49 protein-coding genes, 4 pseudogenes and 2 riboswitches (1 of these 55 running past the window's edge) are annotated in these 57,671 nt (G+C 59.4%); of the genes and pseudogenes, 35 read left to right on the top strand and 18 right to left on the bottom strand.

The features are described from left to right. The 5 genes from NKJ37_RS25680 to torT form a co-directional block, all read right to left on the bottom strand. A protein-coding gene (locus tag NKJ37_RS25680) for a hydantoinase/oxoprolinase family protein (RefSeq protein WP_352775533.1) crosses the window boundary here: on the bottom strand, nt 1-1,494 show its 5' portion. The gene continues 567 nt to the left of window position 1, outside the view; the window shows 1,494 of its 2,061 coding nt (coding positions 1-1,494); its start codon is at nt 1,492-1,494; the stop codon falls past the left edge of the window. A gap of 16 nt (nt 1,495-1,510) precedes the next feature. After that, the gene (locus tag NKJ37_RS25675; RefSeq protein WP_031204409.1) at nt 1,511-2,500 is read right to left on the bottom strand and encodes an ABC transporter permease; all 990 of its coding nucleotides are present in this window, start codon (nt 2,498-2,500) and stop codon (nt 1,511-1,513) included. Continuing rightward, nucleotides 2,493-3,467 (bottom strand): ABC transporter permease, encoded by a 975-nt coding sequence (locus tag NKJ37_RS25670; protein ID WP_023685593.1) that lies wholly within the window; start codon nt 3,465-3,467, stop codon nt 2,493-2,495. The genes NKJ37_RS25675 and NKJ37_RS25670 overlap by 8 nt, the downstream gene beginning before the upstream one ends. Beyond that, the gene (locus NKJ37_RS25665) at nt 3,464-4,948 is read right to left on the bottom strand and encodes a sugar ABC transporter ATP-binding protein (RefSeq protein ID WP_023707090.1); all 1,485 of its coding nucleotides are present in this window, start codon (nt 4,946-4,948) and stop codon (nt 3,464-3,466) included. The genes NKJ37_RS25670 and NKJ37_RS25665 overlap by 4 nt, the downstream gene beginning before the upstream one ends. Nucleotides 4,949-5,040: 92 nt before the next feature. After that, on the bottom strand, nt 5,041-6,111 hold the full coding sequence (gene torT, locus NKJ37_RS25660; RefSeq protein ID WP_245271850.1) for a TMAO reductase system periplasmic protein TorT: 1,071 nt from the start codon (nt 6,109-6,111) through the stop codon (nt 5,041-5,043). 1,346 nt (nt 6,112-7,457) lie between these two features. On the opposite strand from torT, the gene NKJ37_RS25655 reads away from it, so the two are divergent. After that, nucleotides 7,458-8,210: an SDR family NAD(P)-dependent oxidoreductase gene (locus NKJ37_RS25655; RefSeq protein WP_023747627.1), complete on the top strand. Its 753-nt coding sequence runs from the start codon at nt 7,458-7,460 to the stop codon at nt 8,208-8,210. A gap of 11 nt (nt 8,211-8,221) precedes the next feature. On the opposite strand, the gene NKJ37_RS25650 is transcribed toward NKJ37_RS25655, so the two are convergent. Continuing rightward, on the bottom strand, nt 8,222-8,890 hold the full coding sequence (locus NKJ37_RS25650) for a GntR family transcriptional regulator (RefSeq protein ID WP_032904552.1): 669 nt from the start codon (nt 8,888-8,890) through the stop codon (nt 8,222-8,224). A gap of 849 nt (nt 8,891-9,739) precedes the next feature. Between NKJ37_RS25650 and hemA the strand changes: the two genes are divergently transcribed. The 9 genes from hemA to NKJ37_RS25605 all read left to right on the top strand — a co-directional run bounded on the left by hemA (nt 9,740) and on the right by NKJ37_RS25605 (nt 19,123). Further along, complete coding sequence (hemA, locus tag NKJ37_RS25645; protein ID WP_023747629.1) at nt 9,740-10,951, top strand: 5-aminolevulinate synthase; 1,212 nt, start codon at nt 9,740-9,742, stop codon at nt 10,949-10,951. 570 nt (nt 10,952-11,521) lie between these two features. Then, entirely contained in the window at nt 11,522-12,826 is a 1,305-nt protein-coding gene (locus NKJ37_RS25640; RefSeq protein ID WP_023778385.1) for an ATP-grasp domain-containing protein, read from the top strand. 223 nt (nt 12,827-13,049) lie between these two features. Then, nucleotides 13,050-13,166: riboswitch (TPP riboswitch) on the top strand. A gap of 103 nt (nt 13,167-13,269) precedes the next feature. Then, nucleotides 13,270-15,105 (top strand): phosphomethylpyrimidine synthase ThiC, encoded by a 1,836-nt coding sequence (thiC, locus tag NKJ37_RS25635; protein WP_352775529.1) that lies wholly within the window; start codon nt 13,270-13,272, stop codon nt 15,103-15,105. Then, nucleotides 15,102-16,103: a glycine oxidase ThiO gene (thiO, locus tag NKJ37_RS25630; protein WP_352775528.1), complete on the top strand. Its 1,002-nt coding sequence runs from the start codon at nt 15,102-15,104 to the stop codon at nt 16,101-16,103. The genes thiC and thiO overlap by 4 nt, the downstream gene beginning before the upstream one ends. Then, on the top strand, nt 16,072-16,269 hold the full coding sequence (gene thiS, locus NKJ37_RS25625) for a sulfur carrier protein ThiS (protein ID WP_023685606.1): 198 nt from the start codon (nt 16,072-16,074) through the stop codon (nt 16,267-16,269). The genes thiO and thiS overlap by 32 nt, the downstream gene beginning before the upstream one ends. Nucleotide 16,270: 1 nt before the next feature. After that, nucleotides 16,271-17,044, top strand: a complete 774-nt coding sequence (locus NKJ37_RS25620; RefSeq protein ID WP_352775526.1) for a thiazole synthase — start codon at nt 16,271-16,273, stop codon at nt 17,042-17,044. Beyond that, entirely contained in the window at nt 17,041-17,646 is a 606-nt protein-coding gene (locus NKJ37_RS25615) for a thiamine phosphate synthase (protein WP_352678411.1), read from the top strand. Before NKJ37_RS25620 ends, NKJ37_RS25615 begins: the two co-directional genes overlap by 4 nt. Beyond that, nucleotides 17,637-18,398, top strand: coding sequence for a hydroxymethylpyrimidine/phosphomethylpyrimidine kinase (locus NKJ37_RS25610; protein WP_352775540.1), 762 nt, complete (start codon nt 17,637-17,639; stop codon nt 18,396-18,398). The genes NKJ37_RS25615 and NKJ37_RS25610 overlap by 10 nt, the downstream gene beginning before the upstream one ends. Before the next feature lie 278 nt (nt 18,399-18,676). Beyond that, nucleotides 18,677-19,123 (top strand): hypothetical protein, encoded by a 447-nt coding sequence (locus NKJ37_RS25605; protein ID WP_352775524.1) that lies wholly within the window; start codon nt 18,677-18,679, stop codon nt 19,121-19,123. Here NKJ37_RS25605 and NKJ37_RS25600 read toward each other — a convergent pair. From NKJ37_RS25600 to NKJ37_RS25590, 3 genes and pseudogenes are all read right to left on the bottom strand, one after another. Next, nucleotides 19,089-19,439, bottom strand: coding sequence for a helix-turn-helix domain-containing protein (locus NKJ37_RS25600; protein WP_352689339.1), 351 nt, complete (start codon nt 19,437-19,439; stop codon nt 19,089-19,091). The genes NKJ37_RS25605 and NKJ37_RS25600 overlap by 35 nt on opposite strands. Then, nucleotides 19,420-19,809, bottom strand: coding sequence for a type II toxin-antitoxin system RelE/ParE family toxin (locus tag NKJ37_RS25595; RefSeq protein WP_352775522.1), 390 nt, complete (start codon nt 19,807-19,809; stop codon nt 19,420-19,422). The genes NKJ37_RS25600 and NKJ37_RS25595 overlap by 20 nt, the downstream gene beginning before the upstream one ends. Before the next feature lie 125 nt (nt 19,810-19,934). Beyond that, nucleotides 19,935-20,887, bottom strand: a pseudogene (locus NKJ37_RS25590) (IS1595 family transposase). 103 nt (nt 20,888-20,990) lie between these two features. Between NKJ37_RS25590 and NKJ37_RS25585 the strand changes: the two are divergent. The 3 genes from NKJ37_RS25585 to NKJ37_RS25575 all read left to right on the top strand — a co-directional run bounded on the left by NKJ37_RS25585 (nt 20,991) and on the right by NKJ37_RS25575 (nt 23,091). Next, nucleotides 20,991-21,230: a DUF6471 domain-containing protein gene (locus NKJ37_RS25585; protein WP_352678422.1), complete on the top strand. Its 240-nt coding sequence runs from the start codon at nt 20,991-20,993 to the stop codon at nt 21,228-21,230. Between the two features lie 336 nt (nt 21,231-21,566). Then, nucleotides 21,567-22,067, top strand: coding sequence for a hypothetical protein (locus NKJ37_RS25580; RefSeq protein WP_352775519.1), 501 nt, complete (start codon nt 21,567-21,569; stop codon nt 22,065-22,067). A gap of 100 nt (nt 22,068-22,167) precedes the next feature. Then, on the top strand, nt 22,168-23,091 hold the full coding sequence (locus tag NKJ37_RS25575; RefSeq protein WP_352775516.1) for a hypothetical protein: 924 nt from the start codon (nt 22,168-22,170) through the stop codon (nt 23,089-23,091). 556 nt (nt 23,092-23,647) lie between these two features. Here the strand turns inward: NKJ37_RS25575 and NKJ37_RS25570 are convergent. Together NKJ37_RS25570 and NKJ37_RS25565 are read right to left on the bottom strand one after the other, a co-directional pair. Further along, on the bottom strand, nt 23,648-24,298 hold the full coding sequence (locus NKJ37_RS25570) for a hypothetical protein (RefSeq protein ID WP_352775514.1): 651 nt from the start codon (nt 24,296-24,298) through the stop codon (nt 23,648-23,650). Between the two features lie 243 nt (nt 24,299-24,541). Further along, entirely contained in the window at nt 24,542-24,808 is a 267-nt protein-coding gene (locus NKJ37_RS25565; protein WP_156933280.1) for a hypothetical protein, read from the bottom strand. A gap of 588 nt (nt 24,809-25,396) precedes the next feature. On the opposite strand from NKJ37_RS25565, the gene NKJ37_RS25560 reads away from it, so the two are divergent. From NKJ37_RS25560 to NKJ37_RS25545, 4 genes are all read left to right on the top strand, one after another. Next, complete coding sequence (locus NKJ37_RS25560; protein ID WP_352775511.1) at nt 25,397-25,753, top strand: hypothetical protein; 357 nt, start codon at nt 25,397-25,399, stop codon at nt 25,751-25,753. Nucleotides 25,754-26,037: 284 nt separating this feature from the next. Beyond that, nucleotides 26,038-27,693: an MFS transporter gene (locus NKJ37_RS25555; RefSeq protein ID WP_352775508.1), complete on the top strand. Its 1,656-nt coding sequence runs from the start codon at nt 26,038-26,040 to the stop codon at nt 27,691-27,693. 346 nt (nt 27,694-28,039) lie between these two features. Next, nucleotides 28,040-28,726, top strand: coding sequence for an NAD(P)/FAD-dependent oxidoreductase (locus tag NKJ37_RS25550; protein ID WP_352775506.1), 687 nt, complete (start codon nt 28,040-28,042; stop codon nt 28,724-28,726). A gap of 473 nt (nt 28,727-29,199) precedes the next feature. Then, nucleotides 29,200-29,391, top strand: coding sequence for a hypothetical protein (locus tag NKJ37_RS25545; RefSeq protein WP_023727257.1), 192 nt, complete (start codon nt 29,200-29,202; stop codon nt 29,389-29,391). A gap of 176 nt (nt 29,392-29,567) precedes the next feature. Here NKJ37_RS25545 and hemN read toward each other — a convergent pair whose 3' ends face one another. After that, the gene (hemN, locus tag NKJ37_RS25540) at nt 29,568-30,929 is read right to left on the bottom strand and encodes an oxygen-independent coproporphyrinogen III oxidase (RefSeq protein WP_352775504.1); all 1,362 of its coding nucleotides are present in this window, start codon (nt 30,927-30,929) and stop codon (nt 29,568-29,570) included. A gap of 1,000 nt (nt 30,930-31,929) precedes the next feature. On the opposite strand from hemN, the pseudogene NKJ37_RS25535 reads away from it, so the two are divergent. The 6 genes and pseudogenes from NKJ37_RS25535 to NKJ37_RS25510 all read left to right on the top strand — a co-directional run bounded on the left by NKJ37_RS25535 (nt 31,930) and on the right by NKJ37_RS25510 (nt 35,291). Beyond that, nucleotides 31,930-33,086, top strand: a pseudogene (locus NKJ37_RS25535) (porin). Between the two features lie 18 nt (nt 33,087-33,104). Further along, nucleotides 33,105-33,368 (top strand): annotated as a pseudogene (locus NKJ37_RS25530) (thiazole synthase); the annotation flags it as partial. Between the two features lie 75 nt (nt 33,369-33,443). Further along, nucleotides 33,444-33,725, top strand: coding sequence for a beta/alpha barrel domain-containing protein (locus NKJ37_RS25525; protein ID WP_352555197.1), 282 nt, complete (start codon nt 33,444-33,446; stop codon nt 33,723-33,725). A gap of 25 nt (nt 33,726-33,750) precedes the next feature. Next, entirely contained in the window at nt 33,751-33,975 is a 225-nt protein-coding gene (locus NKJ37_RS25520; protein WP_502902016.1) for a hypothetical protein, read from the top strand. Continuing rightward, on the top strand, nt 33,953-34,321 hold the full coding sequence (locus NKJ37_RS25515; RefSeq protein WP_352775502.1) for a bifunctional hydroxymethylpyrimidine kinase/phosphomethylpyrimidine kinase: 369 nt from the start codon (nt 33,953-33,955) through the stop codon (nt 34,319-34,321). Before NKJ37_RS25520 ends, NKJ37_RS25515 begins: the two co-directional genes overlap by 23 nt. A gap of 475 nt (nt 34,322-34,796) precedes the next feature. Further along, nucleotides 34,797-35,291 carry a MaoC family dehydratase gene (locus tag NKJ37_RS25510; RefSeq protein WP_031246656.1) on the top strand — a complete coding sequence of 165 codons (495 nt, stop codon included), beginning with the start codon at nt 34,797-34,799 and terminating at the stop codon, nt 35,289-35,291. Nucleotides 35,292-36,085: 794 nt separating this feature from the next. Here NKJ37_RS25510 and NKJ37_RS25505 read toward each other — a convergent pair. Together NKJ37_RS25505 and NKJ37_RS25500 are read right to left on the bottom strand one after the other, a co-directional pair. Then, entirely contained in the window at nt 36,086-36,562 is a 477-nt protein-coding gene (locus NKJ37_RS25505) for a type II toxin-antitoxin system VapC family toxin (protein WP_352555193.1), read from the bottom strand. Next, a complete protein-coding gene (locus NKJ37_RS25500) occupies nt 36,559-36,861 on the bottom strand; it encodes a hypothetical protein (protein ID WP_352775500.1) in 303 nt (100 codons plus the stop codon). Before NKJ37_RS25500 ends, NKJ37_RS25505 begins: the two co-directional genes overlap by 4 nt. Before the next feature lie 397 nt (nt 36,862-37,258). On the opposite strand from NKJ37_RS25500, the gene NKJ37_RS25495 reads away from it, so the two are divergent. The 7 genes from NKJ37_RS25495 to metE all read left to right on the top strand — a co-directional run bounded on the left by NKJ37_RS25495 (nt 37,259) and on the right by metE (nt 47,621). Then, nucleotides 37,259-37,603, top strand: coding sequence for a recombinase family protein (locus tag NKJ37_RS25495; RefSeq protein WP_023737101.1), 345 nt, complete (start codon nt 37,259-37,261; stop codon nt 37,601-37,603). Nucleotides 37,604-37,840: 237 nt separating this feature from the next. After that, nucleotides 37,841-38,197, top strand: a complete 357-nt coding sequence (locus tag NKJ37_RS25490) for an ArsR/SmtB family transcription factor (protein ID WP_084026290.1) — start codon at nt 37,841-37,843, stop codon at nt 38,195-38,197. 28 nt (nt 38,198-38,225) lie between these two features. After that, nucleotides 38,226-39,563, top strand: a complete 1,338-nt coding sequence (glyA, locus tag NKJ37_RS25485) for a serine hydroxymethyltransferase (RefSeq protein WP_352775497.1) — start codon at nt 38,226-38,228, stop codon at nt 39,561-39,563. Nucleotides 39,564-39,616: 53 nt separating this feature from the next. Continuing rightward, a complete protein-coding gene (gene metK / locus NKJ37_RS25480) occupies nt 39,617-40,789 on the top strand; it encodes a methionine adenosyltransferase (protein ID WP_023812683.1) in 1,173 nt (390 codons plus the stop codon). A 49-nt stretch (nt 40,790-40,838) separates the two neighbouring features. Next, nucleotides 40,839-41,831: an adenosine kinase gene (locus NKJ37_RS25475; RefSeq protein WP_352775494.1), complete on the top strand. Its 993-nt coding sequence runs from the start codon at nt 40,839-40,841 to the stop codon at nt 41,829-41,831. Nucleotides 41,832-42,709: 878 nt separating this feature from the next. Then, on the top strand, nt 42,710-44,404 hold the full coding sequence (locus NKJ37_RS25470) for an alpha,alpha-trehalose-phosphate synthase (UDP-forming) (RefSeq protein ID WP_352775492.1): 1,695 nt from the start codon (nt 42,710-42,712) through the stop codon (nt 44,402-44,404). Between the two features lie 568 nt (nt 44,405-44,972). Continuing rightward, a riboswitch (cobalamin riboswitch) is annotated at nt 44,973-45,174 on the top strand. A gap of 95 nt (nt 45,175-45,269) precedes the next feature. Next, entirely contained in the window at nt 45,270-47,621 is a 2,352-nt protein-coding gene (gene metE / locus NKJ37_RS25465) for a 5-methyltetrahydropteroyltriglutamate--homocysteine S-methyltransferase (RefSeq protein ID WP_352775491.1), read from the top strand. A 442-nt stretch (nt 47,622-48,063) separates the two neighbouring features. On the opposite strand, the gene NKJ37_RS25460 is transcribed toward metE, so the two are convergent. Further along, a complete protein-coding gene (locus NKJ37_RS25460; RefSeq protein WP_352775489.1) occupies nt 48,064-49,119 on the bottom strand; it encodes a cytochrome-c peroxidase in 1,056 nt (351 codons plus the stop codon). Between the two features lie 956 nt (nt 49,120-50,075). Between NKJ37_RS25460 and NKJ37_RS25455 the strand changes: the two genes are divergently transcribed. Beyond that, entirely contained in the window at nt 50,076-50,429 is a 354-nt protein-coding gene (locus NKJ37_RS25455) for a hypothetical protein (protein WP_023737108.1), read from the top strand. Between the two features lie 137 nt (nt 50,430-50,566). On the opposite strand, the gene NKJ37_RS25450 is transcribed toward NKJ37_RS25455, so the two are convergent. Next, a complete protein-coding gene (locus NKJ37_RS25450) occupies nt 50,567-51,571 on the bottom strand; it encodes a glycosyltransferase family 10 domain-containing protein (RefSeq protein ID WP_352487196.1) in 1,005 nt (334 codons plus the stop codon). Nucleotides 51,572-51,695: 124 nt separating this feature from the next. Beyond that, a pseudogene (locus tag NKJ37_RS32005) lies at nt 51,696-52,313 on the bottom strand (transposase); the annotation flags it as partial. Between the two features lie 412 nt (nt 52,314-52,725). Here NKJ37_RS32005 and NKJ37_RS25440 point away from each other — a divergent pair. Continuing rightward, entirely contained in the window at nt 52,726-53,196 is a 471-nt protein-coding gene (locus tag NKJ37_RS25440; protein ID WP_023783325.1) for a Ros/MucR family transcriptional regulator, read from the top strand. 219 nt (nt 53,197-53,415) lie between these two features. Here the strand turns inward: NKJ37_RS25440 and NKJ37_RS25435 are convergent, their stop codons facing one another. Beyond that, complete coding sequence (locus tag NKJ37_RS25435; protein WP_023679670.1) at nt 53,416-53,628, bottom strand: cold-shock protein; 213 nt, start codon at nt 53,626-53,628, stop codon at nt 53,416-53,418. Nucleotides 53,629-53,973: 345 nt separating this feature from the next. Between NKJ37_RS25435 and NKJ37_RS25430 the strand changes: the two genes are divergently transcribed. The 3 genes from NKJ37_RS25430 to NKJ37_RS25420 all read left to right on the top strand — a co-directional run bounded on the left by NKJ37_RS25430 (nt 53,974) and on the right by NKJ37_RS25420 (nt 57,249). After that, the gene (locus NKJ37_RS25430; protein ID WP_023671853.1) at nt 53,974-54,228 is read left to right on the top strand and encodes a hypothetical protein; all 255 of its coding nucleotides are present in this window, start codon (nt 53,974-53,976) and stop codon (nt 54,226-54,228) included. 606 nt (nt 54,229-54,834) lie between these two features. Then, complete coding sequence (locus tag NKJ37_RS25425; protein WP_352775486.1) at nt 54,835-55,434, top strand: insulinase family protein; 600 nt, start codon at nt 54,835-54,837, stop codon at nt 55,432-55,434. Between the two features lie 357 nt (nt 55,435-55,791). Next, on the top strand, nt 55,792-57,249 hold the full coding sequence (locus tag NKJ37_RS25420; RefSeq protein WP_352555218.1) for an NAD-dependent succinate-semialdehyde dehydrogenase: 1,458 nt from the start codon (nt 55,792-55,794) through the stop codon (nt 57,247-57,249). The last annotated feature ends 422 nt before the right edge of the window (nt 57,250-57,671 follow it).

The following is a 57,671-nucleotide window of genomic DNA, read 5'->3' as shown; positions in this document are numbered from 1 at the left end:
GGTCGAGGTTAGGAAAACCGCGCTTTCCTCGCGCGTGATATCAGAGATCAACCCGCCGAACGCGCTCAACCCAGCCATGAAGCGCGGGATCATGTAGCGTTTCAAGCCCAATATGTCGGCCATCTCGGCGATGTGGATGGCGGTCGCGCCGCCGCCGCAGACAAAGAAACTGTCGCGTGGGTTTATGCCCTCGCGAATGGTGATTTCCTCGATGGCCCCGACCATGTTGTGGTTGCTGGTGGTCTGGATGGCGTAAGCCGCGTCGAGCAGCGGGATGCCGAGCCGCGTCGCGATGCTCGCGACCGCTTTCTCGGCCAGATCGCGGCTGATCTTGATCCGGCCGCCGAGAAAATAATCCGGGTCAATGATGCCGAGCACGACATTGGCGTCGGTGACCGTCGGCGCGGTGCCGCCCGCTCCGTAGCATGCTGGCCCCGGCCGCGCGCCAGCGCTTTGCGGCCCGACACGAAGCAGGCCGCCATCGTCGACCCAGGCAATCGACCCGCCGCCGGCGCCAACCGATCTCACATCGACTTTCGCGATCCCCAGCGAGTCGTCGTGGATCATGCTGTCCGGGGTGACGATGATCTGGTGGTCACGCAAAGCCGAGACGTCGAAGGTGGTGCCGCCCATGTCACCGACGATGACGTTGGCTTCGTCGCTCAGCGCCAGCGCGGCCATCGGCGCCAGCGTCGGCCCCGACATGACGCTGTAGATTGGCCGCCGCAGCATCTCGGCGGGAGGCATCATTCCACCGACGCAGTTGGCGAGCAGCAGCTCGCCCTGGAAACCCGCCTGCGAAAGTGCTTGCCGCAAGTCCTCGATGTAGGTGCGCACGATCGGATTGATCGACGCGTCGATAGCGGCCGCGATGATGCGCTTGTACTCGCGCGACATCGGATTGACTTCATGGCTAAGCGTGACCGGGATCTCCGGCCATGCCTGCGCGATGATATCGCGCACCGTTGTTTCATGGATGGGATTGATGACCGACCAAAGCAGACCGACCGCTATCGCTTCGACCCCATAGCGCCGGAAGTCGGCTATCGCCGCCTCGACATCGGATCTCGACAGAGGCGTGAGCTCCCGCCCGCGCGCATCGACGCGGCCCCGCGCCGTCTTCGTCAGGTGGCGCGGGACATAGGGCTCGGGATAGTCGAGCCGCCACTGGAAGGCGCCCTTGCGCGGCCCCTCGCGCAGGACGAGGATGTCCTGATGTCCTTCGTTGAGGATCAATCCGACCTTGACGGTCTTGCGCTCGACCAGCGCGTTGGTCGAGACGGTCGAGCCGTGTACGATCAAGTCGATCTTGGTCATGAACGTCGCGGGATCGAGCCCGTATCCGGCCGCCGCCACGTGCAGCACGTTGATGAATCCCTTCTCGAATTCGCCGGGCGTGGTGGGCGATTTGAAGATCGAGATTTTCCCACCGGGCTCGGAAATCAGGCAATCGGTGAAGGTTCCGCCGATGTCGATGCAGACTTGATAAGCCATTTAAGGTCCGAAGCTGTTAGCGTTTCTTGTAATCGCGGCCCAGTATCAGGCTGGCCAGAATGATGAGGCCCAAAAGAACCTGCTGCAGATAGCCGTCGACCTGCATGAGGTTCATGGCGTTGGAAATGACCGTGATGAACAGGGCACCGAGCAGAGCCGCGGTGACGCCTCCCTCTCCGCCGGTGAGGCGCACGCCACCGACCACCGCCGCCGCTATCGATTCCAGGGTCAGGTTGCCGCCGAGATTGGGCTCGCCCGATCCGGTCCGCGCGGTGAGCAGCATGGCGCCAATCGCGGCCAGCAGCGAGCAGACCACGTAGTCGATCGCAACGACGCGTCCGGTGCGAACGCCCGCCGCCTTCGCCGCGCGAGGGTTGGCGCCGATGAGATACAGGCCGCGCCCGAACACGGTGAAGCGCAGGACCAGGAACAGCAGTGCGAAACACAGCGCGGCGAACAGGATGGGCACCGGAATGCCGATCAGCCGTCCCTCCGCCAAGGCGTCCGTGAAGGCTTCGGGAACGCCCGGCACGGGAAAGCCGCCGCTGACGGTTGACGCCAGTGCCATGACAATGTTGGCCATGCCAAGCGTCGTCACCAGTGGATTGATGCCGATACCGGCGATGAGGACGCCGTTCAGCCCGCCGATCAGCAGCCCGACGCCAAGGCCAGCGGCGATCCCCCACAGGATGGGCATATCGCCGCTTCCGGTCATCACCATCGCCGATATGACGCTGACGAGCGAGACGGTAAAGCCAAGCGACAGGTCGAAGCCGCGCGTCAGCAGCACCATGGTCTGCGCCATGGCAAACAGTGCGAGATAACTCGTCTGGATCGCGATGTTCCAGAGATTGCCGCTTGAAACAATGCGCGGGTCGAGCAGACCGAGACCCAGCAGGGCCAGGAATACGAGCCCCGGCAGCTTGGCCTGCGACGCGAACTGGCGGATGTCCGGGCGAGCGCGGTCAAGAACAACCGGAGCCGCCATGTCTGGACGATCAGACATTGGCCCGCCTCCCCTGAACAATTCGGTCGAAAGCCAGTGCGCCGATGAGCACCGAACCCAGCACCAGCGTCTGGAATTTGCTGTCGATCTGCGTGAGGTTCATCGCATTGGCGATGATCGCCAGGCACAGCGCCGCCATGGCGACGTTCTCGGCGCGGCCTGAGCCGCCGCGCAATGAAACGCCGCCGATCACCGCCGCTGCGATCGTCTCCAGTCCGAGCGTCCCGCCGATCGTCGACTGGCCGGAACCGATACGGGCGGTGATTAGCACGCCGGTGAGTGCGGCCAGGAGACCGGAGAGCACATACGCGGTAATCAACACACGGTGTGTGCGCACTCCCGACAGTCGGGCGGCGCCGACGTTGCCGCCGACGGCGTAGAAGTGGCGCCCGAGCGCGGTCCGACGCTGCAGAATGATGGCGATGGCGATCACCACGATCGCCAGCAGCAAGGCCGGCGGCAGGCCAAGCACCTGCCCTCGCCCGATGGCATAGACGAAGGCGTCGGAAACGCCATAGATCGGGATACCCTGCGTGTAATAGAGCGTAAGTCCCGCGACGATCGACAACGATGCCAATGTCACCATGAAAGGTGATAGGGAAAGGCGCGCCACCAGCGTGCCGTTTACCAGGCCAACACAGGCGCCGCAGGCCAAGGCCAGCGCTACCGGCATCAGCAGCTGGAGCCCATGCGCGTCGGGCATCGCGGCCATCGCCGCGGCTGTGACCACTGAGGCCAACGCCATGGTGGCACCGACCGACAGATCAAAACCGCCCGTGGTCATGACGATCATCTGGCCGATCGCCGGAACCGCCAGGAAGGAGAAATTGCGCAGGACGTTGAGGATGTTCAGGCGGTTCAGAAAACGCGGTTCGATGATCGCGGCCGCGGCCGCAACCGCGACCAGAAGCAGGATGACGATCCCGCCGGTTTCCAGAAAACGGCGCCGCAGCGTGTCAGGGCTCATGCTGCCTCCGTGGCGCCGGTTTCGGCGTCGAAATAGTGACGCAGCACAGTGGCCTCGGTGATGCCGTCGGCTTTGAGTTCGGCGACTATGCGCCCTTCGCGCATGACATAGACGCGGTTGGCCAGGTGAACGAGCTCTGGCAGTTCGGACGATGACAGCAGAATAGCCGCGCCATTCTCGACCAGGCTTTTCATAAGCCTGTAGACCTCGCTTTTAGCGCCCACGTCGATGCCGACCGTCGGTTCATCGAAAATATGGACCGAGACAGGACGCATCAGACCGCGCGCCAGCACGAGTTTCTGCTGGTTTCCTCCCGAAAACGACGACGCCGCGCGTTCCGGCGCCATCGGTCGTAGACCCAGTGTCTTCAACGGCGCGGCTATCGCCCGGCGCTCGCGCCAGAACTTGAGCAGTCCGGCCTGGGACAGTCTCGGGTCGTCGAGCGCGGCCATGGTCACATTCTCGCGGCCTGGCCGGCCAAGCGCCAGTCCCTCGGCGCCGCGATCGGCCGGGTAGTAACAAAGTCCAGCACGCAACATGCTGTGCGGCACTGGCGCTCTGACCACCTCGCCATGGAGTTCGATCTCACCGGACGTCACACGCTCCAGGCCGAATACGGCTCGGCAAAGTTCGCTACGACCGCAGCCAACCAGGCCCGCCAGGCCGACGATTTCGCCAGCTCTGACCACGATGGAGGCATCGGATAGGGTGCCGGAGACACTGATCCCCCTGGTCGCCAGCACGATTTCGGCGGGGCGCTGGCTAATTGATGGATAAAGTCGTTCGACCGGCTGGCCGACCATCATCTCGATCAGGGTCGCGTCCGATGCCGCGGCGATGGCCACTGTGTCGATCTTGCGCCCTCCTCGCAAGACCGTGACACGGTCCGCGAGCCGACGGATCTCGGCCATGCGATGCGACACATAGATGATGCCGACGCCCCGCGCCTTGAGGCCCGCGATTGCGGCGAACAGTTTTTCCGCTTCACCGTCGGTAAGCGACGCGGTCGGTTCGTCGAGGATGAGTATCTTGGCATCCGAAAGCATGCCCTTGGCAATCTCGACCATCTGCTTTTGCGCCCGGGTCAGCGTTTCGATCTTGCTGTCCAGCTCGACGTGAAAGCCAACGTCGCGGAAGCGTTCTTCCGCGCGGGCACGCATCGCGCGCCGATTTAGGAAAAGCCTTCCCTTGATCTCGCGTCCAAGAAACAGGTTCTCCTCGACCGTGAGGTCGGGGACAAGACTGAATTCCTGGAACACAGCCGCCACCCCGGCATCGCGGGATTTCTGTGGGGTCAGCGCGGAAACGGTTTGGCCGTCGATACGGCAAGAGCCTTCGGTCCAGCCGTAGGTTCCCGCTATCAGATTGATGAGCGTCGACTTTCCGGCGCCGTTTTCGCCGAGAAGGGCATGGACCTCACCGCTCAGCAGCGTGAAATCGACGCCGTCAAGCGCCACCACCCCCCCGAAACGCTTCGTCATACCCGTAAGTTCAAGCATCGCTGACACCACCGAACTCGAAGCAAAACGGGCGGCAGGCCAAGGCCGAGGTCTACCGCCCATCGAAGATGCGACTATTGTACCGAAAATTCAGGCTTCCACCCATCGGGCGCGAAAATCTGCGTCGGGTCGATTTTGTCGACGTTGTCCTTGGTCACGATACCCGGCGCGACCAGCAGAACCTTCTCATAGTCCTTCTTTTCCAAGGCGCGCACCGCGAGGTCGACGCTGATGCGGCCCATCATCACCGGATACTCGGCGGCAAAGCCAAGCACCTTGCCTTCCTTGACCAGCTTCAGCATCGTCTGGTTCTCGTAAGACGACATGATCACGACATCGTCGCGGCCAGCGTCGGCGACGGCGCTGACGGCCGCTTCCGCCGCAGCAGCCCCGCCCCAGATGACATTGAGATCCGGATAGGTCTGCAGGGCGTCCTCGACGAGGCGCAGGCTTTGCGGAACGCCGGGCTCACCATAGAGCTCGGCCGCGAGCTTGATGTTGCCGGTTTTGATGCTGTCGCGAAAGCCCGCCATATAGCTCTCCGCCCAACCCGATCCCTGCGGACCCGGCAGGCCGATTGCGGTCGTCTTTTTGTCGCCGAGATACTTCTTGAGGTACTCACCCTCCTGAAAACCCTTCTGGTAGGTATCGGGCGTGATGCGCGCGGTGATCGGAGTTTCCAGGATGGGATTGGCGACGGCGATCTGGACAAGACCCTTGGCGTCGCCCTCCTTCAGCTTGGCCGCCAGGCCGGCTTCCGAGATGGCGGCGACGAGGATGCCCTGGGCACCGGATGCGACGCAATCGTCATATTGCGACAGCTGCTTGGGCAGCGCGTCATAGCCGCCAGCCTGCAGGACCGTCACTTTGACACCCAGGCGCTTTGCTTCCTCAACGATACCGTAGTCGACCGAGACCCAATAGCTGTCCTTGAGGTGCGGAAACAAGACGCACAGGTTCCAAGGCTTCTCGGCCTTTTCCAGCGGCACATAGTCGAGTGCCTCGACTTTTTTCAGATCGCCGCCCTTGGCCGAGTTGATCTTGAAGGGCCACCAATCCTTGGCCTGGGCGGCGTTGGGCAGGACGGCCACGCCGGTGACGAAAGCCGCCGCGAGCATGGATCGGAAAGCGTGATTCTTGGTCATGTGATTCCCCATTTTCGTGTGTTCCCGGGTCCGGGGCCCGCGATTTCGCCGGCTCCGCGGTCTGCCTTGGGAGCAGAGGCTTGCTGGCGGATCGTAGTACCGTCTAGGCGAGTTCGCCTTCAGGGCCATCCGCGCCGTTGTTCATTTTCACAGTGCTACCGTACTACTTATAAGTTATAAGTCAATAGGGTTTTCATTAGCCGGTGCTCAGCCGGGAAGGTGTCTTCAATCGCGGTTTCGCTGCCTCGACCGGGATCACAATCCATTTGACGAAAGGCGAGGTCGGAGACAGCAGCCATGCAACTGGCCTCGGCGATGTGGGCTTCCTCGCGACCGACCGGTATGCGGCTTGTCGATCGAGTTGCCTGACATCAAGCGCCGGCGAATAAGTCAAAGCGGTCAGCGTGGCCTTCGAATACAGAGCCATTGGTCAGCAGCCGCACTTCGCTATCGACCAAATCGTCATAGGGTCTTTAGGGAGGAGATGTGCCCAGTGCATTCGCGTGCTGCAACAGCCGCGCTGAACCGCACCGCAGCGTGCCATAACACGCTGCGGTCGGATGATTGTTGAAATGACGGTTCCCGCGCACGACCGTGCCGCTTTCCAACTTCTCTCGTCTGGCGCTTGCCAGCCTGAGTTCTTCCTAGAGGTCGGCGCCCGGATTGCGGGTGTTGTCTTGCGACTTCATTCTCCCGGCAGCCGGGCAAAGGCCCGCAACGTGGAGGCTTCTAAATGGAACGCGGGTTCCCGATGCTTAGTGGGTGGTGCTGCTGAGCAGGGGCAGGGCAGCACAGCCCCCGCCGGCAAGCCGTCGCGGCCGGTTCCCTTGATGGCGTGCCGGCGCAAGTCCCGCGTCACCAGGCTCGTAAATCGCGATGCACGTCAAGCCATTGCGACATGGTTTTGCCAGCTGAGAGGCCGATCCCGTGTGCGGCGAACAGTCGAAACACTGATTGGTCGGTGTGCGTTCTTGGCGTATTGTGCAGCACTTCTGGCATTACTGGCCTTGCGGGGGTGACGAGTCGGTCATGCGACAGTATGGATGTCCCTATCGGAATAGCCGGTCCGCCTTATCGGTCGTCACACCCGCATATTGCTCCGCTTCTAGGGAACACCCCATCACGCGAGGAAAGACATGGCCACATGCGCAGTATCGCCAATCTAGCCGTTGGGCCGACGGCGCGGCGCTTGGGCCAGTCCACCGGCTTTAACCTGCGTCACAACTTGATCCACTGATCCTAGGTGACGACAACGTTGTTCGTCATGATTTGATGGGGCGGGGATTGGCCCAAAAGCGAGCCCCCCAAACTGTGCGGTTGCCAAATACGCAATGGAGTGAATTGGAATGATCATCGTAACAGGCGCCACGCACGGGATTGGGCGGGCCTGCGTGGAGAAACTTGCGTCTGCCGGTTCCAGAGTGGTGGCGACCGGCCGAGATGCAGAAGCGGGCGCGGCGCTCGAACGCGCCAATCACGGTGTCACGTTCGTTGCCGGTGACATCATCCGTGAAGACGATTGCCGCCGTGTCGTCGACCGTGCGCTTGAACTTGGCAACGGCCGGCTCGCGGGGCTCGTGAACAATGCCGGCATGTCGAAGCGCATTGCCTTCGCCACCGCCACCCAGGACGATTGGGATGAGATCCTTGCGGTTAATGCACGCAGCGTCTTTTTCTTCATCCGTCATGCGCTGGACGGCTTGCGGCTCGGGAGGGGTTCAGTCGTCAACATGGCCAGCATCGCCGGAAAGACGGGCGAAGAAGGGCTCGCTGCCTACTGCGCCTCAAAGGCCGCGGTCATCGGGCTGACGCAGGCACTCGCGCTGGAGTTCGGCGAGGAGATCCGCTTCAACGCTGTCTGCCCCGGCCAGATCGAAACACGCATGATGGGCAACATCATAAGCGATGCACTGCGCAAGAAGCAGCTCGAACTGCGGATCCCTGCCAACCGCTTCGGTGCCCCTGAAGAGATCGCTGATGTGGTCGCTTGGTTACTTTCGAATCAATCGAGCTATGTCAACGGCACGGTCGTGACTGTAGACGGCGGGGAAACAGCCGGCCTGCGCACACCGCGCGTCGCGCAGATCGATGGTGCTTAGGGCAATTCAGCTCAGCCGGAGCCGCGCTCGTCGAAATAGCGCAGAAAACCATGTGAGCCTCGCTGGATGTCGTTCTCGATCGCCTCGCGGGCCCTCTTCCTGTCGCCAGCCCTCAAGGCCTCGATGAGATGGTCATGTTCTTCCGCGCCGGTGTACCCGCGCGGAATTTCCCGGTCGTAAACGTTAAGGATTGGACCCATCGAGGCCCACATGCTTTCGATCTGTCCGATCAGCATCGGCATACGCGACAGGCGGTAGACGCCGAAGTGGAAAGCGCGATTGGAGGATCGCGCTTCCTTGATATTACCGGCCTTATGGCTCTCTACAAATGAGGCGCGGAAGGTCTCAAGCTGTTCGAGATCGGCGGGGGCAAAATGGTCGGCAGCGTGTTCTGCCGCAAGCCCTTCAAGTGCCACGCGGATCAGCTTGATCTGAATGTAGCGCGCGCGGCTGAGGTCTGGCACCGCGGCGAACCTGCCGGAGCGCAACTCGAGCGCCTGCTCGCTGACGAGCCGCAGACAGGCTTCGCGCACCGGCGTAATGCTGGTTCCGAGCTGCTCGGCAAGATCCTGCATAAGGAGACGATCGCCCGGCGCGAAATTGCCGATGATCAAGCCATCCCGCACCTTGCTGTAAATCCGCGCGGACAGGCTGCCCATCTCCTCGGGCTGCATCTTCATAGGGCCCATGGGACTCCCCTCGTCTCTGCTGCAGATGTACGGAAATGTCGATTGACGCGTTTCACTACGTTTATAAGTTATAATCGCTGCCTATATTTTGTTACTCAGCGGCAGACAAGTACGTGCACGTTAATTGTCTGCAGCAAACATGTCGGTTTTCATAATTATTTGTGAAATTTTGTTTCATATAAAAACAAGGAGACCCTTCTTTTCCGATTCTGACAATGGAATGTGACGACAGAAAAAGGCGCGATCTCATCTGCGTGGCATGAGTTGGTGTGCGAGAGATGATGACATCTGAAGGAGCCGGGAAGCTTACATGTCAATTTCCAGTCTGATGGGCAGAAATTTCCGATTCTGAGGCGACTCCGAACCGGCTGGACCGACGATGACGACGGCACCGTCAAGATGATCCGGCAGGCCAGCAAGTCCAAAAGCTGCGTATGGCGTTTGCAGAGCGTTTCGCCGCCGAAGGGCTTCAAGGGCTGTTGCGCGACAAGACGCGGCCCTCGCGCATTGCGGCTCTCGGGCCGAAAGCCCGCCGAGCGCAGCTCTGACAAGGCCGCGACAGGAATCGAACGACGACTGGCCAGAATTATGAAATCCCTTGCGACACTATGCAATTTCAAACATTTCAGTAACAAATAGATTTAACATTCTCTTCACTTGCACTTTGGGGCGCGTTACCCGAATTAGCTGGAGCGGCCGAAACCCCCGCAAGATCAAGCGCGTAGTCGAAATCCAATCTTGCTGGTGCTTGTCGAGGGATGCGACGCGATGGGCCGGCGCAGGTGCGCTGTGAAGCAGCACTGAGCGCGCCGAAAAACGGCTTCCCAACAGGAGATTGATTTGGATTATGTGCAGTATTTCGCCGGAAGAATCGAGCAACTCAAAGGCCGTGGCGGGTATCGTGAATTTGCCGATCTGGAGCGTCAGTCTGGCAACTTCCCAAAGGCCTGGCTCAATAGGCCCGACGGCCGAAAAGAGATAACCATTTGGTGCACTAATGATTATCTCGGTATGGGGCAGCACCCCAAAGTGCTATCGGCAATGAAGCGCGCCATCGATGCCAACGGCGCAGGATCGGGAGGATCCCGCAACATTGGTGGCACCAACCATTATCACGTGTTGCTCGAGCGGGAGCTTGCAGGTTTCCACAATAAGGAAGCAGGATTGATTTTTGTTTCCGGCTTCAGCTCAAACGATTCATCATTGAGTACATTGGCATCTTTGATGCCGGACACAATTATTTTTTCTGACGAGCACAACCACGCTTCAATTATTAGTGGATGCCGCAACAGCCGGGCCGAAAAGCGCGTCTTCCGGCATAACGACGTTGCGCATTTGCGGGAGCTTCTGCGCAGTGTAAATCCTGCAAGACCCAAGATCATTGTTTTTGAATCGGTATATTCAATGGACGGTGACATTTCACCGATCAAAGATATCTGTGACATGGCGGACGAATTTGGCGCAATGACGTTTCTGGATGAAGTTCATGCATCGGGAATGTACGGTCCGAAAGGCGCCGGCATTGCCGCGGAACTTGGCATCATGGATCGTCCAACCATCATCGAAGGAACGCTAGGTAAGGCGTTCGGCTCGATGGGGGGTTATGTGACCGGACCTGCCTCCATTGTTGACAGCATACGAAGCTTCTCGATCGGTTTCATTTTCACCACGGCGCTTGCGCCAGCCCTAGCGGCTGGTGCGCTGGCAGCGCTGCGCCATCTTCGCGATTCAGATTCAGAACGAATTGATCTGCACCGGAAAACGAAACTTTTAGTCGGACTGCTGAAAGAGGCGGGCATCCCCGTCATGCCGACCCGAAGCCACATCATTCCTGTGCTTATTGGTGATCCATTCCGTTGCAAGGAAGCGTCCCGCCAGCTTCTAGATCAGCATGGAATATACGTTCAGCCAATTCTGGCGCCGAGTGTTCCGGTGGGAACCGAGCGGTTCAGGGTGACGGTTACGCCTGCCCATAGTACGACAGATATTCGGACGTTCGTCGATGCGCTCAGGCAGGTTCTGCAGCGGGACAATCTTGGCAAGGCTGCCTAATGTAAATGCTGGGAACGACAGGGCGCGCAGCCTCAGACCTGATTATATCAGCCGGGCTCGCCGAGGTGGAAGCGGCGGTCCGCGATCCGGTTCTGACGCCCGATCGCATCTTCGAATGTCAACGGAAAGCAGTTCCGTAACCCGCAATGACAGCTTTCGCGATCTTAAATGATGTGACTCCATGATTGAATGGGGCCGTTTGACGACTCGCTGCTTACACATCGGGCCGGTTCCAGATTCAGGGCTCACCATGAGCCGGTATGACCAGAGCGCATGTTCTTGTGCTGCGAGTTTGATGTGGCTTGGCGTGCCCTACCCGAGGGGTAGGTCACGCCCAGGCCCACGGGATCACACACCAACCCCAGCTAACCTGGTTTGAACGGAGCAAGCCTCCGACGCCGCCCTAATCAACAACGCTGCAACAGATCCTTCAAATCAATTTACAAGATTTTTACAACCGTCAGTCGTTGACAATGGTACGGCACCGCGAGTCTGAGGTCCGGCACGGCCATAAAAGTGACGCCGGTACCCTCGGACCGCCGCCAGCACGCAACATCGGGATTAACAGCAATGGTAAGAAGAAGAGCGCTCATATTGGTCGAAGGCCATAGGGGTACTGGTCAGCTATACGTCCAAGCGGCTCAGTGTCTTGGTCTTCATCCAATTACTCTGACGGCTGATCCACCTCGGTACGACTATCTTTCGGCGGAAAACGTTGAGGCAATCCGTGTCGACACTGGCAATCTCGAAGCGTTGGTCCGCGAATGTTCGCGGCTGCGTGCTACCCACGACATTGCTGGCATTACTGGCTTTGCCGGGGACCATGAATCGATCTATGCGACAGTTGGCAAGCTTTGCCGGCATTTCGATCTACCGGGACCGAACCCTGAATCGATTGAACGAAGCTGCGACAAATTCAAGCAACGCCAACTCCTCGCGCAGGCCGGCGTTCCAATACCGGCTTATCGGTTGGCAACGAATGCGGCGGAGGTAGAAAGCTCGGCTGCAGAGATCGGCCTGCCCGTGATTCTTAAGCCGGCAGTAGGCAGCGGCAGCATCGGTGTCCGATTGTGCCGCAGCCTCGAAGACGTAGCCGAACATACGACCTATCTATTGGGCGGAAAGCACATATGGCGGTCTACACCGAAAATACTCGTCGAAGAATTCGCACAGGGCCCGTTCTATAGCATTAATGTTATGGGGAATGAGGTCGTTGCGATTTGCGCCAATGACTTTGGTCCCCTCCCCCATTTCGTCATACGTGAGGTGACATATCCGGCCCTGCTAACCGATCAGGAGCGTGAGCGCATCGCCGATGTTTCGCTGAGCTGTTTGCGGGCTCTCGGCCTTGGCTGGGGGCCAACTAACATTGAACTCCGGTGCACGAAACGCGGTCCAGTTGTCATTGAAGTCAATCCGCGTCTTAGTGGCGCGCCCGACCCTCAACTGGTCCAGTTAGCTTACGGTGTCGACCTCGTCACCGAGCACATCAAGCTTGTCATTGGCGAGGAATGGGATCTGCGCAAAAAGCATTCACATACTGCGGCCGCGCGATTCCTGCTTCCTGATCAAGATGGCACCCTGGACTGGATTGGTGGCGACACTCAGGCAGCTGCTATATCAGGTGTGGCCGAGGTCAAATTGAATGTTGAACCCAAGACACCGATCGTCAGGAAGGGGGATTTCCGAGACTGGATTGGACATGTCATTGCCACTTCGCCCAGCCGTGCTGAAACCGAGGGCGCCCTTCAGCGAGCGGTCGACTTGATCGATTGGTCGATCACCCCTTTTCCGGCGACAATAGGAGGTGATCGAGAGCACGATGTTTGTGGGGCGTTCGGGCGGCCCACCAGTTCTGTTCCGATCAGGCATTGACGGCTTAAGATCCTTGAAACGCAGCAGTTCCGTCTACGTCAATGTCACATCAAGTTTGACGAGGCAAATGCAGCTTTGGCCACACCTGCCCTATCTCCCGCGGAACTTCTCCGCGACCCGTGGCGAGGCCGTCGGCCCAATTTGGGCCCAATTTGATTGCCGCCCACCGCCGCCGCAGGACGAACATGCGCTTGACAAGACAACCCCGGCCCGTTCAACCTGAGGCATTCACCAGGGGAGTCCCGGCAAGGGGCTGAGATACTGCTGGCTTTCGCGGCGCAGTGACCCGTTGAACCTGATCCAGTTCATACTGGCGTAGGGACGGTGCAAGCGCTTTGCGGGAGTTTACGCCCGAGGTCCTGTTTCGGCAGGTCGACAGAAGCGTCTTTTCATCCTTCCGGCACAGAACTGGGTCTCCAATGCATGAGCAAAGGAGCCTCAAGATGAATGCCCTCACCCCAGCCGTCTCAACGGGACCGCTGCCTGCTTCGCGTAAGATCCACAAGCCCGGTGCCATCCACCCGCAGATCAGGGTGCCGATGCGCGAAATCTCCGTCCATCCGACAGCCGGCGAACCGCCCGTCACCGTCTACGATCCGTCGGGCCCCTATACCGATCCGGCTGTCGAAACCAGCATCGAAAAAGGCCTGGCCCGGCTTCGCCACGAATGGATCTTGGCGCGCGGCGATGTCGAGGTCTGCGACGGCCGCCATGTCCGGCCGGAGGACAACGGATTCGCGACGGGCGAACGCCTGACGCCAGAATTTCCCATCCGCCACCGACCGCTCAGGGCCAAAGCAGGCAAGGCGGTGACGCAGCTTGCCTACGCGCGCGCCGGCATCATCACACCCGAAATGGAGTTCGTCGCCATCCGCGAGAACCTTGGTCGCGAGATCCTGCGCGGCAAGCTTGAGCGCGACGGCGAGGCTTTCGGCGCGACGCTGCCCGATTTCGTCACGCCCGAATTCGTCCGCGACGAGGTGGCGCGCGGACGGGCGATCATTCCCGCCAACATCAACCATCCCGAAAGCGAGCCGATGATCATCGGCCGTAATTTCCTGGTGAAGATCAACGCCAATATCGGTAACTCCGCCGTCACATCGTCGATGGCTGAAGAGGTCGAAAAAATGGTCTGGGCGATCCGCTGGGGCGCGGACACGGTGATGGACCTGTCGACCGGCCGCAACATCCACAACATCCGCGACTGGGTCGTGCGCAATGCGCCGGTGCCGATCGGTACGGTGCCGCTCTATCAGGCGCTGGAAAAGGTCAACGGCATCGCCGAGGATCTGAACTGGGAGGTCTACCGCGACACGCTGATCGAGCAGGCCGAGCAAGGCGTCGACTATTTCACCATCCACGCCGGCGTGCGGCTGCATTACATCCCGCTGACCGTCGACCGGGTGACGGGTATCGTCTCGCGCGGCGGCTCGATCATGGCCAAATGGTGCCTGCACCATCACCGGGAAAGCTTCCTCTACGAGCATTTCGAGGAGATCTGCGACATCGCCAGAGCCTACGACGTCTCCTTCTCGCTCGGCGACGGCCTTCGTCCGGGCTCGATCGCCGATGCCAACGACGCGGCGCAGTTCGCCGAGTTGGAAACGCTCGGCGAGCTGACGCAGATCGCCTGGGCGAAGGATTGCCAGGTGATGATCGAGGGGCCTGGCCACGTGCCGATGCACAAAATCAAGGCGAACATGGACAAGCAACTCGCCGTCTGCGACGAGGCGCCGTTCTATACGCTTGGACCGCTGACGACCGACATCGCGCCGGGCTACGACCACATCACCTCAGGCATTGGCGCCGCGATGATCGGCTGGTTCGGCACCGCCATGCTCTGCTACGTCACGCCCAAGGAGCATCTCGGCCTTCCCGATCGCAACGACGTCAAGATCGGCGTGATCACCTACAAGATCGCCGCCCACGCCGCCGACCTGGCGAAGGGCCATCCGGCAGCGAAAGTCAGGGATGATGCGCTTTCCCGCGCGCGCTTCGAGTTCCGCTGGGAGGACCAGTTCAACCTGTCGCTCGATCCCGAAACCGCGCGGTCCTTCCACGACCAGACCTTGCCCAAGGAAGCGCACAAGGTGGCGCATTTCTGCTCGATGTGCGGACCGAAATTCTGCTCGATGCGAATTTCCCACGACATCCGCGCCGAGGCGCAGAAAGAGGGCATGGCGGCGATGGCGGCGAAATACGGCGAGGGCGGTGATCTCTACCTGCCGGCGGACGAGACCGGCGCACCGCTCATACCTCAGCCACGTGAGCCATCATGAAGCTCTTGGTCAAAGGAGCGGGCGTTGCTGGCCTCACCGCCGCCTTCGAGTTCGCCGCACGCGGCGCGGCGGTTACCGTTGCCGAGACAAGGCCTGCCCTTGGGGGCAATGCGTCGTGGTTCGCCGGTGGCATGTTGGCGCCGTGGTGCGAGCGTGAAAGCGCCGAGCAGCCGGTGCTGGATCTCGGAAGCGACGCCGCCGACTGGTGGGACGCCGCAACGCCAGGCTTGGTAGCACGACGGGGAACGCTGGTCTTGGCCGCGCCGCGCGATGCGGGCGAGCTCGACCGGTTCGCCAGCCGCACGACGGGCTATCGGCGTGTCGAGGAAGATGAAATTGCGCTCCTGGAACCCGACCTCGCCGGCCGCTTCCGGCGTGGATTGCTCTTCCCCGACGAGGCTCACCTCGACCCACGCCAGGCGATGGCGGCACTTCATGACAAGCTCGCGGCCACGGGGGTCGAGTTCCGCTTCGGCGCCGACGCCCGGCCTGTTTCGGGTTTCGCCCGTCAGATAGACTGCATGGGAATGGCAGCGGCCTATGACAGGCTGCGTGGCGTTCGCGGCGAAATGCTGATCCTTCGCACGCCTGATGTCTCGCTGTCGCGGCCGGTCCGTTTGCTGCATCCGCGCTTTCCGCTTTATGCCGTGCCGCGCACCGATCACCGTTTCATGGTTGGTGCGACGATGATTGAAAGCCAGTCCGCCGGACCAATCACGGCGCGCTCCATGATGGAGCTTCTGGGTACCGCCTATGCCCTCCACCCGGCCTTTGGCGAGGCCGAGATCGTTGAAACCGGTGTCGGCGTCCGCCCAGCCTTTCCCGACAATTTGCCGCGCGTCGAAACGAACGGTGAAATCATCGCGATCAACGGCCTCTATCGTCACGGTTTTCTCCTGGCTCCCGCCATGGCGCGCCAGGCTGCCAAGCTGGTTTTCAGTCAAGACAGAACCAAGGAGCTTGCTCATGAAACTGATGGTCAACGGCGAAGCGCATGAGGTTGCCGCCACCACGCTGGCCGAGCTGCTTGCCGCGCTTGACTATGAGGGCGATTGGCTCGCGACCGCCGTCAACAACGACCTCGTGCACAAAGCCAACCGGGCGGAATTCCAGTTGAACGACGGCGACCGGATTGAAATCCTCTCGCCCATGCAGGGCGGCTAGCATGTTCGACCTTCTTGGAACGACGCTTCCCTCCCGACTGCTTCTCGGCACGGCTCAGTATCCTTCGCCGGCCATCCTTGCCGATGCGGTCAGGGCATCGGGCACGGCGGTGGTGACCGTCTCGTTGCGCCGTGAGATGGCAGGCGGCAGGGCCGGCGAAAAATTCTGGTCGTTGATCCGATCGCTCGGCGTCAGAATCCTGCCCAACACTGCTGGCTGCCACTCCGTCAAGGAAGCTGTCACGACTGCGAAGATGGCGCGCGAAGTTTTCGGTACCAACTGGATCAAGCTCGAAGTGATCGGCAACCATGACACGCTGCAGCCGGATGTTTTCGGCCTGGTCGAAGCCGCCCGCATCCTGTGCGAGGACGGCTTTGATGTATTCCCCTATACCACCTACGACCTCGTCGTCGCCGAGCGACTCCTTGCGGCGGGCTGCAAGGTCTTGATGCCCTGGTGTGCACCGATCGGTTCCGCCCTCGGGCCGGTCAACATTCCGGCCCTGCGCTCAATGCGCGGGCATTTCCGGGGCGTTCCGCTGATTGTGGATGCGGGGCTCGGACGGCCGTCGCACGCGGCGACTGTCATGGAACTCGGCTTTGACGCCGTGCTCCTGAACACGGCGGTCGCCAGGGCGGCCGATCCGGTCGGCATGGCGCGCGCGTTCGGCAAGGCGGTCGAGGCCGGTCGTGAAGCTTTCAGCTCCGGAATGCTCGAACCGCGCGACGTCGCCATACCATCGACACCGACCATCGGCAGGGCAGTATTTTCATGAAGCTCGATCCCTTCTACCTGATCCTCGACAGCGCCGCCTGGATCGAACGGCTGGTGCCGCTTGGCGTTAAGATGGTTCAGTTGCGCATCAAGGATAGGGACGAGGCCACGCTGCGGACGGAAATCCGCCGCGCGAACGGCGTCTGCGCGGTCCATGGTTGCCAACTGATCGTCAACGACTATTGGCGCACGGCAATCGAGGAAGGCTGCGACTTCGTCCATCTCGGCCAGGAGGATTTGGCTGCGGCCGACCTGCTGGCGATTAAGTACGCCGGATTGAAGCTCGGGCTTTCCACGCACGATCATCTCGAACTGGAAACGGCCATCGCTGCCGAGCCCGACTATATCGCGCTCGGCCCCATCTATCCCACCATCCTGAAGCAGATGAGATGGGCGCCGCAAGGGCTCGAGCGGATCAGCGAGTGGAAGCATAGGGTGGCGCCGATCCCATTGGTCGCCATCGGCGGCCTCAACCCCGACCGGCTCGACGGTGTCTTCGAGGCCGGTGCGGACACCGCGGCGGTGGTCACCGACATCACGTTTAATGCCGATCCCGAAGCGCGCACGCGAGAATGGATCGAAAAGACAAAGCCATGGCGCTGAGGCGAGAACCGCATGTGCTCGTGGTCGGCGGATCAGACTCCAGCGGTGGGGCTGGAATTGCACGCGATATCGAGATGATCTCTTCCATTGGCGTGCGCACCTGCCTTGCTGTCACCGCGCTAACGGTGCAGACGCACCATGCGGTCATGGAAATCCACTCTATGCAACCCGGTCTGGTGGCCGGTCAGATGCGTGCGGGGTTGCAGGCCAACAAAGTGGCGGCCATCAAGATCGGCATGCTCGCCACGGTGGAGATCGTCATTGCGGTTGCCGGAGTGCTGCGCGAAAATCCGCAGGTGCCGGCAGTGCTCGACCCGGTGCTGGCGTCGACGTCAGGCCGGGCGCTCCTGGAAGCCGGCGCCATCGCCGCCCTGAAATGCGATCTGATGCCATTTTGCCGTCTGGTCACCCCCAATCTCTTCGAGCTGGCACTCCTTGTTGGCTCGGAGCGGGCAGTGGATGAGGACGGCGTAGTGTGGCAAGGCCAAGAATTGCTGGCAGCCGGCGCGCGGGCTCTGCTGATCAAGGGCGGCCATGCATCGGGACCGCAATCAACCGATATTCTGTTGCGCCCCGATCACGAACCAGTCCGCTTTGACACGCCGCGTCTTGCCGGATCGATGCGCGGGACGGGCTGCATGCTGGCCAGCGCGATTGCGGCACATCTGGCGAAGGCGCAATCAATCGAGTACGCCGTGCGCCAGGGCAAGCTCTTTGTGTTAGAAAAGCTTCGGAAAACCCCAGCCGAATAGCCGTAGAGCCGGCTCAAGCGTTCAGCGGCTGACGCTGAAAGGGAAGCCGTAGCCCTCCTGCCCTTTTTTCACAGGGCGTGACGGGATGAGGCCGCTTTGCAGATCGGAATTCAGCGGCGCCGAGACAAGCTGGCCTGCCAGGCCGGGAAAGTAACGGGACTCTTCCTGCGGCGAAGCGCACTGCCAGTCAGGCATGGGGATGCACTTGTGCGGCCTTATGTAGCAAAAGCACCAACTTCCCGCACGCGCTTTTGAGTGGGTTCCCATAAAATCCGGGGATGCCGAGAGTAGCGCCCATCGTCCGTTCCACCCGATACGAACACGCCATCAATACGCTGGTGGCGAAGCGCTCGGAGATATCAGGCGCGATCCGGTACAACGGGGCGAGCCTGGCTCACCAGCTACCGCACATAGACGCGGTGCTGGCGATCCTTGGCTACAAGGGCGACCCGGCGCTTATCGTGCCGCTACGGCGCACGCCAAGCCGGTTCCGCAAGGGCGAGCTTTACCGGCTCATCTTGAAGCACGAAGCGGACGGCAGCGCGTCGAACCGTGAGACCGCAACACGCATCGTAGGGGCGAAGGGGTGGGATGCCGCACTCGTGAAGCCGCTCATGAACAATATCAAGACGGCAAAGGGCTGGCGGCGACGGAAGGCCAAGCGCCTAGAAATGGCAAAACGGTGGGGGACTAACCCACCGCCGCCATTGGCGTATGCACGATGACACGGCCTTGCTCTTGCTGGCTTTTGCTGAAATGGATGTCGATGTTTTGGCCAAGCGCAGTAAGGTAATTCACTAGCCGGTCTACGCTGAACACCGAAAGCCGACCTCTTGTGATGTTGGATACTTTCGCCTGATCAGTGCCAAGGATCGCTGCAACTTCCTTTTGCGTCAAACCCTTCTCTTCGATGAGTGCGCAAATCTCACGAGCAATAGCGATCTTTAGCTCGTCTTTTACATCGTGCTGAATGCCCAGATCAGCGTAAATGTTTCCAGAACTTCTGGTGAAGGTGACGGGCTCACCCTTTCGTCCTGACATTTTTTTGCTCCGCAATTCTTTGCTTTCGTTCTTCTTCATAGTGCTTCTGTGCCTCTTTGAGGCGCGACCTTACGAGGTCCATCTCACGGCGTGGCGTCGCGATGCCTCTCACTGATTTTTTCTGAAACGCATGAAGCACATAGACGCTTTCATGGAATCGGACCGTGTAGACAGCGCGGTACGTATTGGTGTCGAAATCTGAGATGACCTCCAAGACGCCTGCGCCCTTGAATCCTACGAGAGGCACGACGTTGATTGCCTTGCCTCCAATCTGCGCAGTTTCTATCGCAAACCCTATTTCGTCTCTGACCTCTTTGGGGAAACCACGAAGTTCAACGAGGGTAGAACCCAAGAAAATTGCTTCCTTCACGTTCGATGCGCTCCTGTTTGATCGCTGCCATATGTTTTTCCATGGTTATTCTCCCTGTCTCTCTCTCTGGTCGTCACTCAAACAAAACACTAGAGCCGTCTATATGCCAGTTTTGGCATAGTCGGTCAAGCATTGCCTCGCTGCCAGTAGCCAGCCCAGACCCGCGACACCGAATGATTGAGCGCGCCGCCAAGGAGGGCGAAGGCATTTCCGCCATTTGACCGGCGACGGTGATCTTCAAGCCATGCGGCATGATTGGCGTACTGGTAGAGGTAGCGGTGCGAAACGTGGTGGTGCTGACCGGCGACCATGCGGCCAAGGCGGCTGAAATAGCTTTCCACCATGTTGGTGTGCTTGCCGTGGCCGTCGCTGTAGCTTTCCGAGTGATTGATACGGGTCGAAGCATAATCAGCCTCCAGCGCGTCCCAATGATTGGCTTCGTCCGCGAACAGCTTGGAACCGGCCAGCATGCGAGCGCGGGCAATTTCCACGCCTTCGGACTCGCGATGACGGATGAACGTCAAGGTGCGGCCAGGGCGCTCGCGCAGGGCGATTACAACGCGGCGGCGGTCTGACTGGTGTTCCTTCATGCGACGGTCCTTGCGGTCCTCTACGCGGTTCTCAGGGCGCACCACGCCACCAAAGTAAGCACCGTCAATCTCGACCTCGCCTTTGAGGGTTTCGTCCTTGGTTTCAGCCGACAGGGCTTCGCGCAGCTTGTGAGCCAGCACGAACGAACGTCCAGATCGCGAGAGAACTGGACCGCCGACATGCCCTTCGCGCCGTTGACGAACAGGCAGATCGCAGCGAGCAGATCGACAAACGACAGCTTGCGCGAGGCGAAGATCGTGCCGCTCGTAACCGAGAACTGCGCACCGCAAGCGGCGCACTTGAACTTGCGACGGGTCGGAATGTCGTAGTGATCCAGGCATCCGCATTTCGCGCAAACAGGCTCGCCTTGCGTCGAAGCCCAGCGAAGGCGCTTGAACGTGTCGTAAGCCTTTTCCTCGCCACCCTTGTAAATCTCTTTGAGGGAGAGGGTGCGGCTTTCGGCGGAAAGGAGGAAGTGTTGGGCCATTGTCCTCATATCCGGTGATATCGTTCACCGTATATGCGGACTTGTACCACTAAATACAAGGGCCTATATCATCGAATGTGATGATATTTTGGAGCTAGACCGAATGGCCGCGAAAAATGACCCGCAAACCGTCGAGTATGAAGGCCGCGCAAAGAACCTTCTGAAGGCTGAGTTGAAGCGGAAGGGTGTCACCTACGCCCAACTCGCGGAAAAGCTGGCGTCTATGGACATTCACGAAACGGAGCGTAACTTGAACAACAAAATAAGCCGGGGGGGCTTTAGTGCTGCGTTCTTGCTGCAATGCTTAGAGGCTATCGGGGTGCATTCTTTGCAATTGGATTAGTCGCGGGCATCGGCCTTGCGCTGCTTTTTCTCGTTTGGGCTGTGCCGGCTTTTCGCGAACCACAGATTGCTAAGGAATACTATCAAAACTGGGAAGCCGCAGCCCGCGCCGAAGACTATAAAAATGACCAAGACCCCCACTTTTGGGTTCGCGAATTTTATGGGTTCGTGTACGCGGAGGACTCCCTTGCGCAGTGGCTTATGGCGGCACTCGGTATCGCCGCAACGGGTATCAGCCTCCTCGCGCTCGTTTGGCTGAGACGCGCGTGGAGGGAAGCGAAGCGAAGTGCGGATGCTGCTGAGAGGCAGATCGAGGACGCGGCGACGAGAGCCAAAGATGGAGTTGCGCGCCTACATCGCCGTCTCTCCAAGAGGCATCAACCAGCTTATCGGCAACCGGGATGTCATGGGGCATGTCGAAGTTAGCAACGTCGGACAGCTGCCCGCCCGCAACGTGTCCGTTCACGTTCGCATGGGCTTGTCCGACAAGCGGATAGATGATCTGGCGGAGCTTCCAATAGGCGACGACACCGCGCCCAGCCGGGTGGACCGAGTCATTCATCCTAGGGCGAGTCTCGTCCAAGGTTGTGAAGAGCGGGATCGAGAAGACATCGATACGATCGTGCTTAAGGGCGGATACATCTACGTTTGGGGCGTGGTGCGCTACAGCGACGGGCATAACGAGCGACGATTCACCCGCTTTTGCCATCGATACGCAGTTGCTAGCCGAAATCGAACGTTCGATGAGGATGGGCCTGACTTCACGCCGAGTGAGACAAGAAGCATCATCGATGCCGAAAAGGCCCGCTACCATCAGATAGGCAACGACGCCGACTAGAATAACGGCAAGCGCCGACCGCGCGATCACCGCGCCGACCGGTTGTGGAGTCTTCACTTCTCCCGCAAGATGAATGCCTGTGCATTCTGGGGGGATTGCGATGCTGAAGCGTGTTTGGGATGGAACCGTTTCGCTCTGGGTTACGATTGTAATCTGTTCGTTTTTGCTTTTCGTCACGGCGCTGGGTTTCATGTCAGCCCGCGCCTATGATCGCGCTACCAAGGACTATCAGACCAGTCGCGCATATGATGAAACCCGCCGACAATTTGAGCAGCGATGCGCGGGTCTTGAAGACAAAGAAATCTTCAACTGCCTAAAAGAGCAGATAGAGACCGCCCGCGAGCCCAGCCGCTCCGAGGAAGACGTAGGCGCTCAAAAGGAGATGGCCCGATGGGCGCTCGCTCTCTTGGTGGTAAGTGGCGTTTTGGGGGTGCTTACGCTTATCGTAACTATCGTCGGCGTTATCTTTGTCCGCAATACGCTGGAGGCGACCCGGCTCGGGACTAGTGCCGCCGTTGATGCAGCGGAAGCCGCAATCGAGAACAACAGGATCATCCAAGCAGAACAGCGACCATGGGTAACACTCGAACGGGAAATTCCGTGTCAATTCAGCGCCTCTGGCAACACTGGAATGTGCAACTGGAAGTACGGCATTCTCAATCGAGGGAAGCTCCCCGCTCAAAGGGTTCGCATCAACCAAAAGTTGGTTCGTGGGGGGATTGCCCATCCCTTGGAAGATGCCTTCCGTGCCTTTGTTGACGAGGCGCGCCGCAATGCTCTCAACAGAGGTGGCACGGTTGTTTTCCCAAACAACGACGCTAGACCTGACACAGACTGCATGTGCGCGGGCTTTTTCGAGGCTCCAGGCAACGAATACGCGCTGTTCGTTTGTGTCACTTATCAACACGCGGGGGGCGTCGGAATCGATGCTAATCTGCTGGGAATAAACGCTAGCCGAAACCCCAAAGCTCTCCCCCATCAGCATGACTTGCTGAGCTTCGGAGGGGAGAGGATAGTAGAGTAGTGAGGCGGCCCACGCCGCTCGCGCCCACACGGCGCGCCGCCTAGCTCACCGTCCTCTCCTTCGGAGGCGGCTCGACGCGATTGGTGCTTTTGCTACATAAGACCGCACTTGTGCCTCCTGGCGAGTGTGAGGCCGCAGGAGCGAGGCATGTCAGCGCGGCGGGGGCCGCCGGATCTGGCCCCGCAGTGCTGGAGCAAAGCAAAGGCCGGTTTGAGTGGGTGGGGAGAGAGGGCCGCGCGCCTCTCTTCCCGCTACATAGGAAAGGTGCCGCTAGGCACATCCATGTCGGCGCAGCCGTGCCGCGAAGCGGCCCAAGAAAGAAGAGCGTACAAAACGGAAGCACCGAAATGCCCGCCAGCGGGACCAAGTCAGATCGGTGCAGGAGAAAGACCGTGGCCCTGAGACCGGCTCAACAGGGCGGTCGTAGGAGCATCAGCAACGCGCCGCCGTCAGGCGGGATGCGGAACGGACGGCCCCCGGCGAAGGGCGCCGTTCTCTTTGAGCTGCGACCCTGGTGAGCGCCTTCGTGCCTAAAGCTGTGCCGTCGGGCTAAGCTTCAGCTTAAGATCGTTCTGAAAAGCCGAACATGGTTCGTCGAGGTACCCTTGAAGGAAGGAGCCTTGTCGGGTTCCCTGTTTTTCGACAAAATCGCCCTGCAGAATTTATATTGCGATTTGGCGGCATCGCACTGCTGGGTGTCCGCCTTATAGCAAGCGTGGACCAAAACGGCTCCCACGTAATCATGCTCGACGTTGTTGGAAGAAAGGTGGGTCTGAATGTCTTGGAGAATGGCAACTCCATGGTGCATCCCATCTGCTCCGGAGTAGGTCATTACGAGTTGACAGGGTCGTTCAAAGCCGCTTACCGAGCCGCTCCCTGCAACGTTCTCGTAGGTGCCAGACAAATCCGGGGCCGACGTGAATGTCACCTTGAAGGGGTGGGTGACATCCGTAAAGTCGGGACCGTAGTACACCGAGAGATACCACTCGCCCTCTGTAAGAGCGTTGGGGGCTTGCCCGAGCCCAAGGCGCTGCATGCTCTTGTCGATGACAGTCCGAACGACGTTGGACGTGCCCTGCTGGATGCCTTCGCCGAAGCCGGTCCAGATGAAGGCGCCTACGGCCAACACAGCCACACCCAGCAGGCCGAACCTCGCACCTGTTGACTTCGTTTCACGCCCGGGCTCGATTTCCGGCTGGTCCTGCATCCGCCCCTCGCAACGCTCGTCGGGAACAACTTGGGACCCGATTATGGGCCCCAAGGGATCGGTCAGCAGGCTTCCAGATGAACTTTCTTCTTCATGTGCATTCCTCCTCGACTCAAGGGCACTTGCCGTGCGGAGCCGAACACACGCAGTACGGAGATGATAACCCGATTGCGGCTTTCAAGTGTCCTCGCATCCCCCGAGGGCGCCACCTGATCTCTCGGGCAACCTTGTTCGGCGCCGCAGTTATTGAGGCGGCCGGCTTGGAAGCAGTTCCTTATGGCCCTCATGCATAAACCAGAGCACCCGTTTGAGATGACTGCGAAGGGCCTTACGGGCGCGGATTGGCTCTTTGACCGGATCGATACCCAGTACATCCAGCGCCATCTCCTCTTCGCTGGCACTGTCGGCGCAAGCGTCCATGAGCTTCAAATAGAGCTCGAAATGCTTGTCATCATATGCGGTTAGGCTTTCCGACCAGGGGACTTCCGTTGCAATGGTTGGATCAGGCATTGGCCGCGATCTGCTTTTCATCCATGTCTCGCTTTGGCGATGAACCAGGCCGCCGTTCCAATTCAGAATATCTCCATCTAGCGCACTTTCAACCGTTCTCGGCCTTCTTCGGACAGTGCCCAATCGTTGCATATGGTCGTGGGTTCCAAATTGGCGCGCGGCTGCTCGCGACCAATACATCCTCAACTTGGCGAGGCGATGTAACGCCCGGCTGAACCAGAATGGCGCGGCTATTGAGCATCGCCGATTGGATCGAACCTCTTATTTTAGCTTCGTGATAATCTTGTCTGGATGCTTGCAAGCGTCCATCATGCCGCCGTACATACGCTTAAGGATCTCGCCCATCACCGTACGAGCAGCAAACATTTCCAAACTCGATCTTGCAACTTGAGGCTTTGCCGTTACTGCATAGCTGCATTGCACAAAGTGTGTTTGCGCATTGCACAACTTTTAGCCATTAAGCTTACAGCTGATGCACGCGATTGTTTCCTCCCATTCCATCGTATCAGCTGTTCCCCTCTGAAGGTTTTGACTTTACATACCTCGGTTTTCCGATGGCCCTTTGTTTGGCGGTCGCCACGTCGTTAATTGGAACGCGGCTCGATCGCCGGTTCAGCCATCAGGCTTTGGAACCCGTTCTGCCCGGCCGACCCCTCCCGACAACAGTCTGACCTTCGCCAGCCTTCTACGGGCAAGCGTTCGCGCCAAAAGTTCAAAGCCGCGTCCGTAACATTCGACGATGAAAGCCAATGTCATCAGGTCGAGCAGAAACTCGTCGATCGCATGTGTGAGCGCATCAGACTTTTGTCCGAACTGAAGGAGCAGGGCGCGCGCCTCTTCGATCGCGGCCTGCAATTGTGTGCATCTATCAGGGAACTGATCCTGTCAAAGATCTGCAAGCGTCCTCACTTTTCGGAAGCCACACTCAGCATCGAACGCCGCTGATGAGTGAGTTTCCAACGAAAGAACAGGGTAACGTTTCGCGAAAAATCGCTCGGCAGCGCGTCGAACGAGCATGATGCCTCAAATGACATGTGAATTCCGGCTCACCAACATGTCGTCGAAGGCGAGTGAGCCGGCCCATTTCTGCGTCCCGGCCGCCTGACAACTGGTCAGGAGGAACTGTGGCCACATTCGTCGTAGGCAAATGGGCCATCTATTCTTAAGCCGCCACGGTTCAGCCTAGATTACATGGGAAGCGACAATAACGGAAAGAAAAGGTTCGCAAAATGAGTAGGGTGGCTGGATTAAACGAAGATTTGGCTGCACCAACGACCTTTGGGCCACTTCTGCAGCCCACCTTTCGTTCGATCTGGCTCGCCACGCAGGTTTCAAGCCTCGGCTGGTTGATGCAGACTGTCGCCATCAGCTGGCTGATGGCAACGATCTCGACTTCCGATCTGATGGTTGCGTTGGTTCAGGCTTCATCGAACCTGCCCGCTTTCGTCTTGTCCGTTTTTGCCGGAGCTCTCGCCGACAATTTCAGCCGGCGCAGGGTGATGTTCGCCGGTCGGTGCCTTATGGTGACTGCCTCCGCGATGCTGACCGCATCGGTGGCGCTGGGCTTTGTCAGTCCGTGGATGATCCTCGGCTTCAGCTTCTTGATCGCAAGCGGCGGTGCTCTCAACGATCCGGCCTGGCAAGCGTCGGTTGGCGATATTGTGGATCGACGAGATGTTCCCGCTGCCGTCACCCTGCTTTCTGTTGGATTCAATACCGTCCGGACTGTGGGCCCGGCGCTCGGCGGCATTGTAGTTGCCTCGTTTGGCCTTATGGCGGCATTCGCGGTGACCACGCTCACCTATTTCGTACCCTTGGCCACTATTTGGCGCTGCAAGTGGAAGGTTCGTTCTTCCCCTCTTCCACGCGAGTCGATGAGGACGGCGATCTATGACGGGCTGCGCTTCACGGCGATGTCATCGGAAATCAAGGCCGCGATCGCGCGCGGAACCCTCTTTGGCTTGGCGAGCATCGCCATACTCGCGCTGCTGCCGGTGGTTGTCCGCGATCAGCTGGGAGGAGGCCCGCTCGCCTATGGCGCGCTCATGGCCGGCTTCGGGACCGGAGCCGTCTTCGCTGGCCTCTCCAACAGCCTGTTCAGACGGAGCTTGTCGCAGGAGCGGCTGATGAGGCTCTCCTGCGTCGCCTGCGCGGCGTGCTCACTTTCCCTGGCACTGACAACTTCGATCGGGGTGGCGGCAATTGCACTCGCTTTGGGCGGCGCGGGTTGGGTCACCGCCTGGTCAGGGGTCGGTGTGAGCGTGCAGCTGGCAAGCCCGCGCTGGGTCGTGGGGCGCACCATCTCGATCTACTATGCTTTGATAGATGGTGGCATCGCGCTCGGCAGCTGGGTGTGGGGCACGGTGGCCGAAAACCATTCGCTGGCCCTGGCGCTGGAGGGTTCCGCTGCCTCCCTGATGTTCGTCGCTGCAGCCGGCGTTCTGTTTCCTCTTCGCGAGCGCCGCGACTCAGAGCCCGATCCTCTGGAGGAATTCGATGCCCCGGCTGTCGCTCTCAATCTGAAGCCGAGAAGCGGCCCGATCGTGGTCAAGGTCGAATATCTGATAGCCGAGAGAAATCTCGAGGCTTTCCTCGACCTCATGCGGCAGCGGCGTCATGTACACAGCCGGGTCGGTGCTCGGAATTGGACGCTCCAGCGGAACTTGCAGAAGCCTATGCATTGGACGGAAACGTTCCGCACGCCGACCTGGACGGACTACCTTCGCCTCAATCATCGTCTGACGGAAGTGGACAAGGAACTGGACGAGCGTGTCTTCCAGTTGCACGCGGGAGAGGAAGCGCCTCAGGTGACACTTTCCATCGAGCGACCGACAAGCTCGGCCCGCAAGCCCGAGCACTCAGCTTTTCGCCATCCCCGTCATTGAAGCCCGGCCGGCACAGAAAACGCAATTCTTGTATATCGCGCTCAAACCGGTGCGGGAGACGGACAATCCACCAAAATTCGATGATGGGTGGCAGAGAAGAACCCCAGGCTGAGAGTGCGACCGATCGGTCCCCACGGTGAAGCGGAGCCTGGGGCTACAGCGGCACGCGACTATTGCCGCGTGTCACCTTTTGAATTTAAAGTCTTCCTCAGTCCGCCTCGCTGATCCGGGCCAACGCTATCTTGAGGTTGGCATTTTGTCCCGCCAGCTCGCTGAGACGATCACGTTCGGCGGCGACCACATCCGGACTGGCGTTGGCAACGATGCACCCGCGCGGAGCGTGCTGTTGCTGGAAGCAGGAAGGCATGATCGGCCAAAGCCGGGAGAGGTGCTGCCGGCAGTAGCGAACGGGCTGCTGCGTCAGCTTGGTGTCTGGACGCCGTTCGCCGAGGCCGGCTTCGTTGAAAATCGTGCGCTTGTTTCGGTGTGGGCCAATGAAGTTCCCAGCGAGCGGCACGGCATGTTTTCCGCTCAAGGTGCCGGCTGGCAGCTCGACCGGACGCGATTCGACCGGCTGATGGTGCAGGCGGCCAAGCCGGCAGGTGTGGACACGCGGTTTGGCTCGGCCGTGGGTTCGGCAGTGCGCGACGATCAAGGCTGGCTGCTCAAGCTGGCCGATGAAGCTATCGTTGCCCGCCGTGGTTTGGGCGACCGGTCGCAGTTGGAGGCTGGCGCGATGTTTCGGCGCCAAGCTCACCATGCACGGACATCTTGCCGCCTACACACGCTTTTTTCGACCGCGCACCGGGCGATTGCAGCATGGTCGTCGAGGCGCGTCCCGAAGGCTGGTGGTACAGCGCCGACTTGCGCGTGCCTCACCGATCCGGATCTGGGCAGCGAACTGCGCAAAGCCGGACATTGGCGCTTTAGCCGCAACGCAGTCCATCGCGCCGCTCGTGCCGCCCAACGCAATCGAGACCGCCAGCATGATCAAGGCGGCGGGAACCGCAACGATCGATCCCGCCGCCGGTGACCGCTGGGTCGCGGCGGGCGACTGCCTGTTCTGTGCCGATCCACTGTCATCACGCGGGATCGTGCATGCACTCCGCTCAGGGATCCTGGCGGCCTACGCGGCATCGGACATGCTGGACGGGCGTGGCGATTCGCCTGCGCCCGCTATGCAAAATCGCCACACGCGGCTTTGCCGATTAGCTCCCGGCGCTGGTGGGACACGCCTTTCTCGCAGCGGCGGCGCAGCCATGTCTTCCACGCGTCTAGCATCGAAGGAGGGAGGTCAGAGGTGGTCTCGGGACGGGGTGCTCGGCATTTATGAACCGACCGAGCGCCAGCGAGTGGTCGTCGGCGGGCTCGATGGCGGCATCAGGTCAGGGAACTCGGCCTCCATGATCATCTCCGATTCAATTCAAATTTGTCTGTATATATTGACGATTGCACTACCTTCACCTCGTAGACGGCAATGCGGGCGGGTAGAGAGGGTTCTATGATATGACAAGCGATTTTTCCGCCGCCCGAGTGCATTTAGATCGAGCGTATGACTACCTTTGTGGGGATGACCCGATGAGTCAAAGGGGCCGCGAAGCCTTGGACCTGCTAATTGAGGCGGTTGCCGTCGAAGAGTTCAAGCAGCCACGCCAAAGCGCTGAGGTGCTAAGGTTTCCGATCGGGCGCCGCTGCTGAGGTAATCTCCACGGCCGCCATGTAGCCTCGCGGGTGAGGCGCTCACGGCAGGGACTCGCCGCCCCGTGAGGGCCCGGAACGAACGCATTGGCAAACGGAAAGCCCACTTGCCAGACCAGCGCCCGGCCGGCGTGGCAAGTAGGCCGGCGGTTCCAAGCGGAGACATTGATGCCGGACTATGTCGTGCTTTGCATCGCATTAAGCTGCTGCGGGATATACGTAACGCCATCCCTAAAAACATCGAATGCGGCAGCGACAGCGCGAATCCCAAAGCGATGCTCCCGCCGTACGCGGACAAAGCCGTTTTCGAAGTCCACTATCCCGTCCTTGGCCAGCATGGCCAAGCGCTCAGCCGAATCGCGAAGACGGATCGGACCAAATCCGTGGGCGACACAGATTGCCGGCACGTCAGCCTCGAAATCGCACATTAATCGCTCGATAATTGCGGCTCGCACGCGGTCGTCGTCTGTGAGGCGATGGCCCTTCGATGTCGCCAGTCGGCCAGCTGCGATGTGCCGGATGTAGGAATCCCGTGTAACTTCGTTTTGAACGTATCCTTGGCCGATGCGGCCGATAGCCGACGCGCCGAAACCGATCAGGGTTCTGCAGGTATCGGCCGAGTAGCCCAACGAGTTACGTCGCAGGCGACCTGTTTCCTGTGCCAGCGCGAGCTCGTCGTCCGGCAAGGCGAAATGGTCGAGCCCGATCTGTCGGTAGCCGGCGGCAATCAGCGTCACGGTGACAGCCGCACACTGTTCAGCGCGGGCAGCGCTGTCGGGAAGAAATTCCGCCTCGATGAGGCGCTGATTCTTTATTTGGGATGGGATGTGCGAGTAGCCGAACAAGGCAAGCCGGTCGGGGCGCATGGCGACCGCCGCCCTCACTGTTTCGACGCACGACTCCACCGTTTGACGCGGCAGGCCGTAGATGAGGTCGAAGTTGATGCGGCTTACTCCATGCCGGCGCAGCATTTCCACGGCAGCCGACGTCTGGGCCTCGCTCTGGATCCGGTTGATCGCTTTTTGAACAATGGGATCGAAGCTCTGTACGCCCAGGCTCGCGCGGTTCACGCCGGCCGCTCCCAAGCCTTCCGCCATCTCGGGCGTGAGCGTGCGTGGATCGATCTCGATGGCGACCGTAGCTGTTTTCGAGATGGCGAAGCGGCATCGCAGGAACTCCATCAGAGCGAGGAACTCGGCTGGTCCGATGAGAGACGGCGTTCCACCGCCGAAATGTATGTCGCTCACGGGCAACGTCTTCGGCACTCGCACCGAAACCAGACGGATCTCGTCACGCAGCGCCGCCAGATAGTTGAGGATGGGCGCATCACGGCGGGTGATGGTGGTTGGGAAGCCGCAATACCAGCAGGCTGATCGGCAGAACGGAACGTGCAGATAGAGTGACACCGGATCATCAGCCGGCAGGTTCCTGAGCCATTCCTCATAAGCCTCGGCGCCGACCGCCCCAGAGAACTCCGACACAGCCGGATAGATAGTGTACCAAGGCAGCCGGGCCTCTCGAAATTTCGTGGTCTGCAACGGTCACCGTCCCATGCTGATAACATCCAACCTTACCGCTGCGCTCGCCTGCGTCTTTGCGCTATGTCAGTCCGTTCCGCTTTGGGCTCGAAATTTTTTAGCAATGGGCGCCGTTCAGTCTTGGCTGGACAGCGATGGTCTGAGCGCACTCGGTCAGCGTGGTGTTCCCGCCGCAACCCTCACGCGCACCGTTTTGTTCCACCGTACCTTCCCTTCATCTGCGCGTGGGAGATTCTTCTGAGCGCAGATGCCGCATCCGACGAGACAATACGGTGTTGGGACCAGACTTTGCTCGCCAGCTAGCGCCGCCCCATAGTGATCTCTGCCATCTCGATGAGCTCGTTGTGTGAATTGCTGGCAAGAAGCATTAGCTGTGGCGCGCCGCTTTCAGGACGAGAACCTGCTCGACGCGACCGTCAGGTCCGCCGCACTGCCAAGGCTAGCGCCTACTGATTCAGTGGTGCAAGGCTGCGGCGCGTGGTTATCGACCATCAGCTCGCCAAAGTGACGGCGTCGTACCGGGCGGTGGCCGCCGCATGATGCCTCAACGGCGGGGCTCACAGCAAACAATGCCGTCGCCATTAAGCCAAACTGTCGCGAAGCGAACAGACGAGCCGTAGCCGAAAGATTTGCCGTTCCTGCTTGGGTGGATCCGCAAGGCAAAAAGAACGGAAGCGGGAACCAAGGTCCGCCCGCACATTTGAGCTTCAAGCCGCAGCTGGGTCGTCAGGGTGGCACGTCATTTGCTGTAGTACCCTTTGTGAGCCCCGCCGCGGAGGTGAAAAGGGTGGATCGTACAAAATGTTGTATGACCGCCTGGGAGTGATAATCACTTAATATATGTGACAATAAATCTCAATCACATTCTAATTCTTCTGGGTATTATCAGGACAGGTGCAGCAACACTCCTAGAATTCAGCTTGATGCGCTATCAATCGTTTGCATAGCAAAAATCATTTATCGGTCTCGATTCCCTTTACTATTTAGACGGAGATCAACAATGACCATTGGGAGCCTCCTCCTCGGCTCAACTGCGGCACTGATTGCCGTTTCCGCGCTCGCGCGGTGACCACCGTCGCCGAGCCTGACCCGGCTGAGTACGTCAAGATCTGCGACGTCTACGGCTCCAGCTACGTCTATATTTCAGGCACCGAGACCTGCCTGCGCATCGGCGGCTATCTTAGCTACTACGTGGGCTTGGGCGATGTCGGATTGTTTTACCACGCAAGAACCTCAGATGTGAGGACTGGTGAGGATCAGGGTACATGGCAAAACAACACGCGCTTCACACTGAAAGCTTGGACCGGCCAGGAGACCGAACTCGGCACGTTGAAGACCTACACCGAAACCCGCGTGAATTTCGGTAACCGCCACACTTCGGTTTCGGACAGTTCTCGGTCCTATGCCTTCAACGGAGACAGCATCTTGACTTTCGCCTGGATTCAGCTTGGTGGCCTCCGAGTTGGTAAGGACTGGTCGGCCTTCGACATGTTTATTGGCGGCGCGGGTGACGTACTCAACCAGACGCCGGTTCCGTACGGCGCTTTGGATACCAATGTGGTCCAGTACTACTTCGACGCCGGGAACGGCTTTTCGGCCGTGGTTTCGCTCGAAGAAGGCTCAGGCGTGGTCGGCACAATCGACAACTACGCTCCGCACATAGTCGGCGGCTTGAAATACACACATGGCTGGGGAGCGATCACCGGCGTTGCTGGTTATGATAGCAACTACGAATCGGTGGCCGCCAAGGTCCGTGTCGACATCAATGTCACCAACGAACTGTTGCTGTTCGGAATGTTCGGCTACGGTTCCAATGGCAAGCTCAACGACGACCCCATGAACGCGATCGACGCTCATGGTCGCGGCTTCTATAAGATTTGGGGCGGGAACTGGGCTTTCTGGGCTGGCGCCGCTTACGAGCTCAACGAGACAACTTCGTTGAACCTTCAGCTCTCGGGTGATCAGCTCAAGAACTATGGTGTCGCTGCGAACGTCGCCTACGCGCTTCTTCCAGATTTCACAGTTACGGCTGAACTCGACTATGACCGCTACGGAGGCTCCGCCGTCGGAAAGGTGAAAGCTTCCGAAGTGAACTGGACCAATGCCAACAAGAAGAGCAGTGTCGGCGGTATCCTGCGTTTCGAACGCTCGTTCTAATGCGATGAAGCGTTGAGCTCCGAGGTCCAGTTGATGCGCGGACATTTCCCCTACATTCCGTTGATTGTGGATCCACGGCTCGGACGGCCGTCGTACGCGGCGACCGTCATGGAGCTCAGGTTTGACGCCGTGCTCCTGAACACGGCGGTCCCGAGGGCGGCCGATCCGGTCGGCATGGCGCGTGCGTTCGGCAAAGCGGTCGATGCCGGTCGTGAAGCTTTCAGCTCGGGAATGCTCGAACCGCGCTACCCACCGACGATCGGCAAGGCCGTCTTCTCATGAAGTCGTGGACGTGCCGGCGGGATTGACCGGCTGGTGCCGCTCGGCGTGAGTCTGGTGCAGCTCCGGATAAAGGATATGGACGAGAAAGGACTGCAGACGGAAATCCGCTGCGCGAACGACGCCTGCGCGGTCCATGGTTGCCAAGTGAGCGTCAACGACTATTGGCGCACGGCAATCGAGGAAGGCTGCGACTCGTCCATCTTGGTCAAAAGGATTTGGCTGCCGCCGATGCTGACGATGAAATACGCCGGATTGAAGCTCGGCCTTTCGATCCACGATCACACCGAACTGCGCCAGTGGCCGAGCCGGAGTATGTGGCGCTCGGCCCAGTCTATCCAACTAGCCTCAAGAAGATGAATGGGCGTCGCAAGGGCTCGAGCGGATCAGCGAGTGGAAGCACCAGGTCGCGCCGATCCCATTGGTCTCCATCGGCGGCCTCAACCTGACCGGCTCGAAGGCGTTTTTCGAGGCTGGCGCCGAAAGCGCAGCCGTGGTCACCGACCTTGCGCTGAACGACGCCCCAGAAGCGCGCACGCGAGAATGGATCGAAAGACAGAACAATAGCGCTGGGGCGAGAACCGCATGTGCTCGTTGTTGTAGGGTCTGATTCCCGCGGTGGGGCTGGAATTGCCCGCGAGATCGAGACGATCGCTTGCCTTGACGTGCGCACCTGCCTTGCTGTCAGCGCGCTGACGGTGCAAACCCAGGAAGACGCCTTGGAAATCCAAGTTACGCAACCCGGTCTGGTGGCGGATCAGATGCGCGCTGCGCTTCAGGCTAACAGAGTGGCCGGCACCAAGGTTGCCATGCTCGCAACAGCTGAGATCATCGTCGCTGCGGTTGCCGCTGTGCTGCGCGAATATCGGGCGCATATCGACAGTCCAGATCCGGTGCTGGCTTCCACGTCAGGCGAGCGCTTCTTGAAGCAAGCGCCATCCCGCATCATGAAGTAGCATCTGATGCCGCTTGCCGTGTCGACACCCAATGTCATTGAACTGGCGCTGCTTGCCGGCTCACAGCTAGCGGCCAATGAGGTCGGCGCGCTTCAAGAAGGACCACAAGCCATCCCGTCTGCTGGACTACTCCTCCACCATTCGAGACACGGATGGTTCCTATCCAGACAATTGATTTTATCAATCTGCGACAATACCGCATAGCGGCGCCGGCGGAATGATCACCGGTAGCAAGACGAGCTGTTTTCAGTGGCCTGCAGGACGCGCACCGCGACCGAGGTACAAGCCAGCTCGTCTGCAGCCATGTTCGGATCGGCCCGCATCGGTGCGGGATTGCCGGCGGAACGCTCTATTCGTGCAGCTGTGACGGCAGTCATCTCACCGGGGCCATCCTGCCGATGGATGGCCGGCAGTCGGTGCAGCATGGGCTGACACTGTTCACGGAATGAAGCCGCTCGCGCTTCGGACGTTTGAAATGGAGGACATTAGCTTGGAACCGATCAGTCTCGACGAGCTTCTGGCCAGCGTCGGCAAGGAAGTCGGCGTGTCGCCGTGGCGGGTGGTCTCGCAGCGGATGATCGACCAGTTCGCCGAGTCCACCGATGACCACCAGTTCATCCACTGCGATCCGGAGCGCGCCAAGCGCGAGACGCCGTTCGGCGGCACCATCGCACATGGCTTCCTGTCGCTTTCGCTTTTGTCGGCGATGACTTTCGAGACCATGCGGCCGCTCGAAAACTGCAAGATGGGTGTCAACTATGGCTTCGAATCGCTGCGCTTCCTGGCGCCGGTGAAAACCGGATCGCGCATCCGCACCCGATTCGTACTGGCCGACATCAAGGTCAGGCCGTCGGGCTGGGTGCAGACGGCGCTGGGCGTGACGATTGAGATCGAGGGCTCGAAAAAGCCGGCGCTGACCGCGCGCTGGTTGACGCTGACGCTGATCAAACGCCAGCCGGAGGCGGCCTGAATTGCTCAACGAGCGTCAGCAGAGACGATCTTCACGTGCCGGGGCGATGGGCGACCAGTGCGCACCGATCGGCAACGCGGCCACGGGGGTCGGCTAGATAGAGTGGCAGGAATGCCTAATCGGGGCTCCGTCTCGGAAGGGGCGTCGATGTATCGGAAGCGCTTCGGCTTTCGGCGCTGCATTCCTTCTTCACGAAGGTCCATGGAGAATTCCCGACCACGGGGTCGACAGATCGGCTTGTGATCGGAGTGGGCAGATCCTCCCCGACTGAATCTGCCAATAGAGTTATCGAGTCAACCGGGTCGAACTTGAGGTCGCGGGTGTCGCTGATCGGCTGCTCGTCGAGCTCGAGAGCTGCCAGCCAAAGGCAGAACACGGCGATGCCAAGAGCTCCGCAGTTGATGTGGACGCCCAGAGAGTACAGACCGACGAGTACCCGGCGGGCGAACTTGCTATTGGTAGCGCGCCAGACCAGTCGCGAGAAAGCCTCGATGAGAAGGCCCCCGAGCCGCACGCGGGATCGACTACAGTGGCGTTTGGCGAGAGGCCTTCGAAGACAAGATCGAGTGTAAGATGGACGAGCTCGACACGCGTATCGCGCAGTCCCTGCGATCGCGCCTTGTCCGCGGCGCTCGTGCGTGCGAACTGTTGGTAGATCGAGCTGACTAGATGAACCGGGATGGCATTAAAGCGGAACTGGAAGAGACGTCCCTGGCCGAACTAAGCAAGATCAATCCAGCCATCGCTAGAGGTAGGCGAACACGAGACGTTCGGACTCCGTGCCGCTGAAATCCTCAAATTAAATCGGCCGGACCGTTGGAGCTATCATCACCCGCTTGGCTTCCAGAGCTACGGAGCGGGTTGATTATCTGAACGTCCTCGAAGTCCTTTTCATTGTCGGTCACTACGACACACTCGTTTGCTTCAGCTATAGCGGCAATGATTGTGTCTAGGGCGCTCCGCGAACGGCCTCTGGCTTTGCCGTTGGCCATCAGCCGCGCCCACACGAGGCCAGCTTTCTCGTCGAACGATAGCACGCGGCCAGCGAACAGCGCTGGCGGGCCTTCGGAGCCCTCGAACCAAGTTTCAAGGCTGCTGCGCTTTTTCCCCTTCGGCTTCTCTAGGATGCCTCGGCGAATTTCGGCGACAGTAAGCGAAGCAATGAAGAGGTCTTCGTCCTTCTGCGCGCCCATCCAGGCCAGCAACGAGCCCGAAGGCTCCGGCTTTATGACGTTGCTGATGATATTGGTATGAAGAAGGTAGCGCGTCACAGGTCGATCTTGCGCCCCTCTTCGCGCGGCCGGCTGAGGTCGAGACTGGAGCCAACCAGAGGCGAGCGACGCAACGCGGCGAGAATGCTGCCCGCTTTCGGTGGCTCACCCGCCACGGCTTGCTGTATGGTCCGACGAAGCTGTCGGGCATCCGGCCCGCTCTCCGTTAATTTTCGGGCAAGAGTTCGCAGTAGATCGCGGTCTGCGTCGAACGCCTGGATCTCGAACCGCGCGATGCCGCGCTCAGTCAGGCGAGAGCGATAATTCTCGATCGCTCTCTTCTGTGCAGTGTTGCCCATCGCGTGCCTCCGTTCTCTATCCGGATATATAGCCATGGCTTCTTCGGAGCACAAGGTGCCCCGTCATCGGCCAGCACTGGCTCCTGCGCGACGCGCGTTATTGATCACAAGAATTTCCATCTTGTCGAAGCACTGTGACTTGGCATCATTGTCGCGAAACGGAGTATTTCGCGTCAGGACAGGAACGCGATCATAGCGCGACCGAAACGTGCAACAGCCGAAAAGCTCGTGTGGTCGCCGGCGCGGCCCACGAATCGGCTGTGCCTGCGTCGCCGAAGCCCGATCGACGCTTCGTCAATCTGGTCCGGCTGCTGGCGCGACAGGCCGCACGGGATTTCGTTCAAGCCGAAACGGATAGCCAAACGCGAGACCGCGTCCCGGAGTAAGGGGCCGCCTCATGAAGGTCGCGCTTGGCGCTCGCTACTCAACTGACAATCACCGAGACGCCTCGATCGAGGATCAGTTGCAGCTCTGCTGCTTGCGTGCTGAAAAGCAAGGCTGGACAGTCGTCGACAGCAATACCCACCGCGCGATCTGCGGCGCGTCGCTGTTGCGTCCCGGCCTTCAGGAGCTGATCAGCGATGCGATGCAGGGCAAATTCCTGATCGTGCTCGCAGAGGCGATGGATCGCCTGACCATGACCGCTGCAAACCGGGAGCAGGCCAGGCTGGGCAAACGTTGCAACAGATCCTTCAAGGAAATTCATAGACTCTTAGCAACTCCGGCTCGCTGTGAATGGTAGGCTTATTGCAACGTCTGAGGTCAGTGGTTCCAAACCGTGGCCCCGCTTATCTTCGACTCGCCGAACTGCTTGCAATTTCGGCTAAAGGCAAGAAGAGCGCCCATTTGTTTGTTCGACACAGGATATCGACGGTCGTCACGGCCACCGAGATTTGTCCGGTCGTTGGACAACCTTCGAAATCTGCAACTTCTGTGGAGAACGCGAAATGAGAAATTCGGTAGGACGTGGTCCTGAGCCATGATGACACTGGTTAGTCGCCTACGCATGGCAGCGCATCCTGACCGCCTTCGAATCCTGGGCCTTTGTGCGCATGCGGACCTAACTGTCTGCGAGCTAGCGGAGATTCTGGGCGTGTGTCGAGAGCGGGTTGCGCGACACGTCCGGCTGCTCGCCAGAGCCGACTTTCTTTGCTGCAACGAACAGCCTCCGTGGCGCTCGTACCATCTCAACGCAGGATCCAACGATGGCGGGCTGGTTCAATTATTGGTCGATCTCCTGCCCCATCGCGACGGCTATCATAAACAGGACCTGCAGCGGCTCGAAGCGGTACGAGACACGCGGCCGAAGGGGACCGCGTGCTTGATCGTGAAATAGGTCAATCCAATTGGAGCGCGAAGCTACCATGGACAACTCCGCCGACGGCACGATCGCACAGCCCAACACCTACGGGCGGTCTTCCTTGGCCGCAGTTGATTGCCGCGTTCACGAGCTGCTTCTGAGACAGGAGCGGCAGGAGCGAACGACGCTTAAGCTCATCGCCTCGGAGAACTTTGCGTCCTCGGCCGTGCTGGAAGCGAACGGCTCGATTTTCACGAACAAGTACGCCGAGGGGTACCCCGGTGCGCGCTACTACGCTGGAAACGAGATCGTTGATGAGCTTGAGAATCTGGCCATTGAGCGCCTGAAAACACTATTTGGCAGCGAGCATGCCAACGTCCAGCCTTATTCCGGCTCGCCGGCCAACCAGGCTGTCTATCGTGCGCTTTTGAGTCCCGGTGACAAAGTCATGGGCTTGCCCCTTCCGGAAGGGGGCCATCTGACTCATGGTTGGGCCATCAACTTTTCCGGAACTGACTATCAACGCGTGCCCTATGGACTAGATGAAAAGACACAGCAGATTGACTATGACCGCTTACGCGAGACAGCCAAGCGGGAACGGCCGCGGCTCATTTGGGTCGGCGGAACTGCTTACCCGCGTGTCTTTGACTACGCGGCAATGGCAGAAATCGCCCTGGAAGCGAACTCCTATCTCGTAGCCGACATTGCGCACATCAGCGGCCTGATTGCCGCGGGAGCGCACCCGAATCCGGTGGGCCATTGCGACGTGGTCAGCAGCACGTCCCACAAGTCGATCCGCGGTCCCCGCGGTGGCTTCATTTTGTCAAGGAACGAAGATCGCTATCAGGCCCTGTATCATACAAAGAGCAAATACAATCTCGCCAGACGAATAGACCGGGCGGTCTTCCCTCACCTGCAAGGCGGGCCCCACATGAATGCCATCGCTGCGCTAGCGGTTGCCTTGCACGAAGCCGCGAACCCGTCCTTCCGAAGCTACGGCCAACAGACGGTCAAGAATGCCAAGGCTCTGGCACATGCACTGCTTGAGCGAGGTCATGACCTGGTGACCGGGGGGACGGACAATCACATGCTGATCCTTGATCTTCGCAATCGGCCACTATCGGGCAAGGCCTATGCCGAGCGACTAGCAAAGGCAGGAATCATCACAAACTTTAATATGGTGCCTGGCGACCCGCGGGATCCGGCGGTCACAAGCGGAATTCGCCTGGGGGCACCAGCAGTGACGTCAATGGGCATGCGCGATGTGGAAATGGAGCAAATTGCTGGCTTCATTGACTCCGTCCTCCAGCGGCCAGACGACGAAGATCTCCATGCCTGCGTGCGAAGAGACGTTGCCGACTTGTGCGCTGCGTTCGAGGTCCCGGGCATCTCCGACAAGTAAGGTGGGCCAAGCAAAATGCCCATACCACATCCAACACCCGAAGCGAGGTATTCATGGCTAGGCAGTTCGTGTTCTCTTCCGAATCGGTTGGCGCGGGGCACCCGGATAAGTTGGCCGACAACATCTCGGATGCCATCCTCGATGCCATCCTCCGCACAGATCCCAAGGCGCGCGTCGCCTGTGAAGCGTTGGTAAAATCAGGGATAGTCGTTCTGGCTGGCGAGATTACCAGCGATGCCCAGGTGGATTACAGCCAAGTTGCGCGCGATACGATTCTCGACATTGGGTACGACGACGAGGCCGTCGGCTTCGACGGCCGGCGTTGCTCCGTCGTCCATGCCCTCACCGAGCAGTCGCCCGACATCAGCCAAGGCGTTGACGAGGGAAGAGGGCAAGACCTCCAGCAGGGAGCGGGAGATCAGGGCCTCATGTTCGGCTACGCATGCCGCGAAACCGATACCCTGATGCCTTTGCCGATCCAGCTCGCTCATCGCTTGACGAAACGGCAGGCGTATGTCCGGAAGGCACAGCTTGGCTGGTTGCGTCCTGACATGAAATCCCAAGTCTCAGTGCGCTATGAGGGGTTGCGCCCGGTCGCCCTGGATACCATCGTCGTGTCGACGCAACATGACGAGCAGGTCTCGCAAGAGACTGTCCGCGAGGGCGTCATTGAGGAAATCATAAAGCCTGTCCTGCCGACCCACCTGGAGACGGAAGGCATCAGAATTCTGGTCAACCCGACGGGGCGGTTCGTAGTCGGCGGGCCGCGCGGCGACTGCGGTCTCACTGGACGCAAGATCATCGTCGATTCCTATGGCGGGATGGGTCGTCATGGCGGCGGCGCCTTCTCGGGCAAGGACCCGTCCAAGGTTGACCGCTCGGCTGCCTATGCGGCCCGCTATGTCGCAAAGAACATCGTCGCCAGCGGACTTGCGGACGTGTGCGAGGTGCAGCTTGCTTACGCAATCGGCGTGGCCAGTCCGGTTTCCGTCATGGTCAACACGTTCGGGACAGCCAGGGTTGAGGAAAGCAGGATCGAGCGCCTCATTCTTGAGTTGTTCGATCTCAGACCGAAAGGCATTATCAAGATGCTTGATCTCTTGCGCCCTATATACCGCAATACAGCCACCTATGGCCATTTCGGCCGTGAAGAGCCTGATTTCACCTGGGAGAAGACAGACAGGGCGGACGAATTGCGTCGCGAGGCAGGACTAGCCGCCCCGTGAAGCCGCCGGCGAGCGAATTGGCAAGCGGAAAGCCCAAGCGGAGACATTGATGCCGGATTATGACGTGCTTTGCATCGGCAATGCCATTGTCGACATCATCGCCCAGTGCGACGACGCTTTTCTGGTGACCAACGGCATCATCAAGGGTGCCATGAACCTCATCGATACCAAGCGCGCCGAGCTGCTCTACAGCCACATGGGGCCGGCGATCGAGGCCTCCGGTGGCAGCGCCGGCAACACGGCGGCCGGCGTCGCCAGCTTCGGCGGCCGCGCCGCCTTCTTCGGCAAGGTGTCCAACGATGCGCTGGGCGAAATCTATGCGCACGACATCCATGCGCAGGGCGTTGCCTTCGACACCAGGCCGCTCGACGGCGAGCCGCCGACGGCGCGCTCGATGATCTTCGTGACCCCGGACGGCGAGCGCTCGATGAACACCTATCTCGGCGCCTGCGTCGAGCTTGGGCCGGAGGATGTCGAGGCCGACAAGGCGTCTGGCGCCAAGGTCACCTATTTCGAGGGCTATCTGTGGGACCCGCCGCGCGCCAAGGAGGCGATCCGGCAGACGGCGAAGCTCGCGCACGAGGCCGGGCGCGAAGTCTCGATGACACTGTCGGATTCGTTTTGCGTTGACCGCTACCGCGACGAGTTCCTCGATCTGATGCGCTCGGGCACGGTCGACATCGTCTTTGCCAACAGCGACGAGATCAAGTCGCTCTACCAGACCTCGTCCTTCGACGAAGCGGTGGCGCAGATCCGCAAGGACTGCAAGATCGCCGCCGTCACACGCTCGGAAAAAGGCTCGGTTATCGTGCGCGGCGGCGAGACCGTGGTCATCCATGCGACCGCCATCAAGGAGCTGGTCGACACGACGGGCGCCGGCGATCTCTACGCCGCCGGTTTCCTGCATGGCTACACGCAGGGCCGCGACCTCAAGACCTGCGGCGACCTTGGCTCGCTGGCGGCCGGCCTGGTGATCCAGCAGATCGGCCCAAGGCCAAGGCAGAATTTGCGCCGCGAGGCGGAACGGGCTGGGTTGCTGTAGATGCGCGGGCAACTAACCAGCCGCCCTACTGACGCGATCATCGCAGTGGCGGAACTGTGTCAAAGCTCGCTGATAGCGACAGCCATTCGCTTCGGAGAACTGACCGATTCTGCTGCCGTGAAGCTCGCTGGAAGAGCGGTGCAAGGCGGGCTTGCCTTGACGGCATTCACCGTCATCGAGATCGCCACCGGCATTTTCCAGAAGCTCAGCTTGGGGAAGGCCAGTAAGGTTCCTGAGGTAACGGAGAACTCGCGGCGTCCGTCGGAGCACTTGACTTGCGATCACGTCCCACGATGCCGAATGCGGGCAGACTGGTTCGCCATTGGTATGGGACCAGCGGAATTGGCAGCAGGGCTTCATCTTCGTCAATCTCGACGAGGCGCCGGATGTGGAGCCCGGCATTCGCGGATGTCAGGAAGTGCTCGCCTGGCTGGTATTCACATCGCGGTCTGGCTTCCACGATTTTGGGATCGTCGAGGGCAACGAGGAAGGGATTCAAAAACGGGCCCTGACGGGCGGAAAGGGACTATCCCGCCCTCTCCGATCTCCGTGTCAAAACTCTTCGGCAGACGCAGGATCGCATCACGGGGCCCGGCAGCCTTGGCGGCAGCGACATAGTTTCAGTTCATTTCAACAGGTGCTGGCATCTACTGGGTGTATCTCTTATCCGAACAATCCAACAATTACCGCAAGCACGGTCCGCTCGATCGGGTCGCCAGCTATTTTCGCGATAAGCCGGTTCTTGAGGGCGCCGAAGCCGAAACGCGACAATCGGTCGCCATTTGCTCTGACGCTCGTCAGATTCTCGTCAGCAGGGGGTGTGCCAATCTGGGAATGCCAGTTGCTCCATCATGGGGAATATTCAACGGAGGCATGAAATGGACGCATTGAACAACGCCAACTCGCCGCGCCGGAACCTCACATGGCAAACTGGGGCTGTTCACGAACTAATCGCTTTTGAACAACCCCTGAGAGACTTGCCACAGGAGCGAGAACAACAAGCCGAAGTTGGCCCGTCCCGTCCTGTTGTCTCAGCCGCAGACCAGCGCTTCAACACGGCGGCCCAGCAGCCACATAGGAGTCTTATCGCAATTTCCAACCGCGGTGCGACTGTCAATTCTGATCAGCCCAAGACAGGCGGGCTTTCGGCGGCCCTGGAGTGCGTCGTGGAGCGTTCCGGCGCGGTCTCGGTAGGTTTTTCCGAGCATCTGGGCGACGGGGATAAGCAACAGGTGCCCCTCGTGCAGCGTGGCAAAGGTCAAATCGGGTGGCTTGATGGGCCGGCAGCGGACTATTCTCGGTACTATCAAGGTTTTGCAAATTCAATATTGTGGCCGGCGCTCCACTCGCTGCCGGACCGGATCTCAGGCTCGGAAGAGGATTATAAAAGTTATCGCGACGTCAATGCCTTCATGGCGCGCGCGGTGTCCGAATTGGGAGATAACGCAGTCTACTGGGTTCATGACTACCATTTCCTGCCGCTCGGCGCTGATTTGCACAGACTCGGCATTGACCGGCCGATCGGCCATTTCCTGCATACGCCATGGCCCGAGTCTGACATGATGGAGCGCGTGCCCAATTCTGGCGAGCTAATGAAATGTATGCTCGAGTATGATCTGCTCGGTTTCCAGACCGACCGTGATGTGAGCAATTTCCTCGCCTGTGTCCAATCTCATTTGGGGCTGGAGAGCAAGAACGGGGTCGTTTTCTCGGACCATGGCCAGACGCAATGCCAAAATTTTCCTATAGGTATCGATCCGAAGCAATTCGAACAGTGTGCCGCAGATTCGCTTGAGGCGCAGAAAGCCTACATTTCGCAGTTGAAACTTGGCGGAGCAAAGCTAGTTATCGGCGTCGATCGGCTCGACTACACCAAGGGCATCGACAATCGGATTAAAGCTTTCGATCTGCTGGCAGTCGAGCCGCAACGTGTCTCGCTCTTGCAAATCGCAACTCCCTCACGTGGCGACATCCAAGCGTACAGCGAATATCGGCGCGACGTCGAAAGACTCGTCAATCAAGTCAACAACCGGCATGGCACGGACGAGTGGATGCCGATTATCTATGAGAACAGGTCGTTCACCCAAGCTGAGATAGCGGGTCTTTACAGAGCCGCGCGTGTTTGCGTTGTGACGCCGCTGCGCGATGGCATGAATCTTGTGGCGAAAGAATACATTGCTGCACAAGATCCGAGCGACCCTGGCGTTCTGGTGTTATCGAAGTTTGCCGGCGCGGCCGAAGACTTCGGCGAGGACGCCCTGCTGGTAAATCCGAGGCTCTCCGACGAGATAGCTACCGCGATCTCAAGAGCGGCCAGCATGCCGCGCGAAGAACGCATCCAACGCTGGCGGAGGATGATGGACAAACTTGAAGCGTATACGATCCACCATTGGTCAGCGGACTTCGTTCGGCAACTGGACAGCAGCCGGGTTACGGTCCCTGCGGATCACTTCCACTATGTTGGCTTGGGCTGGATCAGCGAGGCCCAAATGCCTTCGTATCGGACCGAGCCAGAATTGCACACCGCGCTGACGCGTGCACTGGATAAAAACTGGGTCCTGCCGATCGTATGATGCAGAATATGAAGCACGCGAGCTTTGCCTGCATTTGCGCATCCCTCAATGCAGAGCGCTTGGAGAGAGAGATACTTATCCTGACCGCCTGAATGCGGCTTAAGCGGCTTATCGGGACCACAGTCGGGCTTTGCATCAGACCCTTGAGCCAGGCTCCGTCAGTGTGGTCTCTTGCCGCCGAGCGGAGTCATCACGATTGCCTAGTCACCCGTGATGACGACTGGCGTGCCAATTCCCCTCGGACCACGGTTTGGCGCTCACTCCGAGAAAACCGCTTCTACCACGCACGCACGGCTTGCGGCCGCATCGTTAAACATCGCCACCAATGCGATCTTCTGCATTCTAATGACGTTGTCACGCGCTTGAAGTCTTGTCCGAAATCCTTCATCGGCGACCTGCGAGGGATGTCGCAGCCCGACAGGGATCCATTAGTTGGACAATGGTGGCAGCGGCGCAGCGCCGCCAATGGGCGACTGAATATTTCACAATGTTAGACAAGCGTAAAAACGAAATCACATAAGGACATAAACATTTCGTTATGCATCATTGACAAAAGAGCGGACTGCTGTGATTGTCTGCGTGTCGTGGTTCTCGCGTGCGGCGCTGCCGCAGCGGAGCTAAGAGGGAAGCCGGTGCAATGCCGGCGCTGCCCCCGCAACTGTTAGCGGCGAGCCAACCCCACTCATGTCACTGAGGCGAATACCCTCAGGAAGACGGGTAGAGGCTATGACCCCGCGAGCCAGGAGACCTGCCACGGCGAATTACGTCCACGGGCGGGGTGTCTCGGTGGCCGCTGCAAGCCGGCGTTCGTGCCGGCCTGCTAGCGCCTTCCTTGTCATCGACGCCCCAACCATCGGGGTATGACATGACTGACTCTCAGGAAATTCCTGTAGCAACGCTCGGCGTGCCGCGCTTCGGTCGTCGGCGAGAACTGAAATTCGCGCTTGAAAGCTACTGGTCCGGAACATCGTCCGCTGGCGACCTTCTCACGACGTCGAAGGCGCTCCGTGCCGCTAGCTGGGAAGAGCAGCGCGATCGCGGCGTGTCGAAAATCCCGTCGAACGACTTCTCGCTTTACGACCATGTGCTCGACACCGCAGCCATGGTTGGGGCCGTTCCATCCCGTTACGGCTGGAATAGCGGCGAGGTCCCACTTGACATCTACTTCGCAATGGCGCGCGGCAACCAGGGTCAGACGGAGGATTGTGGACACGCTGGTCACCAGGAGGAGGCTCATGGACCTGGTGTAACCGCGATGGAAATGACCAAGTGGTTTGACACCAACTACCACTACATTGTGCCGGAACTCGATGATGATCAGACGTTCGCCCTCTCGTCGTCGAAGCCGGTCGATTACTTCCTCGAGGCTAAAGCTCTCGGCATTCACACACGCCCAGTCATCCTTGGACCCATCACCTTCCTCAAGCTGGCGAAATCGCCTGCCGAGGGGTTCGGTCCCATCGCGCTCCTACCGCGGCTGCTGCCCGTTTACGAGCAAGTCCTGCAGAAGCTGAAGCTGTCGGGAGCCGACTGGGTGCAGATCGATGAGCCAGCGCTTGTCCTCGATCTGAACCCGAACGAACGAGCTGCGTTCGAATTCGCCTATGGCCAGCTGTCGAAAGCCGCGCCCGAGCTGAAGATCATGCTGGCTACGTATTTCGGGTCGCTGGGAGACAATCTCGAAACCGCGGTTTCTCTGCCCCTGGCCGGGCTGCATATTGATCTCGTGCGCGCTCCCGAGCAGCTGGAAACGGTGGGTCGGCTCGCTCCGAAGGATCTGGTGCTCTCGCTTGGCTTGATCGATGGCCGCAACGTCTGGCGTGCGAACCTGCCCGTCATTCTCGACCGCATCAAACCGATCGTCGCCGGCTGGCCCTTGGACCGCGTCGAGATCGCGCCTTCTTGCTCGATGCTGCATGTGCCGATTGATCTGCGCATGGAGACGGAACTCGACGCCGACATCAGGTCGTGGCTCGCCTTCGCGGCCCAGAAGACCGACGAGCTGGTCTTGCTGGCCCGGGCCCTGTCCCAAGGCAGGGATGCGGTGGCAGGCGCGTTGAAAGCGTCTGCCGAGGCTGCCGCCACGCGCGTGACATCCACGAGGATCCATGACCCGCTTGTTCAGGGGCGGATCGCTAGCATTGAGGACAGCGCGAAGCGACGAGAGAGCGCTTTTGGCGAGCGCTCCAGAGTCCAAGCCGGCTCACTCGGGCTGCCGCCGTTCCCGACGACGACCATCGGGTCCTTCCCGCAGACGCCGCAGGTACGCAAGGCGCGGGCCGCTCATGCGAAGGGCCAGCTGAGCTATGTCGACTATGAGACGTTCCTGAAGAAGGAGATCGAGGCTGCAATTCGCTGGCAGGAAGAGATCGGGCTCGACGTGCTGGTGCACGGTGAGTTCGAGCGAAACGACATGGTACAGCATTTCGGCGAGCAGTTGTCCGGCTTCGCGCTCACCCAGCATGCCTGGGTACAAAGCTATGGGTCGCGCTACGTGCGTCCCCCCATCATTTTCGGCGACGTATCGAGGCGCAATCCGATGACAGTGCGCTGGTGGCAATTCGCCCAGTCGCTTACGGAAAAGCCCGTGAAGGGAATGCTCACAGGCCCAGTCACCATTCTCAACTGGTCTTTTGTTCGCGACGACGTACCCCGCTCCGAAGCCTGCCGCCAGATCGCGCTCGCCATCCGCGACGAAGTGACGGATCTCGAAAGATCCGGCGCAAGGATGGTCCAGATCGATGAGGCCGCGTTTCGCGAAGGATTGCCACTGCGCCAATCTGACTGGAAAGTCTATCTCGACTGGGCTGTCGAATGTTTCCGGATCGCTTCAACGGGTGTAAAGGACGCGACTCAAATTCATACCCACATGTGCTATTCGGAGTTCAACGAGATCATTCACGCGATTGCTGGAATGGATGCGGATGTCATTTCGATTGAGACGTCGCGCTCGAAGATGGAACTGTTGGACGCCTTCACGAGCTCCAAATATCCGAACGAAATCGGTCCCGGCGTCTATGATATTCACTCACCACGCGTCCCGGAAGTCGGCGAGATTTCGGACTTAGTCATGCTTGCCCGCGAGCGACTGTCCGACGGCCAACTGTGGATAAACCCGGACTGTGGCCTCAAAACACGCAAATGGGAGGAGGTCCGCCCTGCCCTCATGAACATGGTCGCTGCAGCACGCGCGCTCCGGCAGAAAGTGCAGGCGTAAGGCTTCTCTTCCTCACCGTGTGGGGAGTTGCCGGTGGCGGATGTCGGCCGGGAATATGCCAAACCGATCACACTCTTGAAAATAAGCCACACGGCGAAAATGTGCAATTTTCCTTCGGCACGTGTCCTCATCCCGCAGAAATATAAATGTGACACCACGCTATAGTATTGGTCCTTGGGAACATACAGGCCCCGCGCCTCGAACAAATCGTACACACGTCGTTTCTCAAAGTAGACTGCTTGGCATGTTCGCTCAGGCGGCGACAATATATGATGCTGCGCGTCTGTCCGCTTCCCCAGTTGATTTGCGCAGACTACGGGCGAGGTGGCACGTTTCGGGTATTGCTAGCCTCCCGCCAATTCGGAGATGGATGTGGCAATTCGTGTGGCCCAAGTAAAAGCCGCAATCATTTTCGATTGCGACGTCCGCAGCCAGTTGGCCTTTATTTTCCTGAGATCTGCGTTACAGGCCGGGGCGTTGTCGCCGTTTCGGAGGGTAAGATGGGATAGGCGACCTCGGGTGCCTCTCCGGTCAGCGAGTTGAGGAAGGCAACAAGCAGGTCAACTTCTTCGTCCGCCAGTACTACGCCAAGCTGGGTGGTCCCCATGATGGCGACGGCCTGTTTCAGATCCCAAACCTTGCCCGAATGAAAGTATGGCGCGGTGAGTGCAACGTTGCGCAGCGGCGCCACGCGGAAAACATAGTAGTCATCGGCTGCATTGGTGACCGCGAATCGGCCCTTGTCTTTGTCCGGCAGGACCTCGGCGCTGGGCTGTTCCACGAGGCCGAAGGGGAAATAGGCTTGCCCACCAACGTTGATGCCGGCATGGCAGGACGAGCAGCCTTTGTCCATGAAAAGCGCCAGGCCCTGTTTCTGTTCGGAAGTCATGGCAAGCTCATCACCATTCAGGAAGCTGTCGAACGGGGCCGGTGTGACCAGTGTCGCCTCGAAGGCTTCGATCGCCTTGGCGAAGTTGTCGAACGTGACCCGATCGGCTTCAGCCGGAAAAGCTGCATCGAACCACTCGACATATTGCGGCATGGACTTGAGCGTGGCGATGACTTGGTCCGGTGTATTGGCCATTTCGATGCCAGCTTGGACCGGTCCCTTCGCCTGAGCCTTCAGGTCTGCGGCACGACCATCCCAGAAATGAGCGATGTTGAAGACAGCGTTCAGTACAGTCGGCGCGTTGCGCTGTCCCTTCTGCCAACCATGGCCGATCGAGGTTTCGTGATTGTCGTCGCCGCCCGTGGCCAGGTTGTGGCACGAGTTGCACGACAAGACGCCTGACGCCGAGACGCGTGGATCGAAGAACAGTGCCTTGCCGAGAGCGATCTTTTCCGGGGTAATCGGGTTGTTGGCGACTGTCGGCGTGGTGGATGGCAAAGCCCTGAAGGTGGCCAATGCCGTATCTCTGAGGTCGGTGGGGATCGAATCCGCAGCAAAGGCGGTGGGTGCCAGCAAGGTGACAGCCATCGTTCTGAATAGGATTTTCATAAATGGTCTTCCTGCGTTGTGCACGCAGCCACTATGCGATCTGCGGCTCATGAACGCCCTGAGCTAGATCAGTTGAGGGAGAGGATCGGGGTCTGGCACCTGTTTTCGCGGCTGAGCTGGGACCCTCTTGGAAGTGATCGCTCTTCTCGATTGGACTTCAGGGAGGAGGAGTATCCCTGCTCGGCAACCGTTTGTATGCATCAAAGCACGCCCTGAGGGCGGCTTCGTAGATTCGGTCACTGCGATCTTCCCGCCATCGTTGAGAAAGTCGATAGCATCCGCAAGAATGGCAATCTCTTGCACGATGTGCGCTGCACGCCTTGCGAAAAGTGAGCTTCTGAAACCTCAGGGTTCATTCGTTCCTCCTGACCGGCTGATTGCGTGAATCGACGTTGTCGACACCCGCCGACTGCACATTGTGATGTCACCAGCGATGGCGGTTTCAATACCTAAGCAGCGACGGTCTATGCGACAGTATGGATGTCCTATCGGAATAGCCGGTCCGCCTTGTCGATCGTCACACCGGCATATAGCTCCGCTTCTACGAACATCCCATCACGCGAGGAAAGACATGGCCAATACGCGCAGTATCGCCAATCTAGCCCTTGTGCCGGCGCGGCGCTTGAGCAGGTCCACCGGCTGTAACTGCCTCACACCTCGATCCACAGATCCTAGGCGATGACCACCTTGTCGTCATCATTTGACGGACGCGGGGCATTGGCCCATAAGCGAGCCACCGCAAACTGTGCGGTTGCCAATGCGTAATGATGTGAATTGGAATGATCTTCGGTTTGCGAAACACGCACGTCCGACGCAGCTTGCGTTGACAGAGGCGGTTTTACGCGCAATAGCACTTCCGCCGGCCTATTTTTGTGGAGTTCAATTGTGGTTCGGCCAAGGGAGCTGGGCGCCGGACCGGCCCCGTGTAAACCTCATCAAAGAGAGAGAGACCCTGCATGGAAGAATTCTTACCGCGCATCGCCACTGGTGCCGGCATCGGCCCGGCTCTCGCAGAGAAGGGCGTTGGGTTAATGCTGGGTTTCCTGCAAAGCCACGCGGCCGACGGTCCCGTTGCGCGCATGATCGAGGCCATTCCGGGAGCTTCGGAATTAGTAGCGAAGTATCATGGCGACGACCCAGAGGGTGGCGGCCTTATGGGGCTCGGCCAGCAATTGATGAGTGAGGGTCTCAGCATGGCAAAGATCGCCGGCCTCGCCAACGAGACGATCGCCTGCGCCAAGGAACATGCCGGCGACGAACTCGTGGACGAGGTCCTCAATTCCGTTCCTGGCCTTCCCCAGTTCGTCTGATCAGCGGCAGCCGGGGGCGCATGACCTCGTGCGCCCGTGCCGGCCCGTCTGCGCAGCAGGCATTCTCCGCCGAGCGTTCCGTACCGATCTCGCCAGACCACCGACCGCCGGGCACGCGAAGCGAGCGTTGGAGTACTTCATTCGTCTATTCCAAAATCGACCTCAGGCGAATCGATGTGTATAATTTCCGGCGGTAAGGGTTTATCCTGAACGCTTTCGATGAAGCTCGCGAGATAAGCAAACGTATTGTATTTCTCGAGGACCAACCGCTTCGCCTCTCTTATTGCGCCGCGACGTTCCTTCCAGAGGTCCGAGTTGATGATTTCTTGAATTTTTGGGATTACGTTCTTGTCCTCTGGGTCAATCAGAACCATAGAGTCCGAAGGGAAGAACCTCGTGATTGCAGGGCTGCCGTAATAGATCGGCATTGTTTCAGCAACGAAGCAGTCCATAAGCTTCTCCGTAAAATAGTAATCGGCACGAGTATTCTCGAACGCTATACTGTAACGGTAAGGTGCGAGTGCGTTCCATTTATCTCCAATCAGCCGAAAACCTCGGCCGAACAGGTCAAAATCGAGCTCCTTTCTCAGCCGTTCCAGAAACGCCAGCCGATATCGATGTCCTTTAAGCAGGGCGATGTCACTGGTAATCCATGAGAGCCGAAGCGGCTTATCCACGACTTCGCTGACCAGAAGTTGGTCATATGTCTTGTTTACAGACCAAGACCGAGTGATAGGTGGAGACAAAACGAATCGGCGCGCTGCATTCTGCCGAGCAGCCAGCTCTGCGTCACACGTCAGGACGATAGTATTTTTCCCCTGCCCTTCATGAAACGCGCGATGAGCTTTCGTCGGCGGTTCGCCGATTGCAAAAATTGTCCTGTTTGGGCTCGCCTCGATATCAACAGGGAGCCCGAAAAGAGAAGCAGAGTTAAAGACGATATGCCAATCGGGCACGAAGGATGTCGTGCGAACAAAAGCGACATTGTTCCAGATTCCACTGCCCTTTGGAGTGAGATGGTGGATTGCATCATCCAAAACGCCCCAAGAATCTAGACATGTAGCAACAATGGGCGCCGGGCGTTCCGTCAACAATTTGGCCGACAAAGAAGTTTCACTCCCTTCACTCGTGAAGGTACTCAATCGCCATTCCGGATTGCGGTAACATTGGGCAGCATAAACCTTCCGGGACCCGCTGTCGAGGCAATTGTCGCTTTGCACTTGACCAGGTTCTTCCTCGCTTTGTGTGGTGATCAGGCCGGCTGAGTGGCAGCATGCGTGCCCTAATGAGTTCGCAGCCCGCTCTGCCCAATGGTACGTTTAATCGTCTTGAGGCGGTTGATCAGCCCTTCCGCCTGGCCGTTGCTCCACGGTAGTTCAATGGCATCGCGAACGGCGTCAGCGTCACGGCGTAGGACCCGACCGAAACGCGTGATGGCGACGGACCCGGAGTTGACGCCACGTCGATCGAAGTGTCGAGCTCGCCCAATTCACAGGCCCCGCAAAATGCCGCGGAAGCGCATGGCAAGCCTGCGCATAGTGGCAAACTCATGTGATCCCTGCTTCGGGACGTCGACCTTTGTGGCCTGGTTGATCATCAGCACATCCCGAGGCTTCGTGCACAGGGCCGGGGCGACTACCGGCGAGATCACACGGCCAGTCGCGGGATTCCGTATCGGGACAGCGTCGCTGGCTGGTTGATGCGCATGATTGAAGCAGGCGACGCACTGTCCTTGCCCGGCCTCTCGGTGCGGCGCCAACTTGCGAGAAGCCGCTCCAGATTCGAGAAGCTGCCTGTGTCGCCGCGCTGTTCGATATCGTGGAACAGGTGTCGTCCGCAGCGATTGCCGTCTCTCGAGGACCGGCTAAGAAACGCCCCGAAATACATTGATGTCCTTTGTTACCAGCGGCGGTTCCCAGCCCCTTGGAAGAGTGGCTCACCGGGCGATGAACTTACATTTGGCCATGGCCAATGAACGTCCATCGTCCCTGACGCCACCAGCAAGCGATCACGATCCCTGATTTCACAGTCAAAAGAAGTAATACCGAGACAAAAAACCGCGCTTAGGCTCAAGACTACTAGCAAGTTCGACGCAAAGTTACAGCCGGGACGCGCCACGCACCTCGGCAGGGTCGCCAACAACGAGTGGCTCAGCGTCACGACGGGAAATATGGCGCATCGATGTCGCTTCTGGACGAGCATTGGCAATAACGCTGTCGAGCATTGTTGCTTTCAGCGGCAACCGGCCCTATGAAGCCACGCTTCGCTGACTATGTTTCACCGCCTGGAGAGTTTCATGACAGAAGAAGCCGGAAAAAACGTCGACACCCTCATTGAGCTTGCCGCCGATGTCGTGTCGGCCTATGTCTCCAACAATCCGATCCCGGTGGGGGATCTCCCTGCCCTCATCGGCCAAGTGCATGCGGCTCTGAGAGCGACGGCCGGAGGTGTCTCTGCGCAAGAGCCGGTTGCCCTTACGCCTGCAGTCCCGATCAGAAAATCGGTGACACCGGACTACATCATCTCCCTTGAGGACGGGAAGAAATTCAAATCGCTAAAGCGCCATCTGTCGACCCACTATGGGCTGACGCCGGATGGATATCGGGCCAAATGGGGCCTGCCGGCGGATTATCCCATGGTCGCGCCGAACTACGCCGCGGCGCGCTCGACATTGGCCAAGACGATGGGGCTCGGCCGCAAACCGAAGGCGCCGGAAGCGCCGGAGCCTGCGCCGACGAAGAGAACCCGCAAGAAGGTCGCGGCTTGATTTCGGCAATCGAGATTCGTTCTGGAGCGTTGCAGCCATCGGCTTAATCTGCGCGTCATATAAAAAGGCGGGGCCAACCCCGCCTTCCTTTCAAACAACCTTGTTTCATGAGGAATTCGCGACGCCTGCAGCAATCTGCTGCCCTCAGTTTTTGCTCGGTCCCATCGAGCGGCCGTGAGGACCTACGTGCTTACTCTTGCCAGGACGCAGGAGAAAATTTCAACCAGCTTTGCTGAGGCTGCCAGCGGAGGACTTGCCCGTGCGGCGATCCTGCTCGATCTCATAGTTGATCTTCTGGCCGTCAGCGAGGGTCGAGAGGCCCGCGCGTTCGACAGCGGAAATGTGGACGAAAACATCCGGACCGCCATTGTCGGGCTGGATAAATCCAAACCCCTTGGTGCTGTTGAACCACTTTACCGTTCCAGTCGGCATATACTTGTTCCTTCTTTTACAATGCAACGTGGGCAGGCCATTAGGCCTGTCCGAGTCATAGCCGAGAGTTGGGCGCAGCAAAAAGCGAAAAATTGTTAAGCCCCGATCAGCTGGCGCACTCCTTTGTGGGCGTAGCCGCCAGCAAGCACTGTCCTACACTACCGCTCGAGCGTGGCCGGAAGCGCCCAATTTCTTCCAACGCTCCTCAGCGCCACGTCGATGGCTCGTGTTTGGAGGCACGGGACGTAAGGCCGACCGCTGCTCGTGCCGCAGGTCAAAGGCCGGGTAGTTCACGGAACTGCCTTCGAGCATAACGGCTTGGCAAGCGCATGAAGGAGTTTCGATTTGGATTGTTTCAAGAGGGTCGAGGGGTTGATCGATGCGACCAGCGTGGAAGCGATCGATAGCGCGCGCGTTTTGCTGGACCAGTTCAAGGGCAAGTCAGAAACAATCGCCCAAGCGATTGACGACTTCCTGCTTGATTTCATGACCTTGCTGTTTGTGGTAGAAGCCACCCGCGAGCAGTTCCACAATCCGGCGAGGCGGTTAGCGCGCATCAGATTGAGCAAGGTCAGGCTGTTACTCACGCGATGCTCTTGACCTAAGCGACCACTCCGCCAGGCATGCATTTGCAGCCGAGCGCACCAGGCGGTATTTTACGCACATGAAATCAATCGCGACCGCTAAATTCTCCTGTTTGGTGCCCAGGGACAACGGCAAGCGCGCACAGCTTCGGTGCTGCTGTCCTGCAGCGACAAATGTTGCCTGCATGCCCCCACGGCGAGCGCTGGAGCGACAACATCTCAATTCTGTCCGTCAGTGCAGCGGCTTCGAAGCGCATCGTGTACCCCTCCCCGGCAGCGCGCCTCATCGTCTTCCGAAGGAAGACGATACTCTCAGCCATGCTCGCGTCGCCTTCAGCCCTGTTCGATGGCCCATAATGTCGGATGCGCAACATGTCAGACCCGACTTGTCTTCATGCCTCGAATGGTTTTCTGATCTGGCACGGTGCATGCCTGGTCGTCCGCAGACGTCGCGGACCAAGGAAAATCCGTCCAATGACCACCTCGCCAAGAACACCGCCGCAGGTCTCCTGGGTCCATCCGAAGATGAGGCTCGAGTGAGGCCTGGCCGCATGTTGGTCTGGCTCGGCGCTGCCCGCCGATCCTCCCCACGGGGAGGCGAAGACGCAACGCGTTCATCAAAATGAGGAACAAATCACTTTGCCTCGAACCTTGCCTTTCCAACCGGAGCCATCGATCGCTCCCCCTGGCTGCGCACGGCGTTCACTGCCACCGCCCTGGCCCTGGTGACGACCGCTCCGGCTCTGGCCGCCACCGACGGCGGCAAGATCGCGGATTTCTGCTCGACTATGGCATGGAAGGATCGACATCCGCGATCACCGCGCGCCAGTCGTCACTCACATGGTACAAGGTCAGCAGCGCCGACGAGCCACCCGGCAAATTCGGACTTGCCCATTTCCTTGAGCGTCTGATCTTCAAGGCGACCACCAACCGCGCCGGCAGCGAGTTCGACCGAGCCGTCTCAGTCAGCGGCGGCTACAATAACGCCCCCAACGCTATGACTAGCTTTGGGCGACATGATTGGCTTCGAGGCCGATCGCATGTTCAACCTCATCCTCAACGACGATATCAAGACCGAGCGAAACGTGATTCTGGAGGAGCGCCGTTGGCGCAGAGAGACGAACCCGCAGGTCTGCTGGACGAGGAGGTCAACGCGACGTTGCGGCCGATCAGCCCTACCGCATTCCGGTCAACGGCTGGATGCAGGAGATGGACAAGCTGAACGGCACCGACGCATTCACGATCTACAACAAATGCTGCCGACCCGAACAACGCCGTGCTGGTGGTGGCCGGCGACGCAGAGCCTGAGACGGTGAAGGCGCTGGCCGCGAAGACCTATGGCAAGGTTGCGCGCGGGCCGGTCCTGCCCCCGCGCACCTGACCGGCCGAGCCCGACTAGTAGAACCGCGAGGCATCTTCTAGCGATTTCAGGGTATTCTCCTTTCCACTTGGGTACCGTGGTCTGCTAGCTGTCTGGCCGAGGCCCTATAAGGAACTTGGCATCCGGAATAGACACCGCACTTGCCGTATACCCCTGCTGCGTTTGAGGAGGAATCCGGTATTGCCCCTGTGCCTGCCGATGACCCGTCACCTGAGATCCCCTGACCTGTTTCGATCCATTGATCGCCTGCCGACACTTGGCACGCGGATTAGCGAGCGGACATTCGAGGTTCTCAACCCGTCGACCGGCGAAGTGCTGGCAGAACTACCCGACATGGGTGTCGAAGAGACATGCGCTGCGATCGACAAGGCCTATGTCGCGCAGCCTGGATGGGCAGGGTTTACCGCCCGTGAGCGCAGCGACGTTCTATGGCGATGGTATCAGTTGATCATCGACCACGCCGACGATCTCGCTGCAATTCTCACCGCGGAGATGGGCAAGCCGCTTGCAGAGGCCAAATCGGAGCTATCGCATGCTGCGGCGTATCTGCAATGGTACGCCGAGGAGGCAAATCGCGTCTATGGCGAGACGATCTCCGCACCATCGATGGACCGCCGAATGTTGGTGATCAAGCAGCCCATCGGGGTCGTCGGCACGATAACGCCATGGAATTTCCCAGCCTCGATGGTGGCGCGCAAAATCTCGCCAGCCTTGGCAGCGGGCTGCACGATCGTCCTCAAGCCCGCTGAACAGACGCCGCTCGTGGCTGGAGCAATGTTCGCCCTCGCCCATCAGGCAGGCTTCCCCGAAGGCGTCGTCAACCTGATCTATGCGTCCGAAGGTGACGCGGTCGGCCGCGAACTTTGCACAAATCCCAAGGTCCGCAAGATCAGCTTCACCGGGTCTACGGAGATCGGGCGCCTACTCATGCGCCAGTGCTCGGACCAGATCAAAAAAGTCAGCCTAGAGCTCGGCGGCAATGCACCTTTCATCGTGTTCGATGATGCCGATGTCGATGCCGCAGTTGACGGTGCGATCCAGGCGAAGTACCGCAATGCCGGCCAGACCTGCGTTTCAGCGAACCGCCTTTACGTCCAGTCGGGCGTTCACGACGAGTTCGTCGAGAAATTCGTGGAACGGGCTCGCCAACTTCAAGTTGGTGACGGTTTCGCGCCCGGAGTGGACATCGGACCCCTCATCGACAAGCAGGCTTTGGCCAAGATTGAATCCCATATTGCCGATGCCGTAACTAAAGGCGGCGCAATTCGATGCGGGGGCAAACGCCTCGGCACGAATGGCACGTTTTTCCAACCAACGGTCCTGACCGGTGTCACCAGCGAGATGACCGTCGCGCGAGAAGAGACATTCGGGCCGCTCGCACCGATTATTCGCTTCAAAGATGCGGATCAGGTCGTGCGTGATGCCAATGAAACGATCTACGGCCTCGCGGCCTATTTTTATGCCTCGAACCTGAAGCGTGTCTGGCGTGTCGCCGAGGCCTTGGAATATGGAATGGTCGGGGTAAATACCGGCCGGATGTCTTCGGAAGCGGCGCCGTTCGGTGGGATAAAACAGTCCGGCATCGGTCGTGAGGGATCCCGCCATGGCCTCGAGGACTACCTCGAAATGAAATACCTCTGCATGGGCGGCATCTGAAGCATCGGCTTGCAGGGTTCACAGACGGGTTACCTAGCGAGCGATCTCCAAACATGTGAATTGTAGAATCGCTCCTCGATTGGAACTGAGGGGCGGTCCGCACCCGAGCAAACACGCAACCCTGATGAGCCCCCTAAAATAGCTGGATGTATCTCTCGACGAGACAAGCGTCTGCATTTTCGGCGAAGACGGCGCGCATGCGACGGAGGATACGCTTGCGATTTGGCGGCCCTCGCCGACTATCCTCAGGCGACGGGCTGTCGTTGCGCGGTCTGGTTGGAAGCTTGTGCACCCAAGCCATCGTCAACGCTGATTGAGCAATATCCGGCTTCAGGGGGATCGTGTCCCAGGGAGTGGTGTAGCTGACGGCTTGGTCGCCGCGTTCTCCGGCATGGGGCCGGGCTGATCAACGTGCCACGGCT

The sequence above is a fragment of the Mesorhizobium sp. M0140 genome (assembly GCF_040322475.1).
Taxonomy (GTDB): domain Bacteria; phylum Pseudomonadota; class Alphaproteobacteria; order Rhizobiales; family Rhizobiaceae; genus Mesorhizobium.
The sequence above is the reverse complement of the archived record's forward strand: the minus strand, read 5'-3'. Positions and strand labels throughout refer to the sequence as shown.

Coding starts and splice junctions, on each gene's coding strand:
- NKJ37_RS25675 (WP_031204409.1), bottom strand. CDS start 2,500: ATGTCTGATCGTCCAGACATGGCGGCTCCGGTTGTTCTTGACCGCGCT.
- NKJ37_RS25670 (WP_023685593.1), bottom strand. CDS start 3,467: ATGAGCCCTGACACGCTGCGGCGCCGTTTTCTGGAAACCGGCGGGATC.
- NKJ37_RS25665 (WP_023707090.1), bottom strand. CDS start 4,948: ATGACGAAGCGTTTCGGGGGGGTGGTGGCGCTTGACGGCGTCGATTTC.
- torT (WP_245271850.1), bottom strand. CDS start 6,111: ATGACCAAGAATCACGCTTTCCGATCCATGCTCGCGGCGGCTTTCGTC.
- NKJ37_RS25655 (WP_023747627.1), top strand. CDS start 7,458: ATGATCATCGTAACAGGCGCCACGCACGGGATTGGGCGGGCCTGCGTG.
- NKJ37_RS25650 (WP_032904552.1), bottom strand. CDS start 8,890: ATGAAGATGCAGCCCGAGGAGATGGGCAGCCTGTCCGCGCGGATTTAC.
- NKJ37_RS25640 (WP_023778385.1), top strand. CDS start 11,522: ATGGTAAGAAGAAGAGCGCTCATATTGGTCGAAGGCCATAGGGGTACT.
- thiC (WP_352775529.1), top strand. CDS start 13,270: ATGAATGCCCTCACCCCAGCCGTCTCAACGGGACCGCTGCCTGCTTCG.
- thiO (WP_352775528.1), top strand. CDS start 15,102: ATGAAGCTCTTGGTCAAAGGAGCGGGCGTTGCTGGCCTCACCGCCGCC.
- thiS (WP_023685606.1), top strand. CDS start 16,072: ATGAAACTGATGGTCAACGGCGAAGCGCATGAGGTTGCCGCCACCACG.
- NKJ37_RS25620 (WP_352775526.1), top strand. CDS start 16,271: ATGTTCGACCTTCTTGGAACGACGCTTCCCTCCCGACTGCTTCTCGGC.
- NKJ37_RS25615 (WP_352678411.1), top strand. CDS start 17,041: ATGAAGCTCGATCCCTTCTACCTGATCCTCGACAGCGCCGCCTGGATC.
- NKJ37_RS25610 (WP_352775540.1), top strand. CDS start 17,637: ATGGCGCTGAGGCGAGAACCGCATGTGCTCGTGGTCGGCGGATCAGAC.
- NKJ37_RS25605 (WP_352775524.1), top strand. CDS start 18,677: ATGCCGAGAGTAGCGCCCATCGTCCGTTCCACCCGATACGAACACGCC.
- NKJ37_RS25600 (WP_352689339.1), bottom strand. CDS start 19,439: ATGTCAGGACGAAAGGGTGAGCCCGTCACCTTCACCAGAAGTTCTGGA.
- NKJ37_RS25585 (WP_352678422.1), top strand. CDS start 20,991: ATGGCCGCGAAAAATGACCCGCAAACCGTCGAGTATGAAGGCCGCGCA.
- NKJ37_RS25580 (WP_352775519.1), top strand. CDS start 21,567: ATGGAGTTGCGCGCCTACATCGCCGTCTCTCCAAGAGGCATCAACCAG.
- NKJ37_RS25575 (WP_352775516.1), top strand. CDS start 22,168: ATGCTGAAGCGTGTTTGGGATGGAACCGTTTCGCTCTGGGTTACGATT.
- NKJ37_RS25570 (WP_352775514.1), bottom strand. CDS start 24,298: ATGCAGGACCAGCCGGAAATCGAGCCCGGGCGTGAAACGAAGTCAACA.
- NKJ37_RS25565 (WP_156933280.1), bottom strand. CDS start 24,808: ATGCCTGATCCAACCATTGCAACGGAAGTCCCCTGGTCGGAAAGCCTA.
- NKJ37_RS25555 (WP_352775508.1), top strand. CDS start 26,038: ATGAGTAGGGTGGCTGGATTAAACGAAGATTTGGCTGCACCAACGACC.
- NKJ37_RS25545 (WP_023727257.1), top strand. CDS start 29,200: ATGACAAGCGATTTTTCCGCCGCCCGAGTGCATTTAGATCGAGCGTAT.
- NKJ37_RS25525 (WP_352555197.1), top strand. CDS start 33,444: ATGGACGAGAAAGGACTGCAGACGGAAATCCGCTGCGCGAACGACGCC.
- NKJ37_RS25510 (WP_031246656.1), top strand. CDS start 34,797: ATGGAGGACATTAGCTTGGAACCGATCAGTCTCGACGAGCTTCTGGCC.
- NKJ37_RS25500 (WP_352775500.1), bottom strand. CDS start 36,861: ATGGGCAACACTGCACAGAAGAGAGCGATCGAGAATTATCGCTCTCGC.
- NKJ37_RS25495 (WP_023737101.1), top strand. CDS start 37,259: ATGAAGGTCGCGCTTGGCGCTCGCTACTCAACTGACAATCACCGAGAC.
- NKJ37_RS25490 (WP_084026290.1), top strand. CDS start 37,841: ATGATGACACTGGTTAGTCGCCTACGCATGGCAGCGCATCCTGACCGC.
- glyA (WP_352775497.1), top strand. CDS start 38,226: ATGGACAACTCCGCCGACGGCACGATCGCACAGCCCAACACCTACGGG.
- metK (WP_023812683.1), top strand. CDS start 39,617: ATGGCTAGGCAGTTCGTGTTCTCTTCCGAATCGGTTGGCGCGGGGCAC.
- NKJ37_RS25475 (WP_352775494.1), top strand. CDS start 40,839: ATGCCGGATTATGACGTGCTTTGCATCGGCAATGCCATTGTCGACATC.
- NKJ37_RS25470 (WP_352775492.1), top strand. CDS start 42,710: ATGGACGCATTGAACAACGCCAACTCGCCGCGCCGGAACCTCACATGG.
- metE (WP_352775491.1), top strand. CDS start 45,270: ATGACTGACTCTCAGGAAATTCCTGTAGCAACGCTCGGCGTGCCGCGC.
- NKJ37_RS25460 (WP_352775489.1), bottom strand. CDS start 49,119: ATGAAAATCCTATTCAGAACGATGGCTGTCACCTTGCTGGCACCCACC.
- NKJ37_RS25455 (WP_023737108.1), top strand. CDS start 50,076: ATGGAAGAATTCTTACCGCGCATCGCCACTGGTGCCGGCATCGGCCCG.
- NKJ37_RS25440 (WP_023783325.1), top strand. CDS start 52,726: ATGACAGAAGAAGCCGGAAAAAACGTCGACACCCTCATTGAGCTTGCC.
- NKJ37_RS25435 (WP_023679670.1), bottom strand. CDS start 53,628: ATGCCGACTGGAACGGTAAAGTGGTTCAACAGCACCAAGGGGTTTGGA.
- NKJ37_RS25425 (WP_352775486.1), top strand. CDS start 54,835: ATGAGGAACAAATCACTTTGCCTCGAACCTTGCCTTTCCAACCGGAGC.
- NKJ37_RS25420 (WP_352555218.1), top strand. CDS start 55,792: ATGACCCGTCACCTGAGATCCCCTGACCTGTTTCGATCCATTGATCGC.